This window comes from Deinococcus carri (genome assembly GCF_039545055.1).
Lineage (GTDB): Bacteria > Deinococcota > Deinococci > Deinococcales > Deinococcaceae > Deinococcus > Deinococcus carri.
This window is the reverse complement of record NZ_BAABRP010000017.1, coordinates 1-57,671: the sequence shown is the minus strand read 5'-3', so window position 1 is coordinate 57,671 and position 57,671 is coordinate 1. Positions and strand designations below refer to the sequence as shown.

General features: G+C 69.3%; 47 protein-coding genes (1 of these 47 running past the window's edge). 23 read left to right on the top strand and 24 right to left on the bottom strand.

Features of this window, described 5'->3' with window-relative positions; all coding sequences use genetic code 11:
• The 4 genes from ABEA67_RS15955 to ABEA67_RS15940 all read right to left on the bottom strand — a co-directional run.
• Positions 1–959 carry the 5' portion of a hypothetical protein gene (locus ABEA67_RS15955; RefSeq protein WP_345467071.1) on the bottom strand. The gene continues 22 nt to the left of window position 1, outside the view, so 959 of the gene's 981 nt are visible here — the first part of the coding sequence; the start codon lies at positions 957–959; its stop codon lies beyond the left edge, outside the window.
• Positions 956–2,455, bottom strand: a complete 1,500-nt coding sequence (locus ABEA67_RS15950) for a YifB family Mg chelatase-like AAA ATPase (protein ID WP_345467068.1) — start codon at positions 2,453–2,455, stop codon at positions 956–958. The genes ABEA67_RS15955 and ABEA67_RS15950 overlap by 4 nt, the downstream gene beginning before the upstream one ends.
• Entirely contained in the window at positions 2,455–3,312 is an 858-nt protein-coding gene (locus tag ABEA67_RS15945; RefSeq protein WP_345467066.1) for a DegV family protein, read from the bottom strand. The genes ABEA67_RS15950 and ABEA67_RS15945 overlap by 1 nt, the downstream gene beginning before the upstream one ends.
• 366 nt (positions 3,313–3,678) lie before the next feature.
• Positions 3,679–4,707 (bottom strand): peptidylprolyl isomerase, encoded by a 1,029-nt coding sequence (locus ABEA67_RS15940; RefSeq protein WP_345467063.1) that lies wholly within the window; start codon positions 4,705–4,707, stop codon positions 3,679–3,681.
• Between the two features lie 109 nt (positions 4,708–4,816).
• Here ABEA67_RS15940 and ABEA67_RS15935 point away from each other — a divergent pair, with 109 nt between their 5' ends.
• From ABEA67_RS15935 to ABEA67_RS15905, 7 genes are all read left to right on the top strand, one after another.
• Positions 4,817–5,881 carry a lipid II:glycine glycyltransferase FemX gene (locus tag ABEA67_RS15935; RefSeq protein ID WP_345467062.1) on the top strand — a complete coding sequence of 355 codons (1,065 nt, stop codon included), beginning with the start codon at positions 4,817–4,819 and terminating at the stop codon, positions 5,879–5,881.
• A 135-nt stretch (positions 5,882–6,016) separates the two neighbouring features.
• Entirely contained in the window at positions 6,017–7,156 is a 1,140-nt protein-coding gene (locus ABEA67_RS15930; protein ID WP_345467060.1) for an acyl-CoA dehydrogenase family protein, read from the top strand.
• A gap of 274 nt (positions 7,157–7,430) precedes the next feature.
• Positions 7,431–8,588 (top strand): ABC transporter substrate-binding protein, encoded by a 1,158-nt coding sequence (locus ABEA67_RS15925; protein WP_345467058.1) that lies wholly within the window; start codon positions 7,431–7,433, stop codon positions 8,586–8,588.
• A gap of 88 nt (positions 8,589–8,676) precedes the next feature.
• Positions 8,677–9,651, top strand: coding sequence for a branched-chain amino acid ABC transporter permease (locus tag ABEA67_RS15920; protein WP_345467055.1), 975 nt, complete (start codon positions 8,677–8,679; stop codon positions 9,649–9,651).
• Between the two features lie 127 nt (positions 9,652–9,778).
• Positions 9,779–10,720, top strand: a complete 942-nt coding sequence (locus ABEA67_RS15915) for a branched-chain amino acid ABC transporter permease (protein ID WP_345467052.1) — start codon at positions 9,779–9,781, stop codon at positions 10,718–10,720.
• A gap of 5 nt (positions 10,721–10,725) precedes the next feature.
• A complete protein-coding gene (locus tag ABEA67_RS15910; protein ID WP_345467113.1) occupies positions 10,726–11,511 on the top strand; it encodes an ABC transporter ATP-binding protein in 786 nt (261 codons plus the stop codon).
• The gene (locus ABEA67_RS15905; protein ID WP_345467050.1) at positions 11,511–12,221 is read left to right on the top strand and encodes an ABC transporter ATP-binding protein; all 711 of its coding nucleotides are present in this window, start codon (positions 11,511–11,513) and stop codon (positions 12,219–12,221) included. The genes ABEA67_RS15910 and ABEA67_RS15905 overlap by 1 nt, the downstream gene beginning before the upstream one ends.
• A 514-nt stretch (positions 12,222–12,735) precedes the next feature.
• On the opposite strand, the gene ftsY is transcribed toward ABEA67_RS15905, so the two are convergent.
• The 3 genes from ftsY to ABEA67_RS15890 are packed head-to-tail and all read right to left on the bottom strand — an operon-like array spanning position 12,736 to position 16,082.
• Positions 12,736–13,689 (bottom strand): signal recognition particle-docking protein FtsY, encoded by a 954-nt coding sequence (gene ftsY, locus ABEA67_RS15900; RefSeq protein WP_345467047.1) that lies wholly within the window; start codon positions 13,687–13,689, stop codon positions 12,736–12,738.
• 30 nt (positions 13,690–13,719) lie between these two features.
• Entirely contained in the window at positions 13,720–14,013 is a 294-nt protein-coding gene (locus ABEA67_RS15895; protein WP_345467111.1) for a glutaredoxin family protein, read from the bottom strand.
• Complete coding sequence (locus ABEA67_RS15890; RefSeq protein WP_345467045.1) at positions 14,010–16,082, bottom strand: protein kinase domain-containing protein; 2,073 nt, start codon at positions 16,080–16,082, stop codon at positions 14,010–14,012. The genes ABEA67_RS15895 and ABEA67_RS15890 overlap by 4 nt, the downstream gene beginning before the upstream one ends.
• Before the next feature lie 255 nt (positions 16,083–16,337).
• On the opposite strand from ABEA67_RS15890, the gene ABEA67_RS15885 reads away from it, so the two are divergent.
• Complete coding sequence (locus ABEA67_RS15885) at positions 16,338–18,116, top strand: serine/threonine-protein kinase (RefSeq protein ID WP_345467043.1); 1,779 nt, start codon at positions 16,338–16,340, stop codon at positions 18,114–18,116.
• Positions 18,117–18,399: 283 nt separating this feature from the next.
• Here ABEA67_RS15885 and ruvA read toward each other — a convergent pair whose 3' ends face one another.
• Positions 18,400–18,999 (bottom strand): Holliday junction branch migration protein RuvA, encoded by a 600-nt coding sequence (ruvA, locus tag ABEA67_RS15880; protein ID WP_345467041.1) that lies wholly within the window; start codon positions 18,997–18,999, stop codon positions 18,400–18,402.
• A gap of 67 nt (positions 19,000–19,066) precedes the next feature.
• Positions 19,067–20,095, bottom strand: coding sequence for a PIN/TRAM domain-containing protein (locus tag ABEA67_RS15875; protein WP_345467039.1), 1,029 nt, complete (start codon positions 20,093–20,095; stop codon positions 19,067–19,069).
• Between the two features lie 140 nt (positions 20,096–20,235).
• On the opposite strand from ABEA67_RS15875, the gene ABEA67_RS15870 reads away from it, so the two are divergent.
• The 3 genes from ABEA67_RS15870 (at position 20,236) to pckA (ending at position 23,720) form a co-directional block, all read left to right on the top strand.
• Positions 20,236–21,066 (top strand): hypothetical protein, encoded by an 831-nt coding sequence (locus tag ABEA67_RS15870; RefSeq protein WP_345467037.1) that lies wholly within the window; start codon positions 20,236–20,238, stop codon positions 21,064–21,066.
• Positions 21,067–21,244: 178 nt separating this feature from the next.
• On the top strand, positions 21,245–21,925 hold the full coding sequence (locus ABEA67_RS15865; protein ID WP_345467035.1) for a PspA/IM30 family protein: 681 nt from the start codon (positions 21,245–21,247) through the stop codon (positions 21,923–21,925).
• Between the two features lie 211 nt (positions 21,926–22,136).
• On the top strand, positions 22,137–23,720 hold the full coding sequence (gene pckA, locus ABEA67_RS15860; RefSeq protein WP_345467033.1) for a phosphoenolpyruvate carboxykinase (ATP): 1,584 nt from the start codon (positions 22,137–22,139) through the stop codon (positions 23,718–23,720).
• A gap of 102 nt (positions 23,721–23,822) precedes the next feature.
• On the opposite strand, the gene ABEA67_RS15855 is transcribed toward pckA, so the two are convergent.
• From ABEA67_RS15855 to ABEA67_RS15840, 4 genes are all read right to left on the bottom strand, one after another.
• A complete protein-coding gene (locus tag ABEA67_RS15855; protein WP_345467031.1) occupies positions 23,823–24,710 on the bottom strand; it encodes an EamA family transporter in 888 nt (295 codons plus the stop codon).
• Between the two features lie 110 nt (positions 24,711–24,820).
• Positions 24,821–27,349, bottom strand: coding sequence for an alpha-glucan family phosphorylase (gene glgP, locus ABEA67_RS15850; protein WP_345467029.1), 2,529 nt, complete (start codon positions 27,347–27,349; stop codon positions 24,821–24,823).
• A 33-nt stretch (positions 27,350–27,382) separates the two neighbouring features.
• The gene (locus ABEA67_RS15845) at positions 27,383–27,673 is read right to left on the bottom strand and encodes a DUF1622 domain-containing protein (protein WP_345467027.1); all 291 of its coding nucleotides are present in this window, start codon (positions 27,671–27,673) and stop codon (positions 27,383–27,385) included.
• A 15-nt stretch (positions 27,674–27,688) separates the two neighbouring features.
• Positions 27,689–28,123: a DUF1622 domain-containing protein gene (locus ABEA67_RS15840; protein WP_345467024.1), complete on the bottom strand. Its 435-nt coding sequence runs from the start codon at positions 28,121–28,123 to the stop codon at positions 27,689–27,691.
• Between the two features lie 94 nt (positions 28,124–28,217).
• Between ABEA67_RS15840 and ABEA67_RS15835 the strand changes: the two genes are divergently transcribed.
• A complete protein-coding gene (locus ABEA67_RS15835) occupies positions 28,218–28,700 on the top strand; it encodes a hypothetical protein (protein ID WP_345467022.1) in 483 nt (160 codons plus the stop codon).
• A 6-nt stretch (positions 28,701–28,706) separates the two neighbouring features.
• Here the strand turns inward: ABEA67_RS15835 and ABEA67_RS15830 are convergent, their stop codons facing one another.
• The 3 genes from ABEA67_RS15830 to ABEA67_RS15820 form a co-directional block, all read right to left on the bottom strand.
• Complete coding sequence (locus tag ABEA67_RS15830; protein WP_345467020.1) at positions 28,707–29,906, bottom strand: alanyl-tRNA editing protein; 1,200 nt, start codon at positions 29,904–29,906, stop codon at positions 28,707–28,709.
• Entirely contained in the window at positions 29,903–30,709 is an 807-nt protein-coding gene (locus ABEA67_RS15825) for an AAC(3) family N-acetyltransferase (RefSeq protein WP_345467017.1), read from the bottom strand. The genes ABEA67_RS15830 and ABEA67_RS15825 overlap by 4 nt, the downstream gene beginning before the upstream one ends.
• Before the next feature lie 422 nt (positions 30,710–31,131).
• Positions 31,132–33,291 carry a glutamine synthetase III family protein gene (locus tag ABEA67_RS15820; protein WP_345467015.1) on the bottom strand — a complete coding sequence of 720 codons (2,160 nt, stop codon included), beginning with the start codon at positions 33,289–33,291 and terminating at the stop codon, positions 31,132–31,134.
• 270 nt (positions 33,292–33,561) lie between these two features.
• Between ABEA67_RS15820 and glnA the strand changes: the two genes are divergently transcribed.
• The 8 genes from glnA (at position 33,562) to clpB (ending at position 44,570) form a co-directional block, all read left to right on the top strand.
• Entirely contained in the window at positions 33,562–34,920 is a 1,359-nt protein-coding gene (glnA, locus tag ABEA67_RS15815) for a type I glutamate--ammonia ligase (RefSeq protein ID WP_345467013.1), read from the top strand.
• Between the two features lie 233 nt (positions 34,921–35,153).
• The gene (locus ABEA67_RS15810; protein WP_345467010.1) at positions 35,154–36,302 is read left to right on the top strand and encodes a branched-chain amino acid ABC transporter substrate-binding protein; all 1,149 of its coding nucleotides are present in this window, start codon (positions 35,154–35,156) and stop codon (positions 36,300–36,302) included.
• 575 nt (positions 36,303–36,877) lie between these two features.
• Positions 36,878–37,867 (top strand): branched-chain amino acid ABC transporter permease, encoded by a 990-nt coding sequence (locus ABEA67_RS15805; protein ID WP_345467008.1) that lies wholly within the window; start codon positions 36,878–36,880, stop codon positions 37,865–37,867.
• Position 37,868: 1 nt separating this feature from the next.
• Positions 37,869–39,245 (top strand): branched-chain amino acid ABC transporter permease, encoded by a 1,377-nt coding sequence (locus ABEA67_RS15800; protein WP_345467006.1) that lies wholly within the window; start codon positions 37,869–37,871, stop codon positions 39,243–39,245.
• Positions 39,242–40,048, top strand: coding sequence for an ABC transporter ATP-binding protein (locus tag ABEA67_RS15795; protein ID WP_345467005.1), 807 nt, complete (start codon positions 39,242–39,244; stop codon positions 40,046–40,048). The genes ABEA67_RS15800 and ABEA67_RS15795 overlap by 4 nt, the downstream gene beginning before the upstream one ends.
• On the top strand, positions 40,041–40,859 hold the full coding sequence (locus ABEA67_RS15790; protein ID WP_425557211.1) for an ABC transporter ATP-binding protein: 819 nt from the start codon (positions 40,041–40,043) through the stop codon (positions 40,857–40,859). The genes ABEA67_RS15795 and ABEA67_RS15790 overlap by 8 nt, the downstream gene beginning before the upstream one ends.
• A 93-nt stretch (positions 40,860–40,952) precedes the next feature.
• Entirely contained in the window at positions 40,953–41,930 is a 978-nt protein-coding gene (locus ABEA67_RS15785) for a lipocalin family protein (protein ID WP_345467003.1), read from the top strand.
• Positions 41,931–42,011: 81 nt separating this feature from the next.
• Positions 42,012–44,570, top strand: a complete 2,559-nt coding sequence (clpB, locus tag ABEA67_RS15780; RefSeq protein WP_345467000.1) for an ATP-dependent chaperone ClpB — start codon at positions 42,012–42,014, stop codon at positions 44,568–44,570.
• A 154-nt stretch (positions 44,571–44,724) separates the two neighbouring features.
• Here clpB and ABEA67_RS15775 read toward each other — a convergent pair whose 3' ends face one another.
• The 6 genes from ABEA67_RS15775 to ABEA67_RS15750 form a co-directional block, all read right to left on the bottom strand.
• The gene (locus ABEA67_RS15775; RefSeq protein ID WP_345466998.1) at positions 44,725–45,300 is read right to left on the bottom strand and encodes a WGxxGxxG-CTERM domain-containing protein; all 576 of its coding nucleotides are present in this window, start codon (positions 45,298–45,300) and stop codon (positions 44,725–44,727) included.
• A 93-nt stretch (positions 45,301–45,393) separates the two neighbouring features.
• Positions 45,394–46,743, bottom strand: coding sequence for a DNA repair protein RadA (gene radA / locus ABEA67_RS15770; protein ID WP_345466996.1), 1,350 nt, complete (start codon positions 46,741–46,743; stop codon positions 45,394–45,396).
• A gap of 91 nt (positions 46,744–46,834) precedes the next feature.
• On the bottom strand, positions 46,835–47,110 hold the full coding sequence (locus tag ABEA67_RS15765; protein WP_345466994.1) for a DUF2087 domain-containing protein: 276 nt from the start codon (positions 47,108–47,110) through the stop codon (positions 46,835–46,837).
• A 130-nt stretch (positions 47,111–47,240) separates the two neighbouring features.
• Positions 47,241–49,478, bottom strand: a complete 2,238-nt coding sequence (locus tag ABEA67_RS15760; protein WP_345466992.1) for an ATP-dependent Clp protease ATP-binding subunit — start codon at positions 49,476–49,478, stop codon at positions 47,241–47,243.
• Positions 49,479–49,648: 170 nt separating this feature from the next.
• Positions 49,649–50,974, bottom strand: coding sequence for a S41 family peptidase (locus ABEA67_RS15755; protein WP_345466990.1), 1,326 nt, complete (start codon positions 50,972–50,974; stop codon positions 49,649–49,651).
• Between the two features lie 58 nt (positions 50,975–51,032).
• Positions 51,033–51,785 carry a fumarylacetoacetate hydrolase family protein gene (locus ABEA67_RS15750; RefSeq protein WP_345466988.1) on the bottom strand — a complete coding sequence of 251 codons (753 nt, stop codon included), beginning with the start codon at positions 51,783–51,785 and terminating at the stop codon, positions 51,033–51,035.
• A 24-nt stretch (positions 51,786–51,809) separates the two neighbouring features.
• On the opposite strand from ABEA67_RS15750, the gene ABEA67_RS15745 reads away from it, so the two are divergent.
• On the top strand, positions 51,810–52,427 hold the full coding sequence (locus ABEA67_RS15745; RefSeq protein ID WP_345466986.1) for an NUDIX hydrolase: 618 nt from the start codon (positions 51,810–51,812) through the stop codon (positions 52,425–52,427).
• A gap of 42 nt (positions 52,428–52,469) precedes the next feature.
• The gene (locus ABEA67_RS15740; RefSeq protein WP_345466984.1) at positions 52,470–53,933 is read left to right on the top strand and encodes a class-III pyridoxal-phosphate-dependent aminotransferase; all 1,464 of its coding nucleotides are present in this window, start codon (positions 52,470–52,472) and stop codon (positions 53,931–53,933) included.
• Between the two features lie 76 nt (positions 53,934–54,009).
• Here ABEA67_RS15740 and ABEA67_RS15735 read toward each other — a convergent pair whose 3' ends face one another.
• Together ABEA67_RS15735 and ABEA67_RS15730 are read right to left on the bottom strand one after the other, a co-directional pair.
• Complete coding sequence (locus ABEA67_RS15735; protein WP_345466982.1) at positions 54,010–54,516, bottom strand: hypothetical protein; 507 nt, start codon at positions 54,514–54,516, stop codon at positions 54,010–54,012.
• A 35-nt stretch (positions 54,517–54,551) separates the two neighbouring features.
• Positions 54,552–55,829: a hypothetical protein gene (locus tag ABEA67_RS15730; protein ID WP_345466980.1), complete on the bottom strand. Its 1,278-nt coding sequence runs from the start codon at positions 55,827–55,829 to the stop codon at positions 54,552–54,554.
• A gap of 159 nt (positions 55,830–55,988) precedes the next feature.
• On the opposite strand from ABEA67_RS15730, the gene ABEA67_RS15725 reads away from it, so the two are divergent.
• Positions 55,989–57,344: an acyl-CoA dehydrogenase family protein gene (locus ABEA67_RS15725; protein ID WP_345466977.1), complete on the top strand. Its 1,356-nt coding sequence runs from the start codon at positions 55,989–55,991 to the stop codon at positions 57,342–57,344.
• The last annotated feature ends 327 nt before the right edge of the window (positions 57,345–57,671 follow it).

Sequence of the window (57,671 nt, the reverse complement as noted above, 5' to 3'; positions counted from 1 at the left end):
TCCCTCAGCCCCGCCTCCGCCACCTCGCGCGTGAAGGCGGGGGCGTGGTTCAGCGCGAGGAGGACGCGGTAGGTCCGCACCGCCAGCTCCCGCTCGCCCTGCGCGTCCCGCACCTGCCCCAGCCGGGCCAGCACCACGCCGGGGAGGCTGCGGGGCACGTCATCGGTGAGGGCGTGGGCGGCGCGTTCCAATAGAGCGCGGGCACCCGCCAGGTCCCCGACAGCGAGATAGATGCCGGCGGCGGCGGCGTCCAGTTCGGCCCTGGGCGTGACGGCGTCACCGGATTCGCGGTCCAGGGCGTCCAGCAGCGCCCCCAGGTCATCGTCCTCGCGCAGTTGCCAGGCGCGGTCGGCCAGGGCACGCAGGCGGGAGGTTTCGCCGGGCGTGAAACCGGTCAGGTCGGGGAGCCGCGCGGCGGGCAGCCGGTCCAGCAGGCCGGGGAGGTCGTCCAGCGGGGCCAGGACCACACCGTCCGCCACGTCGGCCAGGGCCGCGGCCACCGCGTCCAGCCGCCGCTCGTGCCAGCGGGTGCCCGGTCCCTCGCCCAGCGCCTCCCGGATGGCCGAGTGGTAGGCGCGGGCTGCCTCCTGCACCTCCGGCCCCAGGGCCAGGGGGAGGGTCAGGGGAGCCGTCAGGACCGCCGCGAAGGCCTGCTCGGCCTGGGCCGCCGCCCGTAGGCGCTCGCGGCCCTGGGGGTACTGGTTCAGAAAGGAAACGAGCTGGGCGTATTCGGCCTCGACATCCGGCAACGCCAGCGGCAGCTCGCGGATGCCGAACCCCGCGGCGGGCAGCGCGTCGCGCAGGGGATGGTCGGGGTCAGGCCCGCTGGCCCACAGTACTTCCGGCCCGGCTCCACCGTTCTTCTGCAAGTGGCGCAGCAGCTCGACGACGGTGCCCGCATTGAGCTGCGGGTGCAGGCGCAGCAGGTCGCCCAGGTCGGGCAGCAGTGTGAGGCTCATACCAGATCACGCGGGCGGTAGGTCACGGCCTCGGCCAGATGGGCCTCGCGGATGTCGGCGCTGCCCGCGAGGTCGGCGACCGTGCGCGCCACACGCAGCACGCGGTCGAAGCCCCGTCCTGTCAGGCCGAGCTGCCGGGCCGCAGCGCGCACAAAGCCCTCCGGGCCGGGCGCGAGCGGCGCGTGGTGGCGCAGGCCCTGGCCCACCAGATCGCTGTTGCGGGTGCCCTGCCGCGCCAGCATGGTGTCGCGGGCACGCACCACCCGCTGGCGGATCTGGGCGCTGCCCTCCGATTCCGGCGCGCGGCTCAGCTCGTCCACCGAGAGGCGCGGCACGCGCACGATCAGGTCGATACGGTCGAGCAGCGGGCCACTCAGACGCGCGGCGTAACGGGTGCGCTCGGCGGGCGTGCAGGTGCAGGCCTTTTCGGGGTCGCCGTGGTGACCGCAGGGGCAGGGGTTCATGGCCCCGATCAGCTGGAAGCGGGCCGGATAGCTCACCGTGGCGCGGGCGCGGCTGATCGTCACCTGCCCGTCTTCGAGGGGCTGCCGCAGGGTTTCCAGCGCCTTGCGCGAGAACTCGGGGAACTCGTCGAGGAAGAGGACGCCCCGGTGCGCCAGCGACACCTCGCCCGGTTTGGGCACGCTGCCGCCGCCGATCAGCCCCGCATCGCTGACGGTGTGGTGCGGGGCACGGTAGGGGGCCTGCCCGACCAGCCCCCCCCGCGCCGCAAGGAGGCCTGCGGCGGAATGAATGCGCGTGACCTCCAGCGCCTCGGCCCGTGTCAGGGGCGGCAGCAGGCCGGGCGCACGGCGGGCCAGCATGGTCTTGCCGCTGCCCGGCGCGCCAATCAGCAGGAGGTTATGTCCACCCGCGACGGCGATTTCCAGCGCCCGTTTGGCCGCCGTCTGCCCCTTGAGGTCCGCGAGGTCCAGCAGTGCGGTGTCGCTCGGCGCAGGTTCAGGCGGCGGCGCTGCGGCCAGAGGGGTCTGGCCGGTGAGGTGCTGCACCGCCTCTTGCAGGGTGGCCGCGCCGTACACGGTCACGCCGTCGATCAGGGCCGCTTCCGGGGCATTGCCGCCCGGCAGCAGGGCGGGCAGGCCCTCCTGCGCCGCCAGCAGCGCGAGGTTCACCGCCCCGGCGATGGGCCGCAGCGAGCCGTCCAGGGCGAGTTCCCCGGCGCTCACCACCCCCGCCAGCGCCCCGGCGGGCAGCAATTCCTGGGCGGCCAGCAGACCCAGGGCGATGGGCAGGTCGTACAGCGGCCCCTCCTTGCGCAGGTCGGCGGGGGCCAGGTTCACCGTGATGCGCGCGGCGGGAAAGGGCAGGCCCGCGTTCCGCACCGCCGCACGCACGCGCTCGCGGGCCTCACTGACCGCCTGATCGGGCAGGCCGACCACCGTGAAGGCGGGCAGGCCCGGACTGACATCCACCTCCACCTCGACCGGGACGGCATCCACGCCGATCAGGGCCACGCTGCGGGCACGCGCCAGCATCAGCGCACCCCCGCGGGCAGCCCTGCCACGCCAACCGTTCCCGGTCCGGCATGCACCAGCAGGACGGCGGCGACCTCCCGGGTGCCAACGACGCGGATATTCCTGAGCGCCAGTTCCCCGGCCAGCCAGCCGGCGTCTTCGGGGTTCCCGGCGTGCAGCACGACGGCCTCGCGGCCTTCGGGAAAGGCGCGGACCAGTTCGCGCAGCGCCGCATGAAAGCCCCGCACCCGCGCCACCGCGTCCACCCGGCCCCCCTCGACCGCGATGACGGGCCGCACGTTCAGCATCCGCGCGGCGGCCCCCGCCACCCGCGACAGCCGGCCGCCCGCGATCAGCCAGCGCAGATCCTGCGGCACCAGGCGCAGAAAGACCCGCTCACCGTACCCGGTCAGCGCGGCGGCCACGCTGACCGGGTCACGGCCCGCGTCCAGCCACACCCGCGCCTGCCGCACCGCCGCCCCCAGCGCCGCACTGACCGCCCGCGTGTCCACCACCCGCACGCGCCCCCCGAACTCCTGCGCGGCCTGCACCGCCGACTCGGAGGTGCCGCTGAGGCTGGAGGCCACCGGCAGGCACAGCACGCGCTCCGCAGACCCCAGTGCGGCCTCGTAATGCCGGGCGAAGTCCTCGGGCGTTCCCCGGCTGGTGCGGGGCGCGCTGCCGGCCAGCATCCGCGCGCACAGGGCCGCGCTGGTCATCACCTCCAGGCCGGGGCGGATCAGGGTGCCCGGGTCGCTGTAGACCGCGCCGTCCATCTCCAGCGTCAGCGGCACGACCGTGACCCCCAGCGCCGCCCGCTCGGCCTCGCTGATGTCCGCCGTGCTGTCGGTTACCAGCGCTATGCGTTCACTCGTCACCCGCGCAGTCTAGCGGGCCGGTCCCGAGTCGGCGGGCACAAACCGGGGGCCGGGGGTGGGCGGCCGGGGCCAGACACGGAGGCCGCCCGGCAGCAACGTTCGGGATAAAAAAAAGCTCCTCCCCGCAAGAGGGGGAGGAGGCCGGAACCCGGCAAGCAGCGCGGCAGCCGGGAGGAGCGGGGCCGGCTCTCTTTTTGGGAGAGGCGCGCCAGCTCCCGCCCCGGTGCTGCTTATACTGATTCCGATTGAAGGGTGTTGAAAACACCCGGAAATCCGACCAGAGGGAGAAGGAACAAGGGCGGATTTCGGGAAATGGATGAACAGGCGGTGCCCTCCCGACTGTTCAGGAATTGGACGGAATCCGTATTACTTCGTCGCGGGCGGCGTGACGGCGGCCTTGTTCGTCTGGATGTTCAGGCGGGCAATCTGGGCGTCCAGGTACTTCTGGGCGGCGTCGCGGGCGAGCTGTTCACGAATCAGGGGCGCGACCTCGCTCAGGGGGGCCAGGCCCGCCGCGTTGCGCTTGGTCACGACCAGCACGTGCCAGCCGTACTGGGTCTGGACCAGTTGCGGCTGGTTGAGCGGGGCGTTGAAGGAGGCGCGGTCAAAGGCCTCCACCGTGTCGCCGGGCGAGATGCAGCCCAGGTCGCCGCCCTCGCCCGCGCTGCCGGGGTCCTGGCTCTTTTCCTTGGCGAGCTGCGCGAAGTCCGCGCCGCCCTGCACGGCCCCCAGCACGGCCTGGCCCTCGGCCTGGGTCTTGACCAGGATGTGCTTCACGCAGGCCTCGGCGGGCCGGTTGAACGAGGCGCGGTTGAGGTTGTAGAAGCTCTGCACCAGCGCGTCCCCGAAGGTGAAGCGGCCCTTGATGCTGTCGAGGTAGGCCTGCACCACCGCCTGCCGCTCCAGGTCGGCCCGCAGTTCGGCCTCGTTGTCAAAGCCGGTCGCCTTGAGGGCCTCGGCAAACTCCGCGTCGCTGGCAAAACCCTTGCGGGCCGCCGCCACCTGCGCGTCGATCTGGGCGGGCGCGACCTGGGTGTTCCGGCGCGCGAGCTGGTACACCGCGCGGTCACGGGCAAACTGGGTCAGGAAGTCCGGGCGGGCCTCCGCGAATTCGGCCAGCATCTCGGGGGTGTAGGGTACGCCCTGCGAGTTCAGCACGCGCGCCACCGCGATGCGGAAGGCCCGGTCGAAGTCGGCCAGTGTGTAGCTTTCGGTCCCCACCTGCGCGACCACCGTCTGCGGGCTGGCGGCCTGGGCGGGTGTCGCCGGGGCCGTGGGAGCCGGTGTGGTCGGCGCGGGCGCGGTGGGAGGGGGCGTGGTCGGCGTCGTGGGGGTGGTCTGGGCGAGGGCCGCGCCGCCGAGCAGGAGCGCGAGCGTCAGAATGCTTTGTTTCATCTTTTCACTGTACCGCCCGGCGGGGCGCGGCGAGCGTTGACTCAGGGCCAGGTGAATGGGGCCGCCTGACCAGAAGGGGACTTCCCCTCCCCTGCTACAATCCCCCCCGATGCGCCTGACCCTCGTGCCCACCAACGATCCCCGCGTGTACGACGACGCGGTGCGCTCGCTTCCCATCACCAGCGCCCTGCAAGGCTGGGGCTACGGCGAGGCGCGCCGGGTGCTGGGGCAGACGCCCATGCGCTACCTGATTCAGCAGCAGGGCCAGACGGTCGGGGCGCTGCAACTGCTGCGCAAACGGCTGGTGCCGGGCTTTTCCACGCTCTACGCCCCACGCGGCCCCGCGCTGGAGTCGCTCGACCTGCTCCCGGCGGTGGCGGAGGCGGTGCGGAAGGTGGCACGGCCCACCGACGCCCTGCTGAAAATCGAGCCGCCCTCCCCCATCCCCGCCATTGAGGGCGTGCCCGTGCCCGAGGCTTTCGGCCCCTTCCGCCGCGCCGAGAGCGAGCAGCCCGAACACACCATCATCGCGGACCTCACCCGCTCCGAGGAAGAACTGTTCGCGGGCCTGCACTCCATGGCCCGCCGCAACGTGCGCGCCGCACAGAAGATGGGCGTGGTGGCCGGGCGCGACGACGACTTCGACGCCTTCTGGGAGATTTTCACCGCGACCAACGCGCGCGCCAAGCTGGGGGCCTTCCCCCGCGCCTACTACGAGACGATGCTGCGCGAGGGGAGTGCCCACGGCGGCGAGGCGTACATCGTTCTCTCGCGGCACGAGGGCAAGGCGCTGGCCGGGGGCTTTTTCCTGGCGATGGGTACCGGCACCTATTACCTGTTCGGCGGCAGCGTCCGCGACGACCGCACCCAGCCCGACGGCACGCCCTTCAAGGACGCCAAGGCCCCCGACGCCTTTTACTGGAATGCGATGCTGGACGCCAAACGCCGGGGCTACACCCTCTTCGACTTCTGGGGCATTCCGCGCCGGCTCGACGAGGAAAAGCATTCCTTCGGCGTGTTCAAGATGAAGCTGAAGTTCTCCGAGCAGCGCGTGTGGTACCCCGCCTACGACCTGAACCTGAACGCGGCCGCCCCCGCCATCGTCCAGGCGCTGCGCTGGCGCAAGACGCAGAACAACCTGCGCAAGCGCGGAAGCGCGGAGGACGTGCTGTGAGGGGATGGTTTGCGTCCCACCTCCAGTAACGCCCCGGTCCCGGAACCACGAAACAGGGCGTGTTAAATTGAACCGAGTCTAGAAACGGTGTTCCCGCCGCCTTGCGAAGTCCATTTCCCTTCCAGGAGTCCTCCCATGATCGATTTCACCCTGACCGACGAGCAGAAACAGCTTCAGCAACTCGCGCGCGACTTCACGCGCAAGGAAATCATCCCGATTGCGGCCGAGTACGACCAGAAGGAAGAACTCCCCTGGCAGGTGGTCGAAAAGGCCTTCGAGGTCGGCCTGCTGAACATCGCCATTCCCGAACACGCGGGCGGCCTGGGCCTGGGCATGCTCGACGAGTGCATCATCGGGGAGGAGCTGGCCTACGGCTGCATGGGCATCTACACGGTCCTGATGGCCTCCGAGCTGGGTATCACGCCGATCCTGGTGGGCGGCACCGAGGAGCAGCAGAAGCGCTTCCTGGGGCCGCTGACCGAGAAGCCCGCGCTGGCCGCCTTCGCCCTCAGCGAGCCGAACAACGGCTCCGACGCCGCCGCGATGCACACCACCGCCGTGCTGGACGGCGACGAGTGGGTCATCAACGGCACCAAGATGTGGATCAGCAACGGCGGCATTGCCGAAGTCACGGTGGTCTTTGCCACCACCGACCGCCAGGGCGGGCACCGCGCGACCGTCGCCATCGTCGTTCCCAAGGACGCCCCCGGCTTTTCCTACAACAAGATCAAGCACAAGATGGGCCAGCGCGCCAGCCTGACCTCCGAACTGGTATTCGAGAACGTGCGTGTGCCGCGCGAGAACCAGCTCGGCGGCCTGGGCGACGGCTTCAAGATCGCCATGAAGACGCTCGACAAGACGCGCATTCCGGTGGCCGCCGGGTCGGTCGGCGTGGCCCGCCGCGCGCTGGAGGAGAGCCTGAAGTACGCCAAGCAGCGCGAGGCGTTCGGGAAGCCGATCTCGGACTTCCAGGCCATCCAGTTCAAGCTGGCGAACATGGCGATGGGCGTCGAGACGGGCCGCCTGATGACCTGGAAGGCCGCCTGGCTGGTGGATCAGGGCCTGCCGCACGGCTTCGAGAGCGCGATTGCCAAAGCCTACTGCTCGGAGATGGCCTTCGACGCCGCCAACGAGGCGATTCAGGTGCACGGCGGCTACGGCTACGTGGCCGAGTACCCGGTCGAGAAGCTGCTGCGCGACGTGAAGCTCAACCAGATCTATGAGGGGACCAATGAGATTCAGCGGGTGGTGATCAGTCGGAATCTGCTGCGGTAATGCCACGCCGAAGGCGGCGAGCGAAGCGAGTAGGCAATGAAGCACCGGGCCGCCCCGGTGCTTTTCCCGTGGCGCAGCTTTTTCCGGTGCACGGGCCGGAGTAGGAAACGCCTTGGCCCACCCCCCACGCCTGTCCAGCTCAGCGCCGGACTCCCGGCTTGACTTCCCCCGCCCCCCACCGGATAGTGTGCCCAACCACAACGCCCGGCTCATCAGGCCGCCTATCACACCACCTGGCTTCAGGCTGGACACGCCTTTATGGGGAGGAACAGGGATGAAACGAACTGCTTTGACGATTGCTCTGGGGCTGCTGGCGACCGGCCAGGCCCAGAAGGTGCAGGTGCCGGTGCCCATCGGGATCGCGCTCGCGCAGACCAGCAACACCGCGCTGCTGGGGCAGGAGCAGGTGATCGGGGCCAGGCTGGCCGAGAAGCACATCAACGCGCACGGCGGTATCGGCGGCACGCCGATCAAGCTGATCTTTCAGGACGCGGCAGGCGACGAGAACAGCGCCATCAACGCCTTCCAGAACCTGATCGGCAAGGGGAACGTGGTGGGCATCGTGGGGCCGACGCTCTCGCAGCAGGCCTTTGCGGCCGACCCCATCGCCGAGCGGGCCAAGGTGCCGGTGCTGGGGCCGAGCAACACCGCCAAGGGCATTCCGCAGATCGGGGACTACATCGCGCGCGTCTCGGCCCCGGTGGCCGTGGTGGCCCCCAACGCCATCAAGCAGGCGCTGAAACTCGACCCCAAGATCAAGAAGGTCGCGGTCCTGTACGCCCAGAACGACGCCTTCTCGACCAGCGAGACGGGCACCTTTCAGGACGCCGCCAAGGCGCAGGGGCTGAACGTCGCCACCGTGCAGAAGTTCCAGACCACCGACACCGACTTCACGACGCAGGTGACCTCGGTGCTGAACGCCGACGTGGACCTGGTGATCATTTCCGGCCTCGCGGCGGACGGCGGCAACCTGGTCAAGCAGCTCCGGCAACTCGGCTACAAGGGCCTGATCGTGGGCGGCAACGGCCTGAACACCTCCAACATCTTCCCGGTCTGCCAGAAGTACTGCGACGGCGTGATCATCGCGCAGGCCTACAGCCCCGCGCAGCCCAGCGCCTCCAACCAGCTTTTCGTCAAGGAATACCGCGCCCAGTACAAAAAGGACCCGCCCCAGTTCGCCGCCCAGGCCTACGCGGGCGTGCAGGTGATGGTGGACGCCCTGAAGGTGCTCGACCGCCAGAAGAAGCTGGCCCAGTGGGACCTCGATGATCTGCGCGCCGCCCTGAACAAGCAGATTCTGGCCGGGAAGTACAACACCCCGCTGGGTGAGCTGCGCTTCGACAAGGAAGGCGAGATCATGCAAAAGGAATTCTACGTCGCCCAGATCAAGATGAAGGACGCCAAGAACGGGACGTTCGTGTTCCTGAAATAAGGCGACCAGCGGCCAGCCGCCAGCGCCCAGCAACGTCTCTGCTGGCGGCTGGCGGCTGGCCGCTGGAAGTTGCGAGAAAGGAAAAACTGTGGAGCCGAGTCAACTTCTGCAAAACCTCCTGAACGGCCTCGCCATCGGGAGCGTGTACGCCATCTTCGCGCTGGGCTACACGCTGGTGTTCTCCATCCTGGGCATCATCAACTTCGCGCACGGGGCGGTGTTCACGCTGGGGGCGTACTTCACCTACACGCTGGTGGTGGGGCAGTTCGAGAACAATGGGCTGCTCAAGGGCATCAACCTGTTCCCGAACGGTTCGCCCTTCTCGGGGAATCCCTGGCTGTTCGCGCTGGCGACCCTGCTGGGCGCGGCGCTCGCGGGCCTGGTGGCGGTGCTGATCGAGCGCCTCGCCTTCCGGCCCATGCGGTCGCGGGGGGCCGACCCGCTGCTGGCGCTGGTGAGCAGCCTGGGGGTGGCGCTGGTGGTCGTGAACCTGATTCAGCTTCTGGTGGGGGCCGAGATCTACAACTTCCCCTCGGACGCCTACGGGCAGGTGCAGCCCGCGCTGAGTTTCCACGTCGGGGAGAAGGTCGTGATCATCCGCACGGTGCAGCTGATCATCTTCGCCGTCAGCCTGGTGATGCTGGCGATTCTGGGCTACGTGATCGGGCGCACCAGGGTCGGGAAGGCGCTGCGGGCGGTCGCGGAGAATCCCGGCACGGCGAGCCTGCTGGGCATCAGCGTGGACCGCTTCATCCTGATCACCTTTTTCCTGTCCGGTTTCCTGGGTGGGCTGGCGGGCACGCTGGTGGGCACGGCCTTCGGCGTGGCGGGGCCGTATTTCGGCGTGACCTACGGCCTCAAGGGGCTGGCAGTGATCGTGCTGGGCGGCCTGGGCAGCATTCCGGGCGCGGTGGTGGGCGGCCTGGTGATCGGACTGGCGGAGGCGTTTGTGCCCTCCCAGTACAGCGCCTACAAGGACGCCGTGGCCTACGCGCTGCTGTTCGTGATTCTCCTCGTGCGCCCGCAGGGGCTGCTGGGCCGCGCCCAGATTCAGAAGGTATGAGAGGGCCTGGCGTCCATTGCGTTGCCCCCGGGAAAGCACCGGAGCCAACTCCATTCCCACCAGGCCCTCCCTTTTTGTTCTCGCTCCGCTCGGTTAAACCTGACGGTTTAACTCAAAGGAATTGACGATGGGTGATTTTCTCGGACAGTACGGCTTCCTGATCGTCACGATGGTGCAGGCAGGGCTGCTGGGCCTGAGCCTCTACTTCCCACTTCAGGCGGGGCAGCTCAGCCTGGCGAGTCCGGGCTTCTACGCGGTCGGCGGGTATGTGGCTGCGATCATGTTGACGAATCCGGCCTTCGCGGGGCTGCGCGACACGCTGGGCAACGGCATGTTTCCGCTGACGTGGCTGGCGGCGGCCCTCCTGTGCGGGGTCCTGGGCGTCATCGTGGGCGTGCCCGCGCTGCGTCTGCGCGGGATTTATCTGGCGCTGGCGACCATCGCCTTCGTGGAGATTCTGCGGGTGGTCAGCCTGAACCTGCCCATTACGGGCGGGGCCATCGGCATCTTCGGGATTCCGCAGGCCTTCGGGTTCGGGGAACGCTGGCAGTACCTCTGGCTGTTCGGGCCGCTGCTGCTGCTCACACTGCTGTTCGCGCGGCAACTGGAGCGCTCGCGGGTCGGGCGGGCCTTTCGTGCGGTCCGCGAGGACGAACTCGCCGCCGACGCGATGGGCGTGCCGCCGACGCGCTACAAGGTCCTCGCCTTTGTGATCGGCGCGGTGCTGGCGGGCCTCGTGGGGGCGATGAGCGCGCCCTTCCTGAACACCTGGAACGCCAAGCAGGGCACCTTCGACGCCTCCATCGCCATCCTGGCCTTCGTGCTGATCGGCGGCTCGCGCAACATCTGGGGACCGGTGGTGGGCGGCGCGCTGCTGACCGCCATCCCGGAGGTGCTGCGCTTCCTGGCCGACTGGCGGCTGGTGATCAACGGACTGGTGCTGGTCGTGGCGAGCCTGTACCTGCCGCAGGGGATTGTCGGCGCGCTGCAAGGGGTGCGGCGTCCGCCTCCGCCCCGCCGTCCGCCGTCCGTCCCGGTTGTGGTGGAAGCACCGGGGGGCGGCTCGTGACCGCCGTGCCTACCGAGCGCCGCACTGTCGAGCGGGGCACCGTGCTGGAGGCGCGCGGCCTGACCCGGCGCTTCGGGGGTCTGGTGGCCGTGAACGACGTGTCCTTCGACGTGCGTGAGGGCGAGATCTTCGGGCTGATCGGGCCGAACGGGGCGGGCAAGACCACCCTCTTTAACCTGATGACCGGCCTGACGCCGCCCAGCAGCGGCACCCTGACCTACCGGGGCCAGCGGGTGACGGGCCTTGCGCCGCACCGCATCGCCGCGCTGGGCATGAGCCGCACCTTCCAGAACATCCGGCTGTTCCGCGCCCTCTCCGCGCTGGAAAACGTGAAGCTCGCGCAGCACGTCCGCACCGGGGCCGGGCTGTGGGCGGGCGTCTTCGGCACGGCGCGCGCCGAGGAGCGGCGGGTGGAGGACCACGCCTGGGCGCTGCTGGACCTGGTGGGCCTGGCGGACCGGGCCGGGGAGCTGGCCGCGAACTTCAGCTACGGCGACCAGCGCCGCCTGGAAATCGCCCGCGCGCTGGCGACCGAACCGCGCGTGCTGCTGCTCGACGAACCGGCGGCGGGCATGAACACCGCCGAGAAGGGCCAGCTCACGGCCTTTATCCGCGAGATGCGGGACCGCTTCGACCTGACAGTGCTGGTGATCGAGCACCACGTCCCGCTGGTGATGGACCTGTGCGACCGGGTGGCGGTGCTGAACTTCGGGCAACTGATCGCGGTGGGCGACCCTACAAACGTGCAGCGCGACCCGAAGGTGATCGAGGCGTACCTGGGGGGCGAGTGATGGCACTGCTGGAAATTGAAAACCTCAGCGTGAACTACGGCGCGATTCAGGCCGTCCGGAACCTGACGCTGAACGTGCAGGAGGGCGAGGTCGTCACCCTGATCGGCGCGAACGGGGCGGGCAAGACCACCACCCTGCGGGCCGTGTCGCGCATGGTGCGCCCACGTGAGGGCCGCCTGCTCTTTGCCGGGCGCGACATCACCCGCGCCACGCCCGACGAGGTGGTGCGGCTCGGCATCGCGCAGAGTCCGGAAGGGCGGCAGGTGCTGGCGCGCCAGAGCATTCAGGACAACCTGGAACTGGGAGCCTACACCCGCCGCGACGCGGGCGAAGTGCGCGCCGACATCGCCCGGATGTACGAGCGCTTTCCCCGCCTGGGCGAGCGCCGGGGCCAGCTCGCAGGCACCCTGTCGGGCGGCGAACAGCAGATGCTCGCCATCGCCCGCGCCCTGATGAGCCGTCCGCGCCTGCTGCTGCTCGACGAACCCTCGCTGGGCCTCGCCCCCATCATCGTGCGCGAAATCTTCGACATCATCGGGGAACTGAACCGGGGCGGCACCACCATCCTGCTGGTCGAGCAGAATGCCCGCCTCGCCATGCAGCGCAGCGACCGGACCTATGTGCTGGAAGCCGGGCAACTGACCCTGGAGGGCCACAGCGCCCACCTCGTGAACGACGAACGGGTGCTGCACGCCTATCTGGGCGGGTAAGGAACGGCGGAAGAACGGGGCACCCAGCGAGGGAACCGCCCCGTTTTTTCTGACCGTTGGCAGGGCAGGAGTGATCGTTTCAGGGCACGCGAACGGGGAAGGACGATGAGGGCAATGCCTCTCCCCCACGCCTTGACGTGCTTCACAGAAGGAAGAATTCTGCACCGCTCTTAAACAGTAGAAGCGCCGTCCCCCTGTCTTTTCAAACTTTGGAGCCGCTGCCCAGGTCCCACCCTTCAAGCTTGCAGGCACAGAAGACGAGCCGTTCGGGCCGCCAGGCCCGAGGCCGCCCGGCGGGCCAGGCATAGCGACCAGCGGGAAACCGGGGCGAAGCCTAGCAAGCCTTCCAACGCCCGGAACCCCCTTGCCCAGCGCAGCGCTGCTCCCCCCTGCCCCCCGGTGGGGGGTAGGGGGGCTGGGGGGGCGGGGGGAAGCTCGCTACAAGATGCCCTGCCCCAAAGAAACATCCCGCCCCAAAAGAAAGGCGGGAGCATCCCCATCAACCTGCCTTCCCCTAGCTCCGCGGAATCTCCACGTCAAACAGCGCCTGTACGAACTCGCGGCTGTCGAAGGGTTGCAGGTCGCCTGCCTGCTCGCCCACGCCGATGAACTTGATCGGCACCCCCAGCTCCTGGACGATGGGCACCAGAATGCCGCCCTTGGCCGTGCCGTCGAGCTTGGTCACGATGACGCCGGTCAGTGGCGTGGCCTCGTGGAACTTCTTGGCCTGCGCGAGGCCGTTTTGCCCGGTCACGGCGTCCAGCACCAGCCACACCTCAGCGGGTTCGCCAGAATCGGCCTTGTCGATGACGCGGCGGACCTTTCTCAGCTCCTCCATCAGGTTGTGCTTGGTGTGCAGGCGTCCGGCGGTGTCCACGAACAGCAGGTCGGTTCCCCGGGCGGCGCGGGCGGTCGCGGCGTCGAAGGCGACGGCGGCGGGGTCGCCCCCCTCCGGCCCCTGCACGACCGGCACACCGAGGCGCTCGCCCCACACGCCGAGCTGCGCGCCCGCCGCCGCGCGGAAGGTGTCCCCGGCGGCGAACATCACGCTCTTGCCCCGGCCCATGTAGTACTGGCCCAGCTTGGCGATGGTGGTGGTCTTACCCACACCGTTCACGCCGATCACCATCACGACGTGACCCCTGGGGTCCACCACGGTGCGCCGCGCGTCGGGCGTGAAGCCCAGCTTGCGGAACTGCGCGCGGCGGGCGTCGGGTTCCAGTTGGAGGGTCAGCGCGTCCATCAGGGCATCCTGGAGGTTGCGCCGGTCGCTGGCCTTCACGTCCTCCAGGATTTCCTCGGTGGCCGCGCGGCCCACGTCGGCGGCGATCAGGGCATATTCGAGGTCCTCGACGGTGTCGAGGCGGGTAAAGGCGTCACGGACGTCGGTGCCGAGGTTCCCGGCGGTGTCATTCAGTTGCTTGCGGGTCTTGCTCAGCCCGTCCCGCAGGCGCTCTAGCCAACTCATGGACTCACCATAGCAGGCAGCGGCCAGCCATCAGCTTTCGGCCTTCTGCCCTCTGCCTTTTGCCTCCTCGCGCAGCAGTTGCAGTTTCAGGGCGCTCAGGCGGCCCCGGCTGAAGACTCCCTTGAGCAGCACCCGCTCGGGTCCGCCGGGCGGGGCCAGCGCCAGCACCGGCACGTCGTCGCCATAGCGGTCCCGCAGGGCCGGGTCGCGGTCCACGTCCAGCGCCTCGTAACGGTAGTCCAGCGCCCGCAGGGCCGCCTCCGCCTGCTCGCAGAGGTGGCAGCCCACGCGGGTGTACAGGGTGAGGGTGGGCAACCCGCCTATCGCCGGACCTCCCTCTCGCCGCCTGCCGGGACGGGCCGCGCGACCAGCGTCATCGCCTGGACCGGCGCGTACATGTCGCGGGAGGTCAGCAGGTCCCCGCCCGTGCCGTAGGTCCGCAGCACCTGCCCGCCCTGCCGCACCGCGTAAAGCTGGCCTTCGCCGCCGACCTGGAGGAGCCAGGGGGCGTCGCTGGGTTCACCCACCAGCGTTTCCAGGGAGAAGGAGGTGCCGGGCGTGCCGTCCGGCTCGATGCGGCGGACCTTGCGCGCCACGCTGTCCACGATGTACAGCGCGCCTGCCGGGTCTACGCCCAGGCCGTCGAGTTCGCGCAGAGTGTCGGTGTTGCGGTCGAGGCGAAAGGCGTAGCGGCTGAGGTACTCGCCCTGCGGCGAGAAGCGCTGCACCTCGCGGGTGCCGCTGTCGAGCACGTAGATTTCGCCACTCGGTGCGGCCACGATGGCGCGCGGCCTGTCGAAGCGGCCCAGGCCCTGCCCCCGCCCCCCGAAGCGCCGCATGAAACGGCCCTGGCGGTCGTACACGGCGACGTAACACGCCTCGGCATCGAGGACGTACACACACCCGTGCGAGACGGCGATGCCGACCGGTTGCAGCAGCTCGCCCTCGCCCAGGCCATAGCTGCCGAAGGCGGCGACCTCGCGCCCGTCGGGGGCCAGCTTGCGGACCAGGGCACCCGCCTTGCCCTGGCGGAACTCCAGCAGCGTGAGGTACAGGTTCCCCTCCTCGTCGGCGGCCAGGGCCTGCGGCACGCTGGGCAGGCCGTTCTCATCCGCCGACAGGTCGCGCAGGCCCTGGCGCAGCTTGCCCTGGAGGTCGAGCAGGCGCAGGGTCGCGCGCTTCTCACCCACGCTCAGGGCGAGCGCGAAGGGGTCGTGGAACACCTCGTCGGTCAGCACGCCCGCGTCCAGGCGCGCCACCACCTCGTCGAGGGTGGGGCGCTGGGCCGGGTCTTTTTCAATCATGTGCAGAATCAGGTCGCTGAGACGGCCGGGCACCTCGATATTCACCTGCTTGGGGGGCTTGGGGGCCTCGAACACCTGCTGATGCACCACCGCCTCGTAGCTGCCCTTGAAGGCAGTGTCGCCCGTCACCATCTCGTAGGCCAGCAGGCCCAGCGAGTACACGTCGCTGCGGGCGTCCACCCGGTGCCCCTTGGCCTGCTCGGGGGCCATGTAGATCGGCGTGCCCACCCGCGCGCCCGTCATGGTGAGCCGCGTCAGCACCCGGCCGACCGCGATGCCGAAATCCATCAGCTTGACGCCGCCCTCGCGCAGCCCGCCGTCCACGAAGGCGTTTTTCAGGACCATCACGTTGGCGGGCTTGATGTCACGGTGGACCACGTTCTGCATGTGGATGTGCCGCAGGGCGTCGGCCAGGGCGCGAATCACCTGCGCGCTTTCCGAGAAGCTGAGGCGGCGGGCCTCCAGCACGTCTTCCAGGCTCGCGCCGTCGAGGAATTCCATGGCGATGTAGTGCTCGGGGTCCTGCATCCGGTAGTCGTAGACCCGCACGATGTTGGGGTGGTTGAAGCGCTTGAGGACCTCCGCCTCGCGGTAGAAGCGTTTGACGAACTTGGCGTCGGCCAGGTACTTCTCCTGCGGCACCTTGAGGGCCACGATGCGCCCGTCGGACTTGCGCCGCGCGCTGTACACGCTGCCCATGCCCCCGACCCCGATGCGCTCGAGCACCTCGTAGTCCTGAAAGCGCAGGTCGGGCACGGTCGGCGTGGGGGCGCGGGAGAGGGCGGGGGGGGCCGTGCGCTGCACACGCATGGGGCGGGTGGACCGCCGGACCAGCCCGCGGAGGCTGGAAAGCGGCAGGCTGCCCAGCACAAAGGCCGCGCTGCCCAGCAGAACCGCCACGACCACCAGCACCCCCTGCGCGCGGTCGAGGTTGCCCTCGTGCAGGGCCAGCACCGCGAGCAGCACCGCCAGGGCCACCGACAGCACCGTGACCAGGGCGCTCAGGAACCGCTCGCTGGCACGCACGGTCAGCAGTACGCCCACCACGAACAGCGCGGCGAGCAGCAGCACGTTCAGCAGCACACTCATGGCCGCCCCCCGTGCGCGGGGAGGGGGCAGGACCGGGGGAAGACGGGACGGGCAGGCATTCTTCCTAGTTATAGCGAACCCCCCTGTCTGCTGCCTGACAAGTTGGGGCTGACAGGGGGGGCACCCCCGGTGGGTAGACTGCCCTTTCTGTCCCCGCCCGGCCACCCCGCTGCCTATACTGACCGGCGTGAGACGGCTGCCGCTCCGTTCCTTTTCCCGGACCCTGCGGGAACAGGGGCACGTGCTGGAGGCCGCATGAACCACTGGGCGGAACTCGTGGAACTGTACGAGTACCGGGTCGCGGACGTGCTGGAGGGCCGCGTGCCGCGCGGGGGGCGGAGGTCGCTGATGCAGTTGCGCGAGCTGCTGCTTGCCGCGTCCCTGGAACCGGCCCTGCACCGCCGCCTGACCACGAGCGACCGCCAGTACCGCGCCCACCGGCAGCGCGAGCGGGAGGAGGCCACGCCGCACCACACATCCCCGGTCCTGGCCGAGCTGCCGCCAGACCTCCCCCCCACCCCGGCCACACCCGCCGCCGAGGCCCAGGCCTGGGAGGAACTGCGGCGGCTGGCCTGGTATGCGGACCTGCGCGGGCAGCTGCGGGCGCTGGGGGAAACGCTGCGGGCCGAACCCGAACAGCTCTCGCTGCGGGTGCTGTACGCGGCCACTGAGAACGCCGATCGCGAGGCCCGCGGGATTCCCGCGCTGGCCGTGCCCCCGGCGGGCGATCCCCTGGTGTCCCTGCATCAGCCGGACGTGACCCGCGACCTGATGCAGACCCTGGCCGAGCGGCTGCTGCCGCCGGACGGTCCGGCCCGCTTCGGCCGGGCGCTGGCCGGGGTGGGGGCGGTTCCCTTTCCCCGGCACGCCGATGCGGATGTGCTGACCGCGCGGCTGGCGGCGGCGGAGCGTGAACCCCTCGCCCCGGAGGCCCGCGAGGCCCTGATGCGGGCGCTACGCGCCCCCTACCCCGAGGCCCGCGACCCCCGCGAACGCCCCGCCATCCGGGAGGCGGCGCGGCAGCTTCAGCACCTGCTCTCGCCGCTGCTGGACGCGGCCCCCACCCCCGGCCTGAGCCTGCCCTACCGCAGCCTGTATGCTGCCCAGACCCCCGGCGCGCACCCCAGCCCAGCGGTCCCGGACGACGGCGCGGACGAACTGGTCATTCATCTGGCAGGCGGCCAGGAGGCCCGCTGGCGCGGCCTGCACCTGCGCTGGCAGCCCACCACGTCAGCGGGCGAGGCCCCGGACTGGCACCTGTGGGTGGGGGAAGAGCCGTTCCTGCTGCGGTCCGGCCTGCCCCCCGCCGAGCGGGTGCGGACCCTCGCCACACCGCGCCTGGCCCTGCACCTGGCCCTCAGCGGCGCGTACCTGTGGCTGCAACCCGCCCTCCCGCCCGCCGAACAGCTCGGCCAGCTCGCTCCCCTGGCCCGGGCCGTCGCGCGGCTGCTCGACCCGGCGGCCGATTACGCGAACCTGCGCCTGGCGCGCGCCGCCACCCAGACCCTGCGCGGGGGCACCCCCGACACCGCCGCCCTGGGACCGGCCAGCACCGGCAGGTACCGCAGCGCCGCGCCCGCCGCCCTGCTGGCCCTGGCCCGCCGGGGAGCCGACGTGCTGACCGCGCGCCTGGCCCAGCTCGCCCCGCAGGAAGCGGAAGCCGCCTTCCAGGCCGCCGCCAGTGCCCTGAACCTGTCGCCCCGCCGTGCCCGTACCCTCCACGAGGCGCTACACGCCGCCGCCTTCGTGCGTGAACCTCTGCCCGAGCCGCAGCCGCGCCCCCGGCTGCTCCTCCCCGACGACGGCACCTTCGGGAGCGTGCTGCTGTCCGGCGAACCCGTGCCGCTGTATTTCCAGGGCCGCGCCCTGCGGGTGGAACTGGATAACTGGGGCCAGCCCACCGTCCACCCGCCCGGTCAGCCGCCCGTCCCGGTGCCCGACCTGCTGGTGCTGCCCTTTCCCGAAACCCAGCTCCTGCTGATTCGCCGGGGCCAGTGGCTCGCCGCCGCCCAGGCGACGCGGGAGGGGAACTGACGGGGGCAGGTGGGCGGCCCGGCCGCTAGGGCGGCGCTCCGTTGCGTTGCCGCGTGTCTCATACCAACTTGCTCTGATTCCAGAACATCCGGTGTTTCGTCCGGATGTTCTGTGGGGCCACAGGCTCAGGGGCGGCCCTTCGCCTTTCTTGCTGCATGAAACGTAGGCTCACCCGCTCATGGTCCATCGCCGCAAGCCGGTAATTTCTTCTTCTCGCTCCGCTCGGGTTCGTCTACGACTCACCTGAAGTTGGTATCAGGCGTCCACTCCACTGCGCCCCGCCCTAGCGGAGTTTCCCCAGCCCGCGGCGAATCAGGGCGTCGGCGGTCTGGTCCGGGCTTTCGGCCAGCAGCTCGGCCACCACGCCGCGCACCTGCCCCTCGCGGAAGCCCAGGGCCAGCAGCGCCTCGACCGCGTCGCGGCCCGCCGTGCTGCTGACCGGGGCCGCCCGGCTGCCCGTGCCCACGCTCCCGGCCGCCAGATGCTCCGGCACCTTGTTCTGGAGTTCGAGCACCAGCCGCTCGGCGGTCTTCTTGCCGACGCCCGAGACGCTGGACAGCAGCTTCACGTCACCGGTCAGCAGGCCCTGGGCAACGGCACTCACCGGCATGGCCGACAGCAGGCCCAGCGCGAGCTTGGGGCCGACGCCACTCACGCCGGTCAGCAGGTCGAAGAGGCGCAGGCTGTCCGCGTCGGTAAAGCCGAACAGCAACTGCGCGTCCTCCCGCACCACATGGCGGATATTCAGTTCGGCGGGTTGCCCCGCGGTCAGCCGCCCCAGGGTGGAGGCGGGGCAGAACACCTCATAGCCGACCCCTCCGGCGACAACCACGGCACTCGCGTCGCGCACCTCGCGCACCACGCCACTCAGGTAGGCAATCACGCCCCGGATTCTAGAGGCCGCGCCCCGTCAGGAAGGCGAGGCTTCACAGGTTCATCCCGCCCCCTCATCACGCCGCCCCCTGCTTCTCCGGCCGCGCGAAAATCATGCGGCCCACGTTGGTCTGCACGTTGTTGACCACCAGAACGCGGGTGGGCTTGCCCCGGAACTTCAGGCCGTCCTCGACGACGACCATCGTGCCGTCCTCCAGGTAGCCCACGCCCTGGCCCTGCTGCTGGCCGTTCTTGGTCACGGTGACGGTGAGGAGGTCGCCCGCCTGGACCTGGGGCTTGAGGGCGACGGCGGCGGCGTGAATGCTCAGGACTTCCAGGCCGTGCAGCCGGGCGATCTTGGCGAGGTTGCTGTCGTTGGTGAGCAGCCGGCCGCCGGTTTCGCGGGCCAGGCGCACCAGCTTGTCGTCCACGTTGCCGAGCTGGGGGTCGTCCCAGTCCTCGACACGCAGGGGCCGCACCTGCCGCAGCTCCTCCAGCACGCCCAGGCCGCGCTTGCCGCGCGTGCGCTTTTGGGGGTCGGCATGGTCGGCGAGCAGTTGCAGCTCGCGCAGCACGAAGCCCGGCACGACCAGCTCGCCCTCCAGAAAACCGCTGCGTGCGAACTCCACGATGCGGCCATCGATAATCACGTTGGTGTCCAGCAGCTTGCTGCCCGGCTTGCGGCGCACCTGCGGAAAGGCCAGCAGGCCGAAGGCGTCGGCGTGCCGCACCGCGAAGGGGATGAAAAAGGCCGCCAGCACCAGCGTGACGCCCACGCTCCAGACCCAGCTGTAAAACGGCAGGCTCCGCAGCAGGTTGCCCAGCAGCACGCTGAGCAGCAGCGCCACCAGCAGCCCGAAGGTGGCCGCCGCGACCGTCCGGGGCGAGAGGCCGGTGTACCAGCGGCCGAAGCGCGCCAGCCCCTGCCCCGCCAGGCGTTCGGCGCGGGGGGCCAGCAGCAGCGCAGCCAGCACGCCCGCCAGCATCAGGCTGAGGGTGTTGACCCACGCCACCTCGGCGTTCCCCGTCCCCAGGGCCAGTCCCTGCCCCGCCGCCCACCCGGCGAGCAGCCCGAGCAGCGTGATGAAAAGCCGGAAAGCAAGCACGCTCCCCAGTTTACCCGACCCTTGCGCGGTGCAAGGTGGCCTTGCGCCGCCCCCTCCCGCGCGCAGCGGGGATGAGGAAACTGACGGTTGGATGTGGGCTTCAAAGTAGACGCTCATGCAGGCCGGGTAGCATGCCTGCCATGCGTGAAGTTTCAAAGGTGGTTCGCCTGGCGGGCCTGTGCCTGACCGGCGTTCTGAGCATGGCGGGCGCGCAGAGTACGCCTCCCGCCCCAGCAACGGCAGCCCCGGCGACGGCAACTCCGGCCCGCGCGGCCACGACCCCCACCGTCGCGGGCAACACCGCGCGGGCCGTGAGCAGCGTGGCCGTGGGCATCAGCGGCACTGTGAAGGGCCAGATAGTGTCCTGCCCTCGCACCCTCAAAGTGAGTTCGGCGGCGGTGTGCCTGTACGTGCCGGGCACGCCGAACACGCTGCGCCCGCTGATTCGCGGCCAACTGGGCACCCGCGCTCTGGGCGACTGGAAGACGGCGGCCTCCGGCAAGGCGAGTTCGCTGCTGGTGTCCGGCACGGCAGGGGGACCCGTCGGGGCGTATGTGCTGATGGCCCCGCTGACCGACAAGGAAACGCTGCTGGTGGTGGACGTGGCGCAGGCGAGTGCCCCGGCCGCCGCCCAGGCCGCCCGCCCGGCCCCGGCAGGCGTCGTGAAGGGCCAGCCCTACGTGCTGGGCCGTGACCTGGTGGGCGTAGTCAATGTCACCTCGCTCGGCGGTGGCAAGTTCCGCCTAAACCGCGGCAACGAGGCCCCCCTCACCGTGACGGTCGGCCAGAAGGCCGCGCAACTGGGCACCGGCAATGTCGAGCTGCCGCTGGTCCCGGCCACCGACGGCCAGAACCTGATCTTCCCGCTGGCCGGGCTGCGGGCGCTGGGCTGCACCTTTACCCCGGCGGGGGCCAACGTGACGGTCGCCTGTGGGACGGCCAGCGTGGGCCTGAAGCCCATCGTGTTCTAGCGGCCAGCCGTTCGGTCCGGACACAGACAGAGAGGAGGTGCCCTGACTGGGGCCTTCCTCTCTGTCTCCTTCTGTCTCTTGGCCTCTGCCCCGTGCCCTTTAGCTGGCCTTGAGGTTCAGGAGGCCGGGAACCGGGCGGGGGGTGGGTGCGTAATCATGTTCGCAAGGAGGAACACCCATGAGCATTCTTGACCGACTTTCCCGACTGCTGCGTGCCAACGTCAACGACCTGATCAGCAAGGCCGAGGACCCTGGCAAGATCATCGATCAGGCCCTGCGTGACATGCGCGCCGCGTACGGCGAGGCCCGCAGCGAGGTGGCCGACGCCATGAGCCAGAGCGCCCGCCTGGAGCGCGAGGCCAGCACCAACCGCAAGCTCGCCGGCGAATACGAGAAGAAGGCGGAAGAGGCCCTGCGCGGCGGCAGCGAGGACCTGGCCCGCGAGGCGCTGCGCCGCGCCCAGAACCACAAGGACCTCGCCAAGGGCTTTGAGGAACAGGTCGCCGTGCAGCAGAGCACGGTGGACCAGCTCAAGACCCAGCTTCGCGCCCTGGAAGCCAAGATCGACGAGATGGAGTCCAAGAAGACCCTGCTCGCCGCCCGGCAGAAGACCGCCCAGGCGGGCGCGACCCTCGACCGCGTGAGCGGCTTCGGCAAGGCGGGCGGCGCGATGGACGCCTTCGAGGACATGGAGCGCAAGGTCGCCACGATGGAAGACCGCAACAAGGCCATGACCGAGCTGAGCAAGGAGAACGACTTCGACGCGCAGCTCAAGGACCTGGGCCGCGACAAGGACCTCGACGACGCCTTCGCCGCCCTCAAGTCGCGGGTGCAGGGCGGGGACAGCAAGCAGGGCTGAACACCCGGCAGCAGACCACCCACAGGCGGGGGGGGAGCCACCAGTTGGCTCTCCCCCTTTTGTGTCCTTTTATGCCGAGTACAGCGTTGTGTTTCTTCCAGCGTAACAACACGAAGGTTGGTTTGGAACCGCTTCATAGGCCAGGATAGAGGGGTATAGACATCATCCCCTCCCCTTCCGGGCCTGCCGCCCGCATGAAAGGACTCCTGCTATGAGCCTGACTCAGAATCCGCTGCTGCAAGACCTCGGCATCACTGACGCGACCCTGCACCACAACCCCGGCGTGGACGAGCTGTACGCCGCCGCCCTGCGCCTGGGCGAGGGCGAGCAGGCGGCCAGCGGTCCCCTGACCGTGCGGACCAACAAGACCGGGCGCAGCCCCAAGGACCGCTTCATCGTTGAGGACGACAGCACGCAGGGCAGCGTGTGGTGGGGCGGCTTCAACACGCCAATCAGCCCGGTGGTCTTCGAGCGGCTGCTCGACAAGATGACCCGCTATGCCCAGGGGCGCGAGCTGTTCGTGCAGGACGTGTACGCGGGCACCGACCCCCGCCACCGCATCGCCGTGCGCGTGGTCACCGAGATGGCGTACCACTCGCTTTTCGTGCGGAACATGTTCGTGCGGCCCAGCGCCGAGGAACGCGAGAACTTCCAGCCCGAGTGGACCGTGCTGAACATCCCCAGCTTCAAGGCCGACCCGGAGCGTGACGGCGTGCGCAGCGACACCTTCATCCTGGTGAACTTCGAGCGCAAGATGATCATCGCGGGCGGCACCCAGTACGCGGGCGAGAACAAGAAGGGCATCTTCGGCGTGCTGAACTACCTGCTGCCCGCCTCGGGCGTGATGCCGATGCACTGCTCGGCCAACGTGGGCGAAGGCGGCGACGTGGCACTGTTCTTCGGCCTCAGCGGCACCGGCAAGACCACCCTCAGCGCCGACCCCAGCCGCCGCCTCATCGGGGACGACGAGCACGGCTGGACCGACGAGGGCGTCTTCAACTTCGAGGGCGGCTGCTACGCCAAGGTGATCAACCTCAACCCCGAGGCCGAACCCGCCATCTACCGCACCACCCAGACCTACGGCACCGTGCTGGAAAACGTGGTGCTGGACGAGCAGGGCCTCCCCGACCTGAATGACGGCTCGCTGACCGAGAACACCCGCAGCGCCTACCCCATCACCCAGATCGACAACATCGTGGAGGAGGGCCGCGCGGGGCACCCCAAGAACATCGTTTTCCTGACCGCCGACGCCTTCGGCGTGCTGCCCCCGCTGAGCCGCCTGACGCCCGAACAGACGATGTACCAGTTCATCAGCGGCTTCACCGCCAAGATTCCCGGCACCGAGCAGGGCGTGACCGAGCCGCAGCCCACCTTCTCCACCTGCTTCGGCGCGCCCTTCATGCCCCGGCACCCCGGCGAATACGCCCGACTGCTGGCGCAGAAGGTGCAGGAGAGCGGTGCGCGCGTGTGGCTGGTCAACACCGGCTGGACCGGCGGCCAGTACGGCGAGGGCCACCGCATGAGCATCAAGCACACCCGCGCGCTGATCAACGCGGCGCTCTCCGGCCAGCTCGACGACGTGGAGTTCGAGCGCGAGCCGTTCTTTGGCCTGGAGATTCCCACCGAGGTTCCCGGCGTGCCCGGCGAGGTGCTCAACCCCCGCGACGCCTGGGCCGACAAGGACGCCTACGACCGCACCGCCCGCAAGCTGGCCGGCATGTTCCGCGAGAACTTCAAGCGCTTCGAGGACGGCGTGGACCCGGCGATCACGGCGAGCATGCCGGACCACGGGTAAGAAAAGCGGCCAGCCGCCAGCTTCCAGCCAAGAAAGCCGAAGCTCCAGCACCTCCGCTGGAGCTTTTTCGCTGGCCGCTGGTTGCTGGAAGCTGGCCGCCCCTCAGTTCGCCGGTTCCGCCTCCCCCAACGGCCGCTCGCCGCTCAGGCTGATGCCCACGCTCGCGGCAATCACGCACAGCATGGCGAGCCACTGCGTGAGGGCGAGGCTCTCGTGCAGGAACAGCAGGCCGCTGAGCGCCGCGATGGCGGGTTCCACGCTCATCAGCACGCCGAAGATGCGGGGGGGAATGGCCCGCAGGGCGACCATCTCCAGGCTGTACGGCAGGGCGCTGGAAAGCACCGCGACGGCCAGGCCCGCCAGGAGGGCGCTGGGCGCGAGCAGCGCCGTTCCCGCCGTGGCGACGCCGAACGGCAACGTGACGACCGCCGCGACGATCATCCCCGCGACCACGCCCGTCACGCCCGGTACCCGCCGCCCCACCGCGCCCCCGGCCAGGATGTACAGCGCCCAGAAGGCCCCGGCGGTCAGCGCGAAGCCCGCGCCGATCAGGTCCAGGTGGCCGCCTCCCCCACCGTGCGGCGCGATCAACACGATGCCCAGGGCCGCCAGCGCCACCCACACCAGGTCCGTCAGGCGGCGGGAGAGGACCAGCGACAGCACCAGCGGCCCCACGAACTCCAGCGTGACCGCCAGCCCCAGCGGCAGCCGGGTGAGGGACAGGTAGAACGTGAGGTTCATCAGGCCGAGCGCCGCGCCGTAGGGCAACACGGCCCGCCACGCCGCCGGGGTCAGGGCGCGCAGGCGGGGACGGAACACCAGGCTGAGCAGCGCCGCCGCGAGCGTGACGCGCAGTGCGGTGGTCCCCGCCGCCCCCAGTTCGGGAAAGAGCGTCTTGGCGAAGGCCGCGCCGCCCTGAATGCTCAGCATGGACAGCACCAGGGCTAGGATGGGCGGGGGGGTGGGCAGGGCGGGACGCACGGGGGGCATTATGGGGCCGTGAGCGCTGGGCGATGAGCTATGAACTGGCACCCGGAGGCTTCAGCTTCTGGCATCCGCCCTCTTTTTCATAGCTCACGGCTCACAGCCCACTGCCTCCCTCACGCCCACTTGATCAGGCCCGCCTCCAGATCATTGCTCAGGCCCTCGATCTCAGGCAGCATCCGCACGCCGACGGAATACAGGCCGCTGTCGGGGAGGGACACCTGCGCGCTGTACTTGCCGTCGCCTTGCGGCGTGAGGGGCACGCGGGTGATGTGGTCGCCGCGCTTCAGCACGGCCTCGACGTGCAGCTCCTCGGGCTTGATACCGGCGGGGTTCACGGTCGCCTGGACCTCCACCTTCTCGCCGGGGTAGGCGGTGGCGGGGAGGTGGGCGGTCGCTTGCAGGCTGGTGTGCGGCCACTGCTGGCGCACCCAGGTCTTCCAGCTGGCGATCTCGCGGGCGCGTTGACTGCCGTTCGCAGCCAGGGCCGCCCCGCGCTGGCCCAGCGGCAGGTAGTACTTCTGCACGTAATCGATCACCTGCCGCTGCATGGAAAAGCGGGGGCTGACGGTCTGGAGGGCGCGGCGCACGGTCTGCGCCCACCCGCTGCGGCCCTCGGCGTCGGCCTGCGCGGGGGCGTAGTACAGGGGCACGATCTGATTTTCCAGCGTCTGATAGAGACTGTAGGCGTCGGCGTCGTCCTGCACCCCCAGGTCGGCGTACTCGCGGTCCTCGCCGATGGGCCAGCCGTTGGTGCCGTCATAGCCCTCGCGCCACCAGCCGTCCAGCACACTGAAATTCGGCGCGCCGTTGAAGCTGGCCTTCATGCCGCTGGTGCCCGACGCTTCCAGCGGGCGGCGGGGGTTGTTCAGCCAGATATCGACGCCCTGCACGAGGTGGCGGGCCACGTTCATATCGTAGTTCTCCAGAATGACGATCTTGCCCCGGAACTCGGGTTCCTGGCTGACCTTGTAAATCTCCTGGATAAAGGCCTTGCCGGGGTTGTCGGCGGGGTGAGCCTTGCCGGCGAAGACGAACTGCACCGGGCGGGCCGGGTCGTTCACGATGCGGCTGAGGCGGGCCTTGTCGCGGAACAGCAGGGTCGCGCGCTTGTAGGTGGCAAAGCGGCGGGCAAAGCCAATGGTCAGCGCGTTCTCGGACAGTACCGTGTCCACGGCGGCCACGTCGGCGGCCCCCGCCCCGTTGCGGGTGAGTTGCTCACGCAGGCGGCCGCGCACGAAGGTGATCATGTCGCGCTTCATGTCGAGCTGCACGTCGGAGAGCTGCGCGTCGGAGAGTTCCTCCACCGCCGTCCACATCTCCTCTTCCTGGAGGCGCTCGGTCCAGTCGGCGGGCAGCACGGTCCCCAGCAGGTCGCGCATCGCCTGCGAGGTGAAGGTGAGGTTGTGTGCCCCGTTCGTGATGTGGCCGATGGGCACTTCCTCGGCCTCCGCGCCCGGATACAGGAACTTCCACATGTCGCGGCTGACGTGGCCGTGCAGTTCGGAGACGCCGTTGGCCGCGCGGCTCAGGTTCAGGGCAAAGACGGTCATGGAAAAGGTCGGGACCCAGTGGTTGTCCCAGAACTGGTCCTGCCGGGCCAGCCCGTAGAGTTCCTCGCGCGAGGTGTGCAGGCGTGCGGGCCACGCGCCCAGGTACCTGTCCACCAGCTCGTAGGCGAAGGCGTCGTTGCCGGCGGGGACGGGCGTGTGGGTGGTGAAGAGGGTGCCCGCCGCGACGGTTTCCAGCGCGGTGCGGAAGTCCAGGCCCCCTTCCACCTGCTCGCGGATGCGCTCCAGGCCCAGCAGGGCGGCGTGGCCCTCGTTCATATGGTAGACGCCCGCCGGGACGTTCAGCGCCCGCAGCGCGCGGATGCCCGCCACACCCAGCAGGATGTACTGCTGAAGCCGCAGTTCCTGGTTGCCGCCGTAGAGCCGGGCGGTCAGCTTGCGGTCCTCCTCGCTGTTCTCGGGCACATTGGCGTCGAGCAGCAGGACCTTGATGCGGCCCACCGCCAGTTCCCAGACCCGCACATGCACGGCCCGCTCCCCGATGTGGACCTGCACGCGGGCCTCTTCCCCGTCCGGGGTTCTGGCGGGGCGGATGGGCAGGGTGGTCAGGTCCAGTTCGTCGTAGGCTTCCTCCTGCCAGCCTTCCTTGTTGAAGAACTGGCGGAAGTAGCCCTGGTGGAACAGCATCCCCACCGCCGTAAAGGGCAGCCCCAGGTCAGAGGCACTCTTGCAGTGGTCGCCCGCCAGCACGCCCAGGCCGCCGCTGTAGATGGGCAGCGACTCGTGGAGGCCGTACTCCATGCTGAAGTAGGCGACCGGGGCCAGGTTCGCCGCGTTCTGCGCGACCCAGGTGTCCTTTTTCCCCATGTAGGCGTCGAAGTCGGCCAGCACCTGCCGGTAGCGGTCCAGGTAATCGGGATCGGCGGCCGCCTGCGTGAGCCGGTCCTGGGACACCTCCAGCAGCACCCGCACCGGGTTGTGCTGGAAGCGCTCCCAGATGGCGGGGTCCAGGTCCCGGTACAGGGCCTGCGCGTGCGGCGTCCACGACCAGTACAGGTTGTAGGCGAGTTCGGACAGCCGCCCGATGGCCTCGGGAAGCTGGGGCAGTACGGTGACCTGACCGATGACGTTCATACCCGCTGAGCTTACCCCACCCGGGGTGCGGCCTCAGCCCCCGGCCGGCTCGCGGCGTTCCCAGGTCACGACGCGCTTGAGGACGGTGCGCAGCACGAACACGGCGGCAAAGAGGCCGATCTGGTTCCAGGTGGTGAGTTCCATCGTGCGCAGCAGGGTCGCGATGACCTTGAAGTTCAGGGCGAACAGGATGCCGTCCGCGACCAGCAGCCGGACACGCCGCAGCCCGCCTCCCCGGACGAGGACAAGCAGCGCAAAGGCGACGTACCCGAAGAGGACCAGATTGGTGACCAGTTCCACCAGCAGGCGCAGCAGGGGAAGCATCCCGTGGCCCCCCGCCTACGGCTGGCCCTGGTCCTGGCGGAGGGGGCCGGTGATGCTGCTGTCGGCGTCTTCCCGTCGCTGCCGCTGCGCCTCCTCGCGCACCTCCTGGCCCAGAAAATAGTTCAGGGCCGTCCGGATACCCGCGATGGCGGCCAGTCTGCCGATGGCGTCCCAGGTCGGCGAAACGGCGGTCCGCAGGATGTCGGCGGCCAGCAGAAGTTCCAGCACCACCGAGAGCCAGCGGCCCAGGCGCAGGCGAATGGCCTCCTTAAGCGACTCGGGCCGCTCGTGCTGCACGAAGAAAAGCCGCAGTGACCGCCACACCGCCTCAATCACCGCGATGCCCACGATGATGCCGGAGATGCCCTCGACCCCGGTCGCCAGGTACTGAGTAATCAGTCCGACAGTCCCCTCGAACTGGCTGAAAAAGCCTCCAAAATCCCCTTCCATCCCCGCAGCCTAGGCACGCGGCGCAGGCCCCGGGTGATAGCGCCCCACAGCGGGAGTTGAGAAACGCAGGGCGCACACGCGCTACCGTGGAGGCATGACCGTGACCCAGGGCAATGGCGAAGACCCCCAGGCCCTGCTCCATGCCGAGGGCGAACGCCTGGCCCGGCGGCTGGCGCAGACGCTCGGCGGCGGCGAGGCCGACGTGGCCCGCGCCCACCTGCTGGGCCTGAGCCTGGCCGTGAACCTGGTGAATGCCCTGCTGCCCACCGTGGAACAGGTCACGCGCCACGCGGGGAGGCCCCTGCACGCGCACCTCACGAGTGACGGGCGGGGCCGCGCCGTGGTGGAAACCGTCACGCCGGCAGGCGAGCGGCACGCCCGCCTGCCGGTGGACGACCTGCTCGACTCGGCGCTGTACCGGGGCGGGCGGCTGCATCCCACGGTCCACAGCCACCTCGCGGAGGCGATGCACGGCAGCGAACACCACGCCACGCGCGCCCTGGCCGCCTGCCTGAAAAGTGCGCCCGTGCTGGACGCGCTGCGGCGGCACCTCACGGCGCTGCTGAAGACGGCGTGAGCGGCTTTAGACGGTGGGCAGCAGGGCTGCGACCTCCGCGCGCACAGCCTGCATGAACTCGTCAGGCTGTGCCGTGGTGCCCTGCGCGAGTGTGGGCCGCCCACCGCCCTTGCCCCCCGTGACCTTCAGGACCGCACCCAGCAGTGCCCCGGCGGGAACATCCGCCCGCCCACTGCCGATGCCGCAGCGGCCCTCCGGGGCGAGGGCCACCCGCACCTCCCCTGCCGGCGTGGCGCTCAGGGCACCGGGAAGCAGGGCCGCGTCGCCCAGGGTCAGGACGCGCAGGGGCACCCCGGCCACCTCCTCCAGCGGGGCAGCCTCTGCCAGGGCACGCGCGAGGTGGTCACGCAGGGCGGCGGCCTCGGCCTTCAGCGCGTCCCGCTCGGCCACCAGGGCGGACACCCGCCCCGGCAGGTCCGCGACCGAGGTGCTGAAGCCCTGGGCCAGGGTGCGGGCCTGGCGGTAGACGTCCGCGAGGTACTCGCCCGCCTCCTCCCCCGCCATGAAAAACACGCGGGTCAGGCCACTCCGAATCCGCTCGGTCCGCAGCACGACCACCGGGGCGGCCAGGCTGGCGCGGGGGACATGGGTGCCGCCGCAGGCACTCACGTCGAAGGGGGTGCCCTCCGCGTCCCGGAAGATGACCAGCCGCACGTCGCCGCGCACCTTCGTCTCCCGGCGCAGGGGGTAGTGGGGCAGTTCCGTTTCGGGGACGGTGGGCGTGTCCAGCGTCAGCTCGCGGCGGGCGAGCGTCCCCCGCAGCAGCGCCTCGGCGGCGCGCACATCGGCTTCCGTCGGTTCGCCCTCCAGGTCCAGGGTGATTTCGGCGTTCCTCATGCTGACCGCCGCCACCCGGAAGGCCGGGTTCACGCGGTGGAAGGCCTGCGCCAGCAGATGCTCGGCGCTGTGCCGGGCCATGTGCCGCCAGCGCCGCGCCGCGTCCACCTCCCCCGTCACGGGGGTCCCCACCGGGGGCACCTCCCCTTCCACCTCATGCCAGACGGTGCCGCTGGGTTTGTCCTTGCGGGTGTCCAGAACCGGCATCTCACCGCCGGGCCAGCGCAGCACCCCCGTGTCCCCGTTCTGGCCGCCGCCCTCCGGGTAAAAGGCGGTCGCGTCCAGGGCCACCGCGCCCTCCCGGACGGCTGTGACGGTGGCCGTGAAAGTCAGGGCGGTGGGGGCCTCGTGATAGAGGGGGCGGGTCATGCGGGCACGAGGCGGTGGGGCCGGGGGGTCAGGCCCTGCTGGCGCACCAGCCGGCGGACCTCCTGGCAGCGGCAGCCGGGGTAGGTGCAGAGCAGCGCCTCCGGGTCCTGGGTCAGCAGGCGCACGGTTTCGTCCACCAGGTCGCGCACCCGGTACAGCCGCAGGGTGGCCGCGCCGACCTTGACCGACTGGCCGCGCACGTGGGGTTCCAGCCGCGCGAAATCCGCCGAGCAGTTGGGGAAGGCGGTGGGCAGCACCTGCCCCTCCAGCGGCACGTAGCGCGTGAGCAGGGGCATCCCCGCCACGTGTTCGCCATAGTGGACGGTCGTGTTGCTGTCGAAGTCCACCCCCATCAGCAGGGCGTGGCCGTCCAGGTCGTACAGGGCACCGACCGGCTGGTACGGGCTGGCAAGGGTCTGGGCCGCCGTCACCCGCTCCGCCTCCGCCCCCCGCGCGATGAAGCTGAGGGTGGGGTGAAAACTCCGCACGGCGTCCCGGCGCTCCACCAGTTCCTGCGGCACGCGCCCGATGTCGCGGCTCACCCGCGAGTCGCGGTGAAAGCGGGCGTGGACCGGGGCCGTGGCCGACCGCAGCAGCGTGCCGTAGGTAAAGGCCGGGGCCACCACCGTCGCCGCCCGCCCCACCAGCGTCTCCACCACCGTCCGCGCCCCGCCCTCCAGTTGCCCGAAGGCCTTGAGGCTCGCGTGGACGATGACATGCTGCGAGCCGTCCAACCCCAGTTCGGCCAGCCCCGCGTCCAGGTCGGCGGGCGTGACGGGCGTTTTGCGGAGCAGGTTCAGCACGGCCTCAGCTTACCAGCGCGTCACCTCCAGGAAGCCAGTCCGGCCCACAGAGAGCGCAGAGAGCAGCCAGCGACCAGCCGCCAGCAGAGGAAAGCGAACGCCCTCGCCTCCCCGTCTGTCTTTTCAAACTTTGGAGCGGCTGCCCAAGTCCCACCCTTCAAGCGGGCAGGCCTGGAAGACGAGCCGTTCGGGCCGCCAGGCCCGAGGCCGCCCGGCGGGCTGAGCCTGGCAACCAGCGGGAAACCGGGGCGAAGCCTGACCCCCTTCCAGCGTAAGGAACCCCCTTGCCTAGCGCAGCGCCGCTCCCCCCTGCCCCCCGGTGGGGGGTAGGGGGGCTGGGGGGGCGGGGGGAAGCTCGCTACAAGTTGCCCGGCCCCAAAGAATTATCCCGCCTCACAAGGAGCGGAGGCCAAACTACCCCCTCACTTCACGAACAGCATCTGCCGGTACGTCGGCAGCGGCCAGTGCTTGTCGGCCACCACCTTTTCCAGCCGATCGGCAGCCTGGCGCACCTCACGCATGGCGGGCAACACGTGGTCGCGGACGTGGTGGGCCTTGTCGTGCATCTCGTCGCCGCCCAGCGTCCGGTTCTGCTCGCGCAGGGCCTGGAGGGCGTCGTACAGCTCGTCGGTGAGCTGGCAGACCTCGCGGGCGGTGGCCTCCACGGCGCGGCTGGCGATCCGGACGGCACCGAGGTCGCCCAGGTAATCGGCGGCGGCGGGCAGAATGATCGTCTGGGCGATGTACTCGGTCGTCTCGCCCTCGATGTTGACCGTCTTGAAGTAGATGTCGTACATGATTTCCTGCCGGGCCGCGAGTTCGCGCTCCGACAGCACGCCGAACCTCCCGAACAGATCGACATTCTTGGGGTCGGTCAGGTGGGGAATGGCGTCCAGGCTGGTGCGCAGGTTCAGCAGGCCGCGCCCGTGTTCAGCCTCGTGGTGCCACTCGGCGCTGTAGCCGTCGCCGTTGAAGACGATGCGCCGGTGCTGGCGGTAGGTGTCGCGCACCAGTTCGCCCACCGCCGAGTCGAGGTCCATGCCGCCCTCCAGCCGCGCCTTCAGCTCGGCGGTCAGGCTCTGCACGGCGTCCGCAACGATGGTGTTCAGCACCGTGACCGGGAAGCTGATGCTCTGGCTGCTGCCCGCCGCGCGAAACTCGAACTTGTTCCCGGTAAAGGCAAAGGGACTGGTGCGGTTGCGGTCCCCGGCATGACGCGGGATGGGCGGCAGCACGCTGGAGCCGAGGCCCAGCAGCCCCGCGGCGGTCCCGCGCCCCCCCTCGCCGCTATCGATGCGGTCGAGGATGTCGGTCAGCTCGCTGCCCAGGAAGATGGAGATGATCGCGGGCGGGGCCTCGTTCGCGCCGAGGCGGTGGTCGTTGCTGGCGCTGGCGACCGAAATACGCAGCAGGTCCTGATGCTCGTCCACGGCCCGCAGGACCGCCGCGCAGAAGAACAGGAATTGCAGGTTCTCGTGCGGGGTGTCGCCGGGTTCCAGCAGGTTTTCGCCCGCGTCGGTGGCCATGCTCCAGTTGCAGTGCTTGCCCGAGCCGTTCACACCCGCGAAGGGTTTCTCGTGCAGCAGACAGACCAGGCCGTACTTGCGCGCGGTGTTGCGGAGAACTTGCATGATCAGCTGCTGGTGGTCGGCGGCCACGTTGCTGTCCTCGTAGATGGGCGCAATCTCGAACTGGCCGGGGGCGACCTCGTTGTGGCGGGTCTTAACCGGAATGCCCAGGGCGTACAGTTGCAGCTCGGCGTCGGTCATGAAGCTCAGCACCCGGTCGGGAATCGCGCCGAAGTAGTGGTCTTCCAGTTCCTGCCCGCGCGGCGGCTGCGCGCCGAAGAGGGTCCGGCCCGTCATCACCAGGTCGGGGCGGCGGTAGAAGTACTCCTCCGCGATCAGGAAGTATTCCTGCTCCACACCCATGCTGCTGCCCACGCGCGTGCCCGCCGAGGCCCCGAACAGGTGCAGCGCGGGCGTGACGACCCGGTTGAGCGCCTCGGTCGAGCGCAGCAGCGGCGTCTTGTTGTCGAGCGCCTCCCCTGTCCAGGCGGCGAAAACGGTCGGGATGCACAGGGTCGCGCCGTTGGCGTGGCGCATGATAAAGGCCGGGCTGCTGGGGTCCCAGGCGGTGTAGCCGCGCGCCTCGAAGGTCGCACGCAGGCCCCCCGACGGGAAGGACGAGGCGTCGGGTTCGGCCTGGATCAGTTCCTTGCCACTGAAGGTCGCCATCGCCAGGCCGTCCCCGTTGGGCGACAGGAAGGAATCGTGCTTCTCGGCGGTCGCGCCGGTCAGCGGCTGGAACCAGTGCGTGTAGTGCGTCGCGCCCCGCTCCATCGCCCAGGTTTTCATGGCGAGGGCGACCGTCTCGGCAATCGCCGGGTTCAGCCGCTCGCCGCGTTCCACCGTGCCGCGCAGGCTGCGGTAGTCGGCCTTGGAGAGGCGGGTCTTGAGTTCCTCCAGGGTCAGCACGTCGCTGGCGAACAGTTCCCCGACCACCTGGGCGGGAGGCGTGGGCGCGGGGGCATCGACGCGCCAGTTGCGCGCGGCGGACATCACGTCAAAGTCGTGGTTCATGGCTTCCCTCCAGCACAGGGGCCACCGACGGGCGCACCCTGCGAACGCCGCGAGTATAGGCGCAACGTCGCGGGGTGGTCAATGCAGAGAGGACAAGTTGCACAGATAATTCACAGACCGGCGAGATTTTCTTCCGGATTTTGCAATTTGTTCTAAGTTTTTTAGCCGGGCAGCTATACTTTCGGGAACAGCCTGCGTCCCCCTCCCCCCAGGCTTGCACCGCTCCCCCCACGCCCGTTACGGTCAATGGACCACGGAGGCTCCCCTTTCATGACCCTCAACCCTAACCCCACACCCACCCCCGAGGCTCTGCTCGCCACCCTCGACGCCGAGAACGTGGCCTTCCTGCGCCTGCAATTCACCGACATCCTAGGCACCACCAAGAACGTCGAGGTGCCGCGCTCGCAGTTCGAGAAGGCGCTGCGCGGTGACGTGACCTTCGACGGCAGCGCCGTGGAGGGCTTCACCCGCGTCGAGGAGAGCGACATGCTGCTCTCGCCCGACCTCTCCACCTTCCTGATCTATCCGCCCTTCTCGCCCGAGGACGCCGCCAGTGGCCGCATTGCCCGGCTGATCTGCGACGTGACGCTGCCGGACGGCACGCCCTTCGAGGGCGACCCCCGTTTCGTGCTGAAGCGGCAGGTGGAACGTGCCCGCGCACTGGGCTTCGAGATGTTTGTCGGCACCGAACCTGAGTTCTTCCTGTTCGAGCGCACGCCGGCGGGGGTGGGCAGCACCGTCACCCACGACCGCGCCGGGTACTTCGACCTGGCCCCCATCGACAAGGGCGAGCGCATCCGCCGCGAGATCACGCAGCGGCTGGTGCAGATGGGCTTCGAGATCGAGGCCGCCCACCACGAGGTCGCGCCCGGACAGCACGAGATAGACTTCCGCTACGCGCCCGCGCTGGAAACCGCCGACCGCATCGCCACCTTCAAGTTCGTGGTCAAGCGGGTGGCGCTGGAACACGGCCTGCTGGCGAGCTTCCTGCCCAAGCCCATTGCGGGGGTGAACGGCTCGGGGATGCACTGCCACCTCAGCCTCTTTCGGGAGGGGCAGAACGCCTTTGCCGACCCGGGGGGCGAACACGGCCTCTCGGACACGGCGCGGCACTTTATCGCGGGGGTGCTGGAACATGCGGGCGGCATGACGGCCATCACCAATCCGCTGGTAAACAGCTACAAGCGGCTGGTGCCGGGCTACGAGGCCCCGGTCAACGTGGCCTGGAGCACCAGCAACCGCACCGCCCTGATTCGCATTCCCGCCAAGCGCGGCCACTCCACCCGCGCCGAGGTGCGGATGCCCGACCCCAGTTGCAACCCCTACCTGGCGCTGGCCGTGCTGCTGGCCGCCGGACTGGACGGGCTGGCGCAGAAGATGGAGCCGCCGCCCGCCATCGCCCGCAACATCTTCCGCATGACCGTGCGCGAGAAGCGCCACCACCGCATCCGCGAACTGCCCGCCGACCTGCGCGAGGCCGTGGACGAACTGGAAAAGGACCCGGTGGTGGCGGGCGCACTGGGCGAACATGTGATGGAGCATTTCGTGGCCGCCAAGCGGGCCGAGTGGCGCGACTACAGCACCACGGTTCACCCCTGGGAACTGGAACGCGCACTGGACCTGATCTGACCCGCCGGAAGCATCAGCAGGGAGCCGTGAGCCAAGTGTGATGGGAAAGGGACGGAGAAATGTTGCTCTCTTCAGCTTGGCGTCAGCAATCCGGACCCCCGAAAAGACAAGAAAAGCGCATGACATTGCAAAAGGCCTCATGAGCGGCACATTGACTTCCCTTTAAGACGTGCCTAGAATCAGGCGCATCTCAACACAGGCGCGTGAAGCGCAAGAGTTTTCCCGGAGGACGCATGAAGAAAACCGCCCTGAGCCTTTCCGTCTTGGCCGCTCTCGCGCTGGGCAGTGCCCACGCCGCCACCGTCGTCAAGGTCGCCACCATCAGCCCGCTGTCGGGTAGCAGCAGCAACCTGGGCCTCCAGATCAAGAACGGCACCCAGCTCGCCATCAACGAGATGAAGGACGAGTTCGCCAAGCTGGGCATGACCCTCCAGCTCGTCGCCTACGACGACCAGGCCGACCCGGCCACCGGGACCGCCGCCGCCCGCCGCGTCGCCGCGGACCGCTCCATCCTAGGCGTGGTGGGCACCCTGAACAGCGGTGTGGCGATTCCCGCCAGCGCGGTGCTCGCGCCCAGCCACGTGGTGATGGTCAGCCCGTCCAACACCAACGAAAAGGTCACCGACCGCGGCCTGAAGAACATGAACCGCGTGTGCGCCCGCGACGACGCCCAGGGACCGGCGGGCGGGAACTTCGTGACCAACACGCTCAAGGCCAAGCGCGTGTACGTGCTGAACGACAAGACCCCCTACGGGCAGGGGCTGTCCGACCAGGCCGAGAAGGAGATGAAGGACAACGGGGCCACCATCGTGCAGAGCGAGGGTGTGGCCGCCGAGGAGCGCGACTTCACCGCCATCATCACCAAGATCCAGGCCCTCAAGCCCGACGCCATCTACTTCGGTGGTCTGTACGGCCAGGTCGGTCCCTTCGTCAAGCAGCTCCGCGACAAGGGCATCCAGACCCCCGTCATCGGCGGCGACGGCTACGACAGTGACGACCTGGTGAAGCTGGCCGGGACCGGGGCCACCAACATCTACTTCACCACCGTTGCGCCGCCCGTGGACGCCGTGCCTGCCGCCAAGCTGCTGGCCGGCAACTACCAGAAGACCTTCGGCAGCAACATCCAGGGCTACGGCGTGATGAGCTATGACGCCGCCCGCGTGGTGCTGCTGGGCATCCTGAACGCCGCCAAGGCCAACGGGAACAAGGTCCCCTCCCGCACCCAGGTCGAGACGTCTGTTCGCAACGGCAGCTACAACCTGCTGACCGGCCCGGTCAAGTTCGACAAGAACGGCGACCGCATGGCGGCCAAGATGTACGTGATCGCCGTCAAGGACGGTAAGCGCAGCACCGCGGGCACCGTCAGCGTCACGCGCAAGTAACCCGGCGGCCCGGCTGGCCCCGCAAACACCAGCAACCGGCCAGCCAGGAAGCAGGACCCACCGTGCGAGAGGGAGGATCTCTTCCCCCCTTCGCACGGTTTTCCTTACCCCATCCGGAAAACAGGTGTCTCTCCGGGCCACAGCCCCAGACGCAACAGAATGCTGGAGCAATGTCTTCTCCCGGCAATTCGGTTTGTCAGAAGAACAAAAGGGCACAACGGGATGGCTGTGGTCCGGATGAGCCGCCCATTGACTTGATCTTTAGCTCTCCCTACAATCGGGCATTCCAAAGGGCGCAGCGCGCACGACCTCGGAGGAGTATGAAGCACATCGCCCCGGGCCTTTCCCTGGCCCCCACGCACAGCAGCAGGCGCGGTCTGGGCGGTATCATCAAGACCACCTTTCAGCAAAACGGACGGGCGGTCCTCCCGCTCCCCCGGTCAGGCCTGTCCGGCCCGCTTCTGGCTGCCCCCGGCAAGTTGATGCGCGGCGCGGTGGTGGGGGGCACAGGCGGCTCCTTTCCGGACAGGCCACAGTTCAGAGCAGCGTTCTCAGGCAAGGCAGTCAGGTGATGCATGGATTTTCAGACGGTCGGTAACATTCTGCTTCAGGTGCTGGTGGGTGGCCTGAGTCTTGGCGTGCTGTACGCCATCGTCGCGCTGGGCTATACGCTGGTGTACGGCGTGCTGCAACTTATCAATTTTGCCCACAGTGAGGTGTTTATCACCGGGGGCATCGTCGCCTATCTGGTGTTCTCCGGGCTTCAGGGGGCCGCCATGAACGGGTACCTGAAGCTGCTGCTCGCGGGGCTGGCGGCGATGGCAGTCTCGGGGCTGCTGAACGTGCTGATCGAGCGCCTGGCCTACCGGCCCTTGCGCGGCGCACAGCGCCTGGTGCCGCTGATCACGGCCATCGGCGTGTCGCTGGTCTTGCAGGACCTGCTGCGCTTCCTGGTGGGCCTGCGCGGGCAGTTCGACCTGAGCGTGCCGCTGCCGCAGGGCTTTGCCAACCCCATCACGTCGGTGCTGGGCGTGAATGTCAGCAACCTCAACCTCCAGGTCAAGGACATCATCCTGATCGTGGTGGCGGCGCTGATGCTGGTCGGCCTGAACCTGCTGGTGAACCACACCCGGCTGGGCCGCGCAATTCGCGCCGTCGCCCACGACCGCCAGACCTCGGGGCTGATGGGCATCGACGCCAACCGCATCATCAGCCTGACCTTTCTGATCGGCGGGGCGCTGGGCGGACTGGGCGGCGTGATGTTCGCCATGAAGTACCAGGCGCTCAACGCCTACAGCGGCACGGTGCCGGGTCTCAAGGCCTTTACGGCGGCGGTGCTGGGCGGCATCGGCAGCATTCCCGGCGCGGTGGTGGGCGGGCTGGTGCTGGGGTGGCTGGAGACGCTGCTGGGCGTGATCAGCCTCTTCAGCGCGATTCCCGGCCTGAGCTGGCTGGGGGCCATCAAGGCCGAGTACAAGGACATCGGTGCCTTCCTGGCCCTGATCCTGATTCTGTTCCTCAAGCCCGCGGGCCTGCTGGGCCGGGCCACCACGGAGAAGGTGTAACATGACCAGCCTTTCTGCATCTCCACGCGGCCAGGCGGGCGACCGCACCCTGCCGCTGCTGGCCTACACCGCTGTCACGGCGCTGCTGCTGATCTTCCTGCGCGGCCAGGTGGCCGACGGTCCGGCCCGGCTGCTGCAACCGGTGCTGTTCGGGGCCTTTTTGCTGTCCCTGCTGTTCGCCTACCAGTGGCGCGCGGCGGGCTGGGCCAAGACACTGGTCTTCGCCGCCGGCATCGGCTTCGTGCTGCCCTTCATGGGCCGTGACAACACGTCCTATTTCGATCTGGTCATCCAGATGCTGATCTTCGCGGCGCTCGCGCTGGGCCTCAACATCGTGGTGGGGCTGGCAGGACTGCTGGACCTGGGGTATATCGCCTTTTTCGCGGTGGGAGCGTACCTGTGGGGAGTCTTCGGCAGTCCACAGTTCGGGACCGTCACGGGCAACGCCGCTTTTGCTGGTGGCGTCAACCCGCACCTGTTCTGGCTCTTTATTCCGCTGGCGGTGCTGGCAGCGGCGCTAGTGGGCGTGCTGATCGGCCTGCCAGTGCTGAAGCTCAAAGGGGACTACCTCGCCATCGTGACGCTGGGCCTGGGCGAGGTGGTGCGCATCTTCGCCAACAACCTGGGCGTGACCAACGGGCCGCAGGGCATCGACGCCATCCAGAGCGCTCCGGTGCCCTGGCTGAACGCGCTGGCCCGCAACCTGGGCTTTTCGGAAGACCAGTACCGCCTGTTTTTCCTGTACCTGCTGGTGCTGGTCGTGATCGCCATCGTGATTCTGGTGAACTACCGCCTCGACCGCTCCAAGATCGGGCGGGCCTGGATCGCCATCCGCGAGGACGAGATCGCGGCGCAGGCGATGGGTGTGCCGCTGCTGCGAACCAAGCTGCTGGCCTTTGCGACCGGCGCGAGCTTTGCCGGGGCGATGGGGGTGCTGTTCGCGGCCAAGCAGAACTTCATCGACCCCAAGAGCTTCGACTACTTCCAGTCGATCGGCGTGCTGAGCATGGTGATTCTGGGCGGCATGGGCAACATCGCCGGGGTGTTCCTGGGCGCGGTGGTGGTCACGCTGCTGAACCTGATGGTGCTGCCCACCCTCTCGGAGGTCCTCCAGCAGAGCTTCCCCAACCTGAACCAGAACCTCGACCCCAGCAAGTACCAGCGCCTGATCTTCGGGCTGGTGCTGGTGCTGATGATGCTCTACCGCCCTGAAGGGCTGCTGCCCAGTGCCCGGCGCAAGGCCGAGATGCACGCGGACGAACCCGCCCCCGACAGCATCGCAGAGCAGAACGCGCTGGAGGGCGACACCGGGAGCGAGGTGTACTCGCCGGGCCTGAGTACCATCAAGGAAAACGACCGGACAGGAAGTGAACGATGAGCGCCCTTCTCGACGTGCAGCACCTCACCAAGACCTTTGGCGGCCTGACCGCCGTGAACGACGTGACCTTTCAGGTGCCCGAGCGCAGCATCATCAGCGTGATCGGGCCGAACGGGGCGGGCAAGACGACCTTCTTCAATCTGATTACCGGCATCTATGCCCCCGATCAGGGCAATATCACGCTGGCCGGGCAGAGCCTGGTGGGGCTGAGGCCCGATCAGGTGGTCAGCGCCGGCATCGCGCGCACCTTTCAGAACATCCGCCTGTTTCCCAGCATGACCGCCGAGGAGAACATCATGCTGGGGCGCGGCACCCGCCTGAAGACCGGCTTCTGGGACGCGGTGCTGCGCAACGGCACCTTCCGGCGCGACGAGGACAACGCGCACGAGACGGCAGAGGTGCTGCTGGACTTCGTGGGCCTGAGCCGGTGGCGCGACGAACTCTCCACCAACCTCCCCTACGGCGATCAGCGCAAGCTGGAGATTGCCCGCGCCCTGGCGACCACGCCCAAGCTGATCCTGCTGGACGAACCCGCCGCCGGGATGAACCCGCGCGAAACCGAGGACCTCAAGGCCCTGATCCGGCGCATCCGCGACGACTTGGGCGTGACGGTGGTCCTGATCGAACACGACATGCGCCTGGTGATGACCCTGTCGGAAAACATCACGGTGCTGAACTACGGCAGCAAGCTCAGCGAGGGCCTTCCCCATCAGGTCCGCAACGACCCACAGGTGATGGAAGCCTACCTGGGGCGCGGCGCGGCGGCGGGCGAGTACGGCAAGGAGGCAAGGCACCATGGCTGAGGGGCAGGTTCCGGAAAGCACAACCATCGTGGCGAGCGCCGTGCCGGGGGGCGGGGCGCAGGCGGTGCAGGAAGGTATTCTCCGCAAGGTGGGCGCTTCCCTGCTGGAACTGAAGGATATCCACACCTACTACGGCCACATCCACGCCCTCAAGGGCCTGAACATGACCGTCAACACGGGCGAGATTGTGGCCCTGATCGGCGGCAACGGGGCGGGCAAGACCACCACCTTGCGGACCATCAGCGGCATGATGAAGCCGCGCACGGGCACGGTGGTCTATGACGGCCAGAACGTGACTGGGCTGCCGTCCTACACCATCATGCCGCGCGGCATGAGCCACGTGCCGGAGGGCCGCCGCATCTTTCCGCAGCTCACCGTGCGCGAGAACCTGGAGGTGGGGGCGTATACCGTCACCAATCGCCGCGTGATCGAGGAACGCATTCAGGAGGCCTTTGCGCTGTTTCCCCGCCTCAAGGAGCGCGAGACGCAGCTCGGCGGCACCATGTCGGGCGGCGAGCAGCAGATGCTGGCGATTGCCCGCGCCCTGATGGTCGATCCCCGGCTGCTGCTGCTGGACGAACCCAGCATGGGCCTGTCGCCCCTGTTCGTCGAGGCGATCTTCGACATCGTGGAGCGGCTCAACCGCGAGCGCGGCACCACTATCCTGCTGGTGGAGCAGAACGCCAGCATGGCCCTGGCAATCGCCGACCGCGCCTACGTGCTGCAAACCGGCGAGATCAAGCTCAGCGGCCCCGCCGCCGACATCGCCCGCGACGAGAGCGTGCGCAAGGCGTACCTGGGCGACGAGTAACCCTCTCCTCTATGCAGGCTGGGGCCGCTTCCCACGTGGAGGCGGCCTGGCCATTTGATGTGCTCGCGCGGCGTGCATCCGGTATGGTCAGCCATGCCACGAGCCTTGCTGGTCGCCGCCACACTGCTGCTGAGCGCCTGCGTGCCCACCCTCCAGACGGCGGTGGACCCCGCCCGCCTGCCCGCCGCCACCGACTATGGCCCCCACGCCTTTCCGATGGAATGGTGGTACGTGAGCGGCTTTCTGCCGGAAGAGGGGCTGGCCTTTCACTGGGCGCAGTTCCAGGTGCGGGCGGCGAATGTGCCGGTACCCGTGATGATCTCGCACCTGGCGCTGACCGACCTGCGCACCGGCCAGGTGACGTTTCTGGAGCAGTCGCCGGGGCTGGGGCAGGCAGCCTTCCCGCCGCTGAAGCTGGGCCAGGGGAACTGGCGGCTGGAGCAGCAGGGCACGGACTTCCGGCTGAACGCGGGGCCACTCGACCTGACCCTGCACCCGCTCAAGGGGCCGGTGCTGCACCCGCCCGGCTACAGCGGCAGCGCCGAAACGGGTCTGCTGTACTACCAGGGCGTGACCCGGCTGGCCCTGTCCGGCCAGGTGGCGGGCCGCAGCGTGCAGGGGCAGGCCTGGCTGGATCACCAGTGGGGCAACCAGATTCCGGGCCGGGCGGCGCTGTGGGACTGGTTCAGCGTGCAGCTCCGGGGCGGCGATGACCTGATGGTGTACCGCGTGCGGACCCCGGACGGCCGGGTGGTACAGACCGTGGGCAGCATCGTGGACGCGCGGGGGAACGCCCGACCTGCCACCAACCTGACGGTGGAGCCGGGCCGCACCTGGCAGAGCGCGGGCGGCCGGACCTACACCCTGTCCTGGCACCTGCGCGCCGACGAGTTCGACCTGACGGCGGAAGCTGTGCGGGATGAGCAGGAACTCCTGAGCCGCACCACGAACATCGCCTACTGGGAAGGCCCCATCCGGGTCATGGGCACCTGGGGCGGCCAGCCTGAGACAGGACAGGGCATGTTGGAGGTGGTGGGTGGCCTGCTCCAGCCCCCGGCGAAACCACAGTGACCTTCACGCCAAAGTGAAGCCTCAATAAAGTTGACATGACTGCACTCAAGTTTTACAATTGTGACACTTGAGGAGGACATCTTGAACCCCGAACGCTTCACCGAGGCGGCGACGCAGGCCCTGGCCAGCGCGCAGCAACTCGCACAATCCAATCAGCAACAGACCCTGACCGTGGCGCATGTCCTGCGTGCGCTGCTCGACAACGACACCGCCGCCCGCGCGCTGACCACTGCCGGGGGCGACCTGAACGCCATCCGCCAGGCGCTCGACGCCGAGATTGCCAAACTCCCGCGCGTGCAGGGGGGCGGCGAACAGCTTTACCTCGACCCGGCCCTGGCCCGCGCGCTGCAAGGCGCGGAGAAGGAAGCCCAGGCCCTGGGCGACAGCTTCATTGCCGCCGACACGCTGCTGCTGGCGCTGCGGGCCGAGAGCCGCGCGCCCGGCCTGCCCGCCGAGGCCGCCCTGCGCGAGGCCGTGGCAACTGCCAGGAAAGGAAAAACCGTGACCAGCAAGACTGCCGAACAACAATTTGACGCCCTGGAAAAGTACGGCACCGACCTGACCCAGCGCGCCCGCGACGGCAAGTTCGACCCGGTGATCGGCCGCGACGAGGAAATCCGCCGCGTGATGCAGATTCTGCTGCGCCGCACCAAGAACAACCCCGTGCTGATCGGTGAACCCGGCGTCGGCAAGACGGCCATCGCGGAGGGCCTCGCTATCCGCATCGTGAAGGGCGACGTGCCCGAGGGCCTGCGCAACAAGCGCATCGTCTCGCTGGAGATGGGCAGCCTGCTCGCCGGGGCCAAGTTCCGCGGCGAGTTCGAGGAACGCCTCAAGGGCGTGATCGACGAGGTGGTGCAGTCCGCGGGCGAGATCATCCTCTTCGTGGACGAGCTGCACACCATCGTGGGGGCGGGCAAGACCGAGGGCAGCCCCGACGCGGGCAACATGCTCAAGCCCGCGCTGGCCCGTGGCGAGCTGCACCTGATCGGCGCGACCACCCTGGACGAGTACCGCGAGATCGAGAAAGACCCCGCGCTGGAGCGCCGGTTCCAGCCCGTGTTCGTGGACGAGCCGAGCGTGGAGGACACCATCTCCATCCTGCGCGGCATCAAGGAGAAGTACCAGGCGCACCACAACGTCAACCTCACCGACCCCGCCCTGGTGGCCGCCGCGCAGCTTTCCAACCGCTACATTACCGACCGCCAGCTTCCTGACAAGGCGATCGACCTGATCGACGAGTCGGCGGCCCGGCTGCGCATGGCGCTGGAATCCAGCCCCGAACGCATCGACCAGCTCGAACGCCGCAAGCTGCAACTGGAGATTGAGCGCGAGGCCCTGCGCAAGGAAAAGGACGTGGACTCGCAAAACCGCCTGCTGGACATCGAGGACCAGCTCAAGGCCCTGACGGACGAGCTGACCGAGGTGCGCAGCCGCTGGGAAGCCGAGCGGCAGGAGGTCCAGGCCCTGCGCGAGAAGCGTGACGCGCTGGACCAGGTGCGGACCGACATCGAAAAGGCGCGGCGCGAGTACGACCTGGGCCGGGCGGCGCAGCTCGAATACGGCACCCTGCCCCAGCTCGAAAAGGACGTGCAGGACCTGGAGCGCAAGCTCAAGGGGGCCGAGTTCGCCCACATGGAAGTGACCGACGAGGACATCGCCGCCGTCGTGAGCCGCTGGACGGGCATTCCGGTCAACAAGCTGATGGAGGGCGAGCGCGAGAAGCTGCTGCAACTCGAAGAACAGCTTCACAACCGCGTGATCGGGCAGGACCGCGCCATCGTGAGCGTGGCGGACACCATTCGCCGGGCACGCGCTGGCCTGAACGACCCCAACCGGCCCCTGGGTTCGTTCATGTTCCTGGGACCCACGGGCGTCGGCAAGACCGAGCTGGCCAAAGCCCTGGCCGAGTTCCTCTTCGACTCGCCCGACGCGATGGTCCGCATCGACATGAGCGAGTACATGGAGAAGCACAGCGTCTCGCGCCTGATCGGTGCCCCTCCCGGCTACGTGGGCTACGAGGAAGGCGGCCAGCTGACCGAGGCCGTGCGCCGCCGCCCCTACACGGTGATTCTGCTCGACGAGATTGAAAAGGCGAACCCCGACGTGTTCAACGTGCTGCTTCAGGTGCTGGACGATGGCCGCCTGACCGACGGGCAGGGCCGCACGGTGGACTTCCGCAACACGCTGATCATCATGACCAGCAACATCGGGTCGCCCCTGATTCTGGAGGCGCAAGCCCGTGGCGACAGCCCCGAGAGCATCCGCGAGCAGGTGCTGGCCGTGCTGCAAGGACACTTCCGCCCCGAGTTCCTGAACCGCATCGACGACATCATCGTGTTCGACGCGCTGACGCCTGGCGACCTGCACCGCATCGTGGACATTCAGCTCGGTGGCTTGCGCCGCCGCCTGGCCGACCGCCGCGTCACGCTGCACCTGACCGACGCCGCCAAGGACAAGCTCGCCCAGATCGGCTACGACCCCGCCTTCGGTGCCCGCCCCCTCAAGCGCGCCATCGCCCGCGAGATCGAGACGCCGCTGGCCCGCGAAATCCTGCAAGGCCACGTGCCGGAAGGCAGCTCGCTGACCGTGGATTACGACGGGAACGGGTTCCGGTTCGAGACAGGCGTGCTGCACTGAGGCGTTAGGTATCAGGAACAGAGAAGCCGCTGCTCAGCAACGGGCAGCGGCTTTGTTCATGGGGCAGCGTGGGGTGAACACTTCCCCCACCATGCCTCCTGCCAGAAGAAAGAGCCGCCGCCCGAATTAAGGGCAGCGGCTCTTCTTGGTACGTTCAGCGGCGGGTGGTGGTCGTGGTGGTGCGGGTATCCACGTAGCGGCGGTTGCCCGACAGACCGGCCAGACCAATCAGACCGGCAAGGCCCAGCCAGCCCCAGTCGAAGCCACGGTTGTTGTTCGTGGTGGTGGTCGTGGTCGTGTCCGTCGTGCTGGTGGTGCCAGCAGTCCCGGTGGTATCGGTCGTGCCGGTTCCCGTGGTGTCCGTCGTTCCGGTAGTATCGGTGGTCCCCGTACCGGTCGTGTCCGTGCCGGTGGTATCGGTCCCCGTGGTGTCGGTCGTGCCGGTTCCGGTCGTGTCAGTCCCCGTCGTCCCCGTGGTGTCCGTCCCGGTCGTGTCGGTTCCCGTGGTGTCCGTCGTGCCGGTTCCGGTAAGGTCCGTACCCGTGGTGTCGGTGCCCGTCGTTCCGGTGGTATCGGTGGTCCCCATTCCGCTGGTGTCAGTCCCAGTGGTTCCGGTCGTGCTCGTGCCCGTCGTATCGGTACCGGTCGTATCGGTCCCGGTCTGGGCCAGGGCAGTCATGGGCAGGGTCAGCAGGGCCGTCAGGGTCAGCATCTTCAGCGTCTTATTCATAACTGACGTCAGTGTGAACCAGAATCCCGGACGGCACATCTCAGAGGTGAGATTTTTCCTTGACCAAACCTCTATGAATATGGAGCCGCCTCTTCAGGCGGTAGGCTGCCACACCAGTCCTACGGCTTCCTCGACGCTGCGCACGCCCTCGCGCCCGTCCAGGCCGGGAGGGACGATCAGGTTGCGGTAGCCCGCGCGTCCGGCTTCCTCCGCGCGGCGCAGCGCCCCCTGGGTCGAGCGGACCTCGCCCGCCAGGCCCACTTCCCCAAAGACGGCGACGTTGCCCGGCAGCGCCCGGCCCACCACGGCGGAATACACGGCCAGCGCGACCGGGAGGTCGAGGCCGGGGTCGGGGACCTTCAGGCCGCCCGCCAGGTTCACGTACACGTCCAGCCCGCCCAGCGTGAGGTCCAGGCGGCGTTCCAGCACGGCCAGCACCACGTCCACGCGCCGGGGGTCCAGGCCCACCACCACGCGCCGGGCGTTGGGATAGGGCGTCTTGCTTGCCAGCGCCTGCACCTCCAGCAGCATGGGGCGCTGGCCGTCGATGGTTGCGGCGACCACGCTGCCCGGCACGCCGACGGGCCGCTCGGCCAGGAAGGCGGCGCTGGGGTTCTCGACGGCCACCAGCCCCTCGCCGCGCATCTCGAACACGCCCAGTTCCCCGGCCTGACCGAAGCGGTTCTTGACCGAGCGCAGGAGGCGAAAGGCCCCGACCGTCTCCAGAAAGACGGTGGTGTCCACAATGTGCTCCATCACCTTCGGCCCGGCGACGGTGCCCTCCTTGGTCACGTGCCCGACGAGGACCGTCGCCGTCCCGGTTTCCTTGGCGGCGCGGGTGAGCAGGGCGGTGCCCTCGCGCACCTGGGCCACGCCGCCGGGCGTGCCGTCGCCCTCCACGGTCACGGTCTGGATGGAGTCCACGATACACAGGGCGGGTTTGTGTTCGGCCATCAGGGCGGCCACGTGTTCGGCGCGGGTGTCGCGGGTGAGCTGAATCTCGGCGGTCACGCCCAGGCGGTCGGCGCGCAGGCGAATCTGCTCCAGCGACTCCTCGCCCGCCACGTACAGCACCGTCCCGCCGCCCCGCGCCAACCGGTCGGCCACCTGAAGCAGCAGCGTGCTCTTGCCGATGCCGGGTTCGCCGCCGATCAGGGTCACGCCGCCCGCAACCAGGCCGCCACCCAGCACACGGTCGAGTTCAGGAATGCCGGTGGGCATCCGGGGTTCCTCGCGCCGCCCGACGGTCGAGAGGGGCGTGAGGCGACCCCCGATCACGCCGCCGTAGCCGCCCCCCAGGCCCCCGCGCGCCTTGCCGCTCGCCACCGTGGGCACCTCCTCCTCGAAGGAGTTCCAGGCCTGGCAGTTGGGGCAGCGGCCCAGCGGCTTGGCCGACTGGTAGCCGCAGGAGGTACAGACGTATTTGGTGCTGACTTTAGCCACAGTGTCTCCTCTCGCAAGGGAGGGCGTGAAGGGGCGGCCAGCGGTCAGCTTCCAGCCGCCAGCCGCAAGAGTCAGGGTTGCCCTTCTGGGCCTACCCGTTGGGGCGGCTGTCGGCCCGCCAGTACATCCCGTCCCGCGTGGCGAGGTAGTCGCCGTCGAGCAGCTCGGTCAGGAGGAGGGCCGGGTCTTCGAGCGTGCTGTGGTCGCGCAGCAGCGCCAGCACCTCGGCCTCGTCGTAGCGGCGGCCCGGCTCGAACAGGCCCGTGAGGTGGTCGAGAATGGCGAGCTGGTGGGCGCGGCGGCGGTCGGAAGGCCAGCCGGTGATGCGGCCATGTTCGTCCTGAAAAGCGGCGATGCTCTTGGTCATAGAGACGCATCCTAGCGGCTGCGCGCGGAAGGCAAAGTGCCCAAGGCAGAGGGCAAAAGGCGGAAGCCCCTGCTGGAGCCTCCGCCTTCCTTTGAGCCTTCTGCTTTCAGCCTTCCGCCATCCGCGGCCGTCAGGCCAGAATCTGCGGCGGCGCGGTCGTCCCGCGCTCGAACTGAATCCCGTCCTGACCCAGCACCACGCGCAGTTCCTCACCCGCGCTGCCGATCAGTTCCAGCGCCAGCGGGTCCTCGATTTCCTCGCGGACCAGGGTGCGAAGCTGGCGGGAGGAGCCGACCGCGTGCTTGGGACTGCGGGCCTTGAGCTTGCCCACCAGCCAGGCGGCGATGGCCGGGTCGAAGGTGACGTTCAGCTCGCGGCTGGCGAGTTCCTCGCGCATCTCGCCCATCAGTTGCTGGGCCACGCGGACCAGTTCGTCCTCACCCAGCGGACGGAAGCGAATCACGTCGTCGAGGCGGTCGAGGAACTCGGGCGTGAAGATGTGCCGCAACGGCGTGTTGCTGTCCTGCGTGACCGGGCTGAAGCCCACCGTGGGGTTCACGTTGAAGCCCGTGTTGCTGGTCATGATGATGATGGTCCGGCGGAAGTCCACCGTGCGGCCCAGCCCGTCGGTCAGGCGGCCGTCGTCGAGCACCTGAAGGAAGGTGTTGTAGACGTCGGGGTGCGCCTTTTCAATCTCGTCGAGCAGGATGACGCTGAAGGGCTGGCGGCGCACCGCCTCGGTCAGGCGGCCGCCCTGCTCGAAGCCCACGTAGCCGGGAGGCGACCCGATCAGCTTGGAGATGGAGTGCGATTCCTGAAACTCGCTCATGTCCACGCGGATGAGTGAGCGCTCCGAGCCGAACAGCGTCCGGGCCAGCGCCTTGGCGAGGTGCGTCTTGCCCACGCCGCTGGGGCCAACGAACAGGAAGCTCGCGGCGACACGGGTGCGGCCGCCCAGGCCCACGCGGGCGCGGCGCAGGGCACTGGAAAGGGCGCGGATGGCGTCGGGCTGGCCGTACACCTGATCGGTGAGCTGCTCTTCCAGGTCGCCGAGCTGCGCCGCCGACTCCTCGGAGTAGATGCCGCCCATCGAGTTGATGACGCTCTCGATGTCGTCGCGCGTGACCATCGGCTCGCCATCCTCGGTTTCCGCGACGGGCAGACCCACGCTCATGTTCAGGCGCACGCGGCTGGCGGCCTCGTCGATCAGGTCGATCGCCTTGTCGGGGAAGTTGCGGCCCGGCAGGGAGCGCTCACCGATACGCACCGCCAGTTCCAGGGCCTGATCGGGAATCTGCACGCCGTGGTGTTCCTCGTAGCGGGGGCGCAGGCCGCGCAGAATCTGGAGCGTCTCGGCGGGGCTGGGTTCCAGCACGATCACCGGCTGGAAGCGGCGTTCCAGGGCCGCGTCCTTCTCGATGTAGCGGTGGTACTCGCCGGTGGTGGTCGCGCCGATCACCTGAATCTCGCCGCGCGACAGCGCCGGCTTGAGGATGTTCGCGGCGTCCAGCGTGCCCTCCGCGCCGCCCGCCCCGACCAGGGTGTGCAGCTCGTCGATAAAGGCCATCACCTTGGCGTTGCGCAGTTCCTCGATGATCTGGCGCAGGCGTTCCTCGAACTCGCCGCGGTACTTGGTCCCGGCGACCACGCCCGAGAGGTCCAGGCTGACCAGGCGGACGCCGTGCAGGTTGGGCGGCGTGCGCTTCTCATGGATGGCGAGGGCCAGCCCCTCCACGATGGCGGTCTTGCCCACGCCGGGGTCCCCGATCAGCACGGGGTTGTTCTTGGTGCGCCGCGTGAGAATCTGGGTGACGCGGCGGATTTCCTCGCTGCGGCCGATCACCGGGTCGAGCTTGCCCTCGCGGGCCTGCTTGGTCAGGTCGCGGCCGTACTCGTCGAGGAAGGGCGTGGCGACGGGCTTGGCGGCCTTGCCGGTGGTGCCGTCCCCCTGCGCCAGCACGCGCCAGCGGATGGTGTCCACGTCCTTGGTGAGTTCCTGGAGGATGCGGAAGGCCACGCCGTCGCCCTCGCGGATAATGCCCAGCAGGATGTGCTCGGTGGAGGTCACCTGCGCGCCGAGCTGCCGCGCCTCGGTGGAGGCGAGTTCCATCACGCGGCGGGCGCGCGGGGTGATCGAGGGGGCGTCGTTGAGGCGGTTGCCCTCGCCCCGGCCGATGATTTCCTCGACGCGGCGGCGCAGGCCGTCGAGCGAAGCGCCGAATTCGGAGAGGATGGTCGCGGCGGTGCCGCCCTCGCGCATCAGGCCGAGCAGCAGGTGTTCGGGACCCACCATCGCGTGGCCCAGGCGGTTGCCTTCCTCGCGGGCGTAGTGGAACACGAGGCGGGCGCGGTCGTCGTATCTGTTCATGGGCTACCCCCTGTGTCGAGCGGGCTGGGGCGGGGCGAGCAGGAGTGGGGCGGGCTGAGGTGCTTCGGGCAGGGCCTGGGGCCGTCGGCACAGCGCCGGGGCACGTCGGAAAGCGGATGGTGCATGGAGTCTAGTGTATGGCCGGGTTCACGTGTGCTGCGCCGTCAAGCTCACCTTCTCCCGGCTCCCAGGCTAGCGCCGGAGGCCCCACCCGAGTCTGTCTGTCCGGTCCCCTTTTGGGGCAGGTGGGAGGGGGCACCCAGCGCCGACAGCGCCGCCTGCAAGGTGGTGTCACGGCCCTCCGCCGTCAGGGCGGTGATGTCGGTGGGCGCGGCCACGTCGGGCGTGAGCGCGGCGGGCAGCGGTTCATCCGCGTCGGTGTAGGCGCGCAGCACGGTCACGGACAGCACGCCGCCGTCGGGCAGCCCCTCGAAAATCACGCCGCTGTTGCCCACGCCGCGCGTCTTCTCGCCGACCAGGGTGGCCCCGGCCCGGTGCGCGTAGTAGCTGAAGACCTCGGCGCAGGACGCGGTATTCGGCCCCACCAGCACGGCCAGCGGCCCCCGCCACAAGGCCCAGTCGGGCGACGCCGCGCGGGCGAGCAGCGGCAGCACCTCCTCGCCGCGCAGGCCGCCGTAAGCGTAGCTGCCGCCCTGCCAGCGCGTCTTGTACAGCACCGGGGCAAAGGCGCTGGCGGCGGCAACGCACTGGTTCAGGCTGCCCCCGCCGTTGTAGCGCAGGTCCACGATCAGCGCCCCCGCCCCGGCCTCCCGCGCCTCGGCCACCCGTTTCAGGAACAGGGCCGCGCTGTTCTCCGGCAGGAAGGAGGGGAAATCGATCACGGCAGTCTTGCCGCCCGGCCCGGCCCAGCCCAGCGTCGGCTCGTCGCGGGCCTGGAGACGGGCGGTGGGCAGCGTGACCTCGCGCTCCGGCTGGCCCGGCTGGCGCAGGGTCACGCGCAGGGGCGTTCCCGCCCGCTCCAGCCGGATGAACTCGTTCGGCCCGAGGGGGAGGTTCTGGCCCGCCCCGTCCTTGCCGGCGGCCTCACCGTTCACGCTTGTGAACAGGTCGAAGCGGTGCAGGCCCATCTGCTCGGCCGGGCTGCCCGCCAGCACCGACACCACCAGCAGGCCGCCCACCACCCGCGCCACACGCACGCCCGTGCGGTTCACGGCGCGGTTCTGGCTGATTTCCGCCAGCCGCTCGGCCCCCTCCGCGTCGCGGACATTGGTGTGGTCGTCGCCCAGTTCGCGCAGCATGTCGCCCAGCACCGTGCGGCCCGTAGCGTAGTCGCAGGCGTCCCCCTGCGGCGCACACGTCTGGGCCAGCACCGCCGCGTACCGGCTGGCGAGTTGCACGCGGTCCACGGTGGACCACCCGTAATACTCGCTCTGCACGGCGCGGGTGGCGGCGTCGAACAGGTCGGTGGCCGGACTCGCCCCCGCAGAGAGGGTGGCGAGCAGCGCGAGAGCCAGGGCGCGTCGGGTTGTGGGCACGCCTCAGGCTAGCGCGCGGGCCGGAGCGGGAACCGTGGCCCTGCTAGCCAATGGGCCGCTAGACAATGGGTGTGACCAGCGTGCCGATGCCCTCCACCTCCACCTCGACCGTGTCGCCCCGGTTCAGCGCGCCGACGCCCTCGGGCGTGCCGGTGAGTACCACGTCGCCGGGTTCCAGGGTGACAAAACGGGTGACGTAGGTCAGAATCTGCACCACGTCGAAGATCATGTGGCTGGTGCGCCCGTCCTGGCGCGTCTCGCCGTTCACGCGGGTCACGACGCGCAGGTCGGTGGGGTCGAGGTCGGTTTCCAGCCACGGCCCCAGCGGACAGAAGCGGTCGGCGGCCTTGGCGCGGAACCACTGGAGGTCCGTCTTCTGGAGGTCGCGGGCAGTCAGGTCGAGGCCGCAGGTGTAGCCCAGGACGGCAGCGAGGGCCGTGTCGGGCTTCAGGTCGCGTGCCCGCTGGCCGATGACGAGCGCGAGTTCGCCCTCGTAGTGGAAGTTCTGGGTCCAGGCCGGGTACTCGACCGTGCCTCCCGGTTCAGCCAGCGCGTTCGGTCCCTTCAGGAAGATGCCGGGTTCGGCGGGCAAGTCGCCCGTGTCGTTGCCCAGTTCGCGGATGTGGTCGAGGTAATTGCGGCCCACGCAGACAATCTTGGTCGGTTCGGCGGGCGCGAGCAGCGTGACGCCCTCCAGGGGCACCGTCTCGCCCGTCCGCTCGCCCGTCATGCCGCGCGTGAGGTGAACCGTCTCCCCCTCGACCTGGCCCCACCGGGCCGCCTCTCCCTGCCGAATCCTGACCAGACGCATGGGAGGAGGATATACGCTCACGCCATGCCCAGCCTCACCCAGCTCCGCGAACTCCAAGCAATCGCCCAGGCGGGCCTGACCTACACCCGCGACCCCTACGACCGCGAACGCTATGAGCGGCTGCTGGTCCTGACCGCCGAACTGCTGGCCGGGGAGACGGGGCAGGCGGCGAACGAGGTGCATGAGCATCTGAGGGCCGAACGCGGCTACCTGACGCCGAAGGTGGACGTGCGGGCGGTCGTGCTGAACGCGCGGGGGGAGGTCCTGCTGACCCGCGAGCGCGTGGACGGGCGCTGGAGCCTGCCCGGCGGCTGGGCCGACCCCGGCGACAGCCCCCGCGAGGTGGCCGTGCGCGAGGTCCGCGAGGAGACGGGGCGGCAGGTGCGCGCGACCCGCCTGCTGGCGCTGCTCGACAAGGACAAGCACCCGCACCCGCCGGACCTCTGGGCCGTCTACAAGGCCTTCGTGGCCTGCGAACTGGTCGAGGACCGCGCCCACCCCGGCAACACCGAGACGCTGGAAAGCGGCTGGTTCTCCCCCGAGGCCCTCCCGCCGCTGAGCCTGGGGCGCAACTTGCCGGAGCAGGTGCGGCGGATGGTGGAGCTGAGCCAGCGGCCAGAACTGGGCGTGGACGTGGACTGAAGGGCAGGACGCCCCTCAGACTGGGCCGCTACACTGCCCCGCGTGACCCCTTCCCTTCCCGCAGGTTTCATCCGTGCTCAGGACGTGCTGGACGAACGGCTCAGCGCCGCTGAGGTCAGGACGCTCGACATGCGCTACGGCAACGAGGAGTTGCTGTACGGCCTCGACCTGCTGGGGCTGGCCGGGCCGTTTTCCCGCGTGACCCCCTGGGAACTGGAAGACGAGCAGGGCGTGGTACGCATCAACGCTTCCGGCTACGCGGCGGTGCCGTTCGGGGACATGCCGCCTGCCATCACCCGCTTTCTGGCCGAGTACCTGGAAAAGAACCGGGCGATGGGGCTGCCGCAGCAGTCGAGTTCCGCGTGGCGGGCGGCCCTCCAGACCAATCTGGTGCACCTGCTGGCGCGTGAACTGCCCTCGCACGCCGACTCGCAGGTCTTCTTCTGCTCCAGCGGCACCGAGGCCATCGAGGGCGCGCTGAAGTTCGCCAAGGCGTGGCGGTCCCGCGCGAAGTTCTACATCTCCTTTTCCAGCGGCTACCACGGCAAGACGCTGGGCAGCCTCAGCCTCACGCCGAATCCCGAGTATCAGGACATCTTCCGGCCACTGGTGCCGGGCGCGGTCACCAGCCCTTACGGGGACCTGGAGGCGCTGGCGCGGCTGGTGCGGCGACTGGGGCCGGACAACGTGGTGGCGGTGGTGGTCGAGCCGATCCAGGGCGAGGGCGGCGTGAACATTCCCCCGCCCGGCTTTCTGCGCGGCGTGGGCGAGTTGTGCCGCCGCCACGGCATCGTCTGCATCGCGGACGAGATCCAGACCGGCCTGGGCCGCACCGGGCACTGGTTCGAGTCGGCGGCGCAGGGGCTGGATGCCGACATCATCACGCTCGCCAAGCCGCTGGGCGGCGGGATGACGGCGGTGGGCGCGACCATCGTGCGCCACGCCATCTACAAGAAGATGCTGGGCGGCCTCAGCTCCAAGCGGCACTCCAACACCTTCGGCGGCAACTCGCTGGCGATGGCGGTGGGCCTCAAGTCGCTGGAATACCTGGTGGAACAGGACCTGCCCGCCCGCAGCGCCCGTCTCGGCGCGGCAGGGCTGGAGCGCCTGCGGGCCGTGCAGCGGCGTTATCCCCGGCTGCTGGAGAACGTGCGCGGCCAGGGAATGCTGCTCGCCATGCAGTTCAAACCGATGGTCGGCGTGCCCCTCCCCGGCGTGCTCAAGGAACTCGTCTTCGAGGCGACCGCGATCCTCGCCCTGCGCGAACTGCACGAGGCGGGCGTGATGGCGAACCTCAGCCTCAGCTCCAAGCGCACGGTGCGCCTCACCCCCGCCCTCGACATGCCCGAGGACCTGTTCGGCCGGATGTTCGACCGGGTGGACACCTTCGCGGAGCGCAACCCCATCTCACGTTCCCTGCTCACCAACACGCCGCCCGTCATGACCGCCCGGCTGGCGAAGTTCGCGGCGAGCAAACCGAAGAAGCGGACGGAGAGCGACGGGTGAGGGGGCAGCGGTACGCAGTGCGCGGTACGCGGTAAAAGCTCATTTCCTGCGCACTGCGTACCGCGCACCGCCTCCCCTACGCCAACCCACACCCCCGCTGCACCAGCAGATGCACCTCGTCGCGCCCCAGGCGGCGGGCGGGGAGGGGCAGCGTGGCGGGCAGGTCGCTCAGGCCGCGCACCAGGGGGACGTATTTGAACTCGGGGCGCGCGATCAGGTCGCGGGCGGCGGTGAAGGCCAGCACGAAGTCGAGCCTCAGCTCGAAGTGGGCGTTCAGTTCGGCGCGCAGGGGGCCGGGGTCGCCGCCCAGCAGGGCGAGGAGGGCAGGGTGCGTCTCGAAGCCGTCCTCCAGGGATTGCAGCACGCGGGCCGTGTCGAGCAGCAGGGCCGCGCCGGGCAGGGCGTAGCCGCCCACGCGGCGGCGGCATAGCTCGGGGGCGTCACCCCGCACCAGCGTGACCGCGCGTCCGGCACGTTCGGCCCCGCCCAGGTAGGCCCAGAAGCGGCCCAGGCTGCTGTAGCGCGCGAGTTCCACGTACCCGGCGGGCCGCGTGGGCAGGGGGCGGGTGGGCCTGGGGTTCACCCCGCCATGCTAGTGCGCCGGGCTGGTGGGCGGGCCTACTCGTCGTGCGGCGGGGGCTGGTCGGGGTCGCAGTAGTCGATGGTGGCGGAGCGGAAATCGCCCACCACGACCTCGCGCTTGAAGGGGTAGCCGATGCGGACGCCCTCGGCGGCGCATTCCAGCGTGAAGCGTTTTCCCCTGGGGACCGGGGTGTCCCCAATCACCAGGGGCCGCCGGGCCTCGTAGATGGCGCAGTAGGGCGTGCAGAAGTAGAAGCCCACAAACTGGCCGCCGGGATGCCGCGCGGGAACGGCCCCGCCCGTTTGCAGGGCGCGGCGGATGTCGTCCCAGAGGGCCAGGCTGGCGGCCGGGTTCGGGTCGAGCGCCCACATCTCCGCGATCACGCGCTGGGCGTCGTGGTTGCGGCGCAGGGTGCCGACGTTGTTGGGGTCGGTCATGACCCAGGGGTCGAATCCGGGTTCACCGGGCAGCGGGGTCCGGGCGAGGGGGCCGGGCTGCGCCGACTTCTGGCCGGACTGCCCGGACGTGCGGCCCGGCTCGGTCAGCAGCGCGGGATAGCTGATCAGCTGGCCGACCCGGTACAGTCCCTCGATGGCGCGCTTGGCCTGCTCCTCGATCTGCTCGTGCAGCGCGGGCGAGGCCTGGGGGGTATACATTCCCACCACGTAGCTCGCCTGCGACAGCGCCTCGGCAAACTGCCCGCGCAGGCGGGCGAGGCGGGCCGCGTCGGCTTCCGGGGTGGCCTTTTCCAGCGCGTGCATCGCGGCCTCGGCGTGCAGGCGCATGGCGTCGAGCGCGGCGATCATCGCGTCGAGGTGCGGGCGGGGGCAGGGTTCGACGGGCGACCAGTCGGGCAGGCGGGCGGGCAGCGTGCCGGGGGGCAGGTCGAAGGTCGGGTCGTGGGCCGCCTGGCTCGCGTAGCCCAGCCAGCGCTGGACGCCGGTGTAGTAGCCCTGCACCTGATCGAAGGTCACGGGCGGCACGAACCCCACGGTTGCGGGGTCGGCGGCCTCGTCGGCCTCCAGCATCTTGTCGCCCAGGGTTTGCAGGGCAAAGGCGTTCCAGGCACACGCCAGCTCCAGCCCCACGTGCCGCTTCACGGCAAAGGGACTCTGGCCGCTGAGGGTCAGGTCGAAGCGGCGACGTTCGGCGGCGTCGAGCAGGGGGTGAACCTGCGCCCCGGCCCGCCGGTAGGCATAGAGGGTTTCGGCGTCGCGCTCGCCACGCAGTGAGGCCCGCAGCCGCGCCCAGACCCCCGGGGTCGAGCCGCCGGGGGTCTGGCCTTCAGGAGCCGAACTTCCAGAGGTTGGCATACCCCTCACAGTACGTCAGCCCCCGCCCCGGCGTTCCCGCATCTGCCCGCGCCAGGCCTCCCAAAGGATCTGAGACGGAACCTCAAGCCTGAACATTGCGTGAACGGCAGGTGGGACAGGTGTTGCAGTCGGGGATAGCTGAACCGAGTACAACGGGGCATGACCACCTCTTCGCAAAATCCACTGGAACTGCTGGCCGGGCTTGACCTGGAGGCGCTAGGAAACCTGAGCCAGAAGGTGGACCTGCCCGCGCTGCTGGGGGCGGCCTCGCGCCTGAGTGACGGGCAACTGAAACAGCTCTCGCGGTTGCTGGAGCGGGGGACACGGCCTCCGCGGGCGCTCCCCGAAGCGGACGGCGACTTTTACGGGCAACTGGATGACCTGACCCCGGAGCAGCAGGAGGTCCGCCTGGCGGTGCGCGGCTTCATGGAGACGCAGGTCGCGCCCATCATGAACGAGTACTGGAGCCGCGACGAGTTCCCCCGGCACCTGCTCCCCGAACTGCGCCGCCTGGGCCTCCCGCGCCGGGTCTGGAACGAGGACGGCACCCGCAAGCCCGACGCCACGCTGATGGAGGGCCTAATCACGCTGGAAGCCTGCCGGGTGGACGTCTCGACCGCCGTGTTCTTCGGGGTCCACACCGGCCTCGCGTTCGCCTCCATCGCGCTGGGCGGCAGCGCCGAGCAGAAGGCCGAGTGGCTGCCGAAGATGCTCGATCTGGAGGCCATCGGGGCCTTTGGCCTGACCGAACCGGAGGGCGGCTCGCAGGTCAGCCAGGGAATGCGGACCACCTGCCGGCGCGACGGCGACACCTGGGTCCTGAACGGCGAGAAGAAGTGGATCGGCAACTCCACCTTCAGCGACTTCACGGTGATCTGGGCGCGCGACGTGGACACGGGGGAGGTACGCGGCTTCATCGTGCGGGCGGGGACGCCGGGTTACCGCGTGCAGAAGATCGCGGGCAAGATCGCGCTGCGGATGGTGGAAAACGGCCACATCACGCTGGAGGACTGCCGGGTGCCCGAGTCCGACCGTCTTCAGGAGGTGCAGGGCTGGCGCACGACCGCCGAGGTGCTGCGGCTCACTCGGGCGGGGGTGGCGTGGCAGGGCGTGGGCTGCGCGCTAGGGGCCTACGAGCTGGCGCTGAAGTACGCGCAGACCCGCGAGCAGTTCGGCAAGCCCATCGGGAGCTTCCAGCTGATCCAGAACCACCTCGTTCACATGCTGGGCAACGTGACGGGCGCGCTCGCGCTGGTGCTGCGCCTCTCCGAGATGGCCGACGCGGGCCTGATGCGCGACGAACACGCCGCGCTCGCCAAGGTGGTCACGGCGGCGCGCTGCCGCGAGACGGTGGCGCTGGCCCGCGAGACCTTCGGCGGGAACGGCATCCTGCTGGAATATCTCGTCGCCAAGCACTTCGCGGACACGGAGGCAATCTACTCCTATGAGGGCACCAACGAGATCAATACGCTGGTGGTGGGCCGCGCGATCACCGGCCTGAGCGCCTTCGTGTAACCCACTTTGTGAGGGAGGGGTTAAGCGTCGGGGCAGCACAGGGAACGGCAACGGCGTTTAGGGTGGGCAGTGAGGAACCTCTCACCCCTTGCGACGGGGAACAGGTCCGCGCCGGGACGCCTTATTTGGAAACGGCGCAGCAAGGAGACACTATGACACTGAACACGGATATGCTGTCGCGCCGCCTGAGCTGGCGCGGCGTTCTCGCCGGGTTGGTGATGGGCCTGGTGACCACCCTGACCATCCTGGCCCTCGGGCTGGTCATCACCGCCCTGACCGGGCTCACCCTCAGCGGCACCAGCATCCAGGCCATCATCTGGACCGCCC

Excerpts from the sequence above, each read along its gene's own strand:
- ABEA67_RS15950 (WP_345467068.1), bottom strand. The coding sequence starts at position 2,455 with ATGCTGGCGCGTGCCCGCAGCGTGGCCCTGATCGGCGTGGATGCCGTC.
- ABEA67_RS15940 (WP_345467063.1), bottom strand. The coding sequence starts at position 4,707 with ATGAAACAAAGCATTCTGACGCTCGCGCTCCTGCTCGGCGGCGCGGCC.
- ABEA67_RS15935 (WP_345467062.1), top strand. The coding sequence starts at position 4,817 with ATGCGCCTGACCCTCGTGCCCACCAACGATCCCCGCGTGTACGACGAC.
- ABEA67_RS15930 (WP_345467060.1), top strand. The coding sequence starts at position 6,017 with ATGATCGATTTCACCCTGACCGACGAGCAGAAACAGCTTCAGCAACTC.
- ABEA67_RS15925 (WP_345467058.1), top strand. The coding sequence starts at position 7,431 with ATGAAACGAACTGCTTTGACGATTGCTCTGGGGCTGCTGGCGACCGGC.
- ABEA67_RS15915 (WP_345467052.1), top strand. The coding sequence starts at position 9,779 with ATGGGTGATTTTCTCGGACAGTACGGCTTCCTGATCGTCACGATGGTG.
- ABEA67_RS15905 (WP_345467050.1), top strand. The coding sequence starts at position 11,511 with ATGGCACTGCTGGAAATTGAAAACCTCAGCGTGAACTACGGCGCGATT.
- ftsY (WP_345467047.1), bottom strand. The coding sequence starts at position 13,689 with ATGAGTTGGCTAGAGCGCCTGCGGGACGGGCTGAGCAAGACCCGCAAG.
- ABEA67_RS15890 (WP_345467045.1), bottom strand. The coding sequence starts at position 16,082 with ATGAGTGTGCTGCTGAACGTGCTGCTGCTCGCCGCGCTGTTCGTGGTG.
- ABEA67_RS15885 (WP_345467043.1), top strand. The coding sequence starts at position 16,338 with ATGAACCACTGGGCGGAACTCGTGGAACTGTACGAGTACCGGGTCGCG.
- ABEA67_RS15870 (WP_345467037.1), top strand. The coding sequence starts at position 20,236 with ATGCGTGAAGTTTCAAAGGTGGTTCGCCTGGCGGGCCTGTGCCTGACC.
- ABEA67_RS15865 (WP_345467035.1), top strand. The coding sequence starts at position 21,245 with ATGAGCATTCTTGACCGACTTTCCCGACTGCTGCGTGCCAACGTCAAC.
- pckA (WP_345467033.1), top strand. The coding sequence starts at position 22,137 with ATGAGCCTGACTCAGAATCCGCTGCTGCAAGACCTCGGCATCACTGAC.
- ABEA67_RS15855 (WP_345467031.1), bottom strand. The coding sequence starts at position 24,710 with ATGCCCCCCGTGCGTCCCGCCCTGCCCACCCCCCCGCCCATCCTAGCC.
- glgP (WP_345467029.1), bottom strand. The coding sequence starts at position 27,349 with ATGAACGTCATCGGTCAGGTCACCGTACTGCCCCAGCTTCCCGAGGCC.
- ABEA67_RS15845 (WP_345467027.1), bottom strand. The coding sequence starts at position 27,673 with ATGCTTCCCCTGCTGCGCCTGCTGGTGGAACTGGTCACCAATCTGGTC.
- ABEA67_RS15840 (WP_345467024.1), bottom strand. The coding sequence starts at position 28,123 with ATGGAAGGGGATTTTGGAGGCTTTTTCAGCCAGTTCGAGGGGACTGTC.
- ABEA67_RS15835 (WP_345467022.1), top strand. The coding sequence starts at position 28,218 with ATGACCGTGACCCAGGGCAATGGCGAAGACCCCCAGGCCCTGCTCCAT.
- ABEA67_RS15830 (WP_345467020.1), bottom strand. The coding sequence starts at position 29,906 with ATGACCCGCCCCCTCTATCACGAGGCCCCCACCGCCCTGACTTTCACG.
- ABEA67_RS15820 (WP_345467015.1), bottom strand. The coding sequence starts at position 33,291 with ATGAACCACGACTTTGACGTGATGTCCGCCGCGCGCAACTGGCGCGTC.
- glnA (WP_345467013.1), top strand. The coding sequence starts at position 33,562 with ATGACCCTCAACCCTAACCCCACACCCACCCCCGAGGCTCTGCTCGCC.
- ABEA67_RS15810 (WP_345467010.1), top strand. The coding sequence starts at position 35,154 with ATGAAGAAAACCGCCCTGAGCCTTTCCGTCTTGGCCGCTCTCGCGCTG.
- ABEA67_RS15805 (WP_345467008.1), top strand. The coding sequence starts at position 36,878 with ATGGATTTTCAGACGGTCGGTAACATTCTGCTTCAGGTGCTGGTGGGT.
- ABEA67_RS15800 (WP_345467006.1), top strand. The coding sequence starts at position 37,869 with ATGACCAGCCTTTCTGCATCTCCACGCGGCCAGGCGGGCGACCGCACC.
- ABEA67_RS15795 (WP_345467005.1), top strand. The coding sequence starts at position 39,242 with ATGAGCGCCCTTCTCGACGTGCAGCACCTCACCAAGACCTTTGGCGGC.
- ABEA67_RS15790 (WP_425557211.1), top strand. The coding sequence starts at position 40,041 with ATGGCTGAGGGGCAGGTTCCGGAAAGCACAACCATCGTGGCGAGCGCC.
- ABEA67_RS15785 (WP_345467003.1), top strand. The coding sequence starts at position 40,953 with ATGCCACGAGCCTTGCTGGTCGCCGCCACACTGCTGCTGAGCGCCTGC.
- ABEA67_RS15775 (WP_345466998.1), bottom strand. The coding sequence starts at position 45,300 with ATGAATAAGACGCTGAAGATGCTGACCCTGACGGCCCTGCTGACCCTG.
- ABEA67_RS15765 (WP_345466994.1), bottom strand. The coding sequence starts at position 47,110 with ATGACCAAGAGCATCGCCGCTTTTCAGGACGAACATGGCCGCATCACC.
- ABEA67_RS15760 (WP_345466992.1), bottom strand. The coding sequence starts at position 49,478 with ATGAACAGATACGACGACCGCGCCCGCCTCGTGTTCCACTACGCCCGC.
- ABEA67_RS15750 (WP_345466988.1), bottom strand. The coding sequence starts at position 51,785 with ATGCGTCTGGTCAGGATTCGGCAGGGAGAGGCGGCCCGGTGGGGCCAG.
- ABEA67_RS15745 (WP_345466986.1), top strand. The coding sequence starts at position 51,810 with ATGCCCAGCCTCACCCAGCTCCGCGAACTCCAAGCAATCGCCCAGGCG.
- ABEA67_RS15730 (WP_345466980.1), bottom strand. The coding sequence starts at position 55,829 with ATGCCAACCTCTGGAAGTTCGGCTCCTGAAGGCCAGACCCCCGGCGGC.
- ABEA67_RS15725 (WP_345466977.1), top strand. The coding sequence starts at position 55,989 with ATGACCACCTCTTCGCAAAATCCACTGGAACTGCTGGCCGGGCTTGAC.